Source organism: Mitsuokella jalaludinii, from assembly GCF_928722185.1.
In the GTDB taxonomy this organism is placed as follows: Bacteria; Bacillota; Negativicutes; order Selenomonadales; family Selenomonadaceae; genus Mitsuokella; species Mitsuokella jalaludinii.
This window is the reverse complement of record NZ_CAKMXA010000001.1, coordinates 1,551,687-1,609,357: the sequence shown is the minus strand read 5'-3', so window position 1 is coordinate 1,609,357 and position 57,671 is coordinate 1,551,687. Positions and strand designations below refer to the sequence as shown.

Sequence of the window (57,671 nt, the reverse complement as noted above, 5' to 3'; positions counted from 1 at the left end):
TCGACACGCTGAAGAACATGGATCCCTCGGCCCGCATCTTCATGGGCATGATCGTCGCCGGCATGATGGCCGTCGACATGGGCGGCCCGATCAACAAGGCTGCTTACGTCACGGGCACGGGTCTCCTGGCCTCCGGTGAGTTCCACGTCATGGCTGCCGTCATGGCAGGCGGCATGGTCCCGCCGCTCGCAATCGCCCTCTGCACGACGTTCTTCAAGAACCGCTTCACCGAGAGCGAGCGCAAGGCCGGCGTCACGAACTACGTCATGGGCCTCTCCTTCATCACCGAGGGTGCCATCCCGTTCGCCGCAGCTGACCCGCTGCGCGTCATCCCGGCCTGCGTCGTCGGCTCCGCCGTCACGGGTGCCCTGACGATGGCCTTCGACTGCACGCTGCGCGCACCGCACGGCGGCATCTTCGTCGTCCCGACCATCGGCAACCCGCTGATGTACCTCGTTTCGATCCTCGTCGGCGCCGTCGTCGGCTGCCTGATCCTCTCCATCCTCAAGAAACCGCTCAAGGACGGCGAAGACAAGTAATCTCATTGCACAAAATACTAAGAGCGCTGAACCGCGTATATCGCGGTTCAGCGCTCTTTTTTATGACACTTCATGTTATCCACAAAGAAATCCACAGGTGTGGATAACATGGCGACAGGAGAGAAGTCTCTCATTTTCCTACAATAATATATACAGATGCCTGTGCATACTGTGGCTAAAATCCCCGCCACTTATTCACAAAATCTGTGGATATTGTGGATAAATTCGTGGATAACCCAATATATACGCATGACTGCTACCATTATTCCTATATCTTGGGGTTTCTATGACCCATTTTCGCACGCCAGCCTGTGGATATCTCAAAGTGGCTGAGCAGACTTTATGCACAGCCTGCCGTTCACTTCCAGTCCCGATACGGATGGCGAATCAGGCTCGCGTTGTAGTAGCGCGCATCGCCCGAGACTTCCGCCCCGACCCAGTCGGGCTTGGCAAATGCGGCATCCTCTGCAGGCAGCTCGATCTCCGCTACGACGAGCCCTTCATTCGCGCCGGCAAAGACGTCGACCTCCCAAGTATAGCCCTCATATGGTACAAGATAGCGCCGCTTCTCGATGAGCGGCTGCTCGCAGAGCGCGAGCATCGCCTCCGCGTCGGCTAAGGGTATCTCGTACTCGTACTCCGCGCGCCGTATGCCCGCATTGCGCCCCTTGACTGTCAGATAGCCCTTCTCGCCCTTGATGCGCACGCGCACCGTGCGCTCCGGCACGGTGGACAGGTACCCCTGCGCGATGCGCACGCCATTTGCCTGCGGCCGCCAGCCCTCCTTGACGAGGAATTTTCGTTCAATCTCTGCTGCCATGATGTTTCATCCTTTCTCTATGCGTCTTCCCCCATTCTACCATCTATCCATCCTTTTTTCAGGCATAGCCGCTACGATATACGGTGGATATCGATAAAGTAATTGCACATCGTGCGCGCTTTCCTTATAATGTAACTATGAATATCCCCTGCTGGAATAGCAGGGATTTATATTTGATTTTGTGAAAAAGAAGGTATCATCTTGCAAACGAATCCGATCCCGCCTCGCCAGCCGCGCCGTTCACGCCGCCGGCACCGAGGGCTCCTCTGGGGACTCCTGATCATCGCCTTTATCGCGGCCGCCGCCATGGGCGCACTCTTCGCCTCGAACAGCCTGCTCGACAAATCATCCGATGATGTCGTAGAGGACGGCCTGCTGACGGCCAAGGACAAGACGACAATCATGATCATGGGTGTCGATGAGCGCGACGACGATGTCGGCCGCAGCGATACCTTGATGGTCGCGACGCTCGACCCGAAGAAAGACCATGCTGCTCTGATGTCCATCCCGCGCGATACACGCGTCAAGATCAAGGGCCACGGCTGGGATAAGATCAATGCAGCCTACGCCTACGGCAGCGCCAAGGGCGGCCCGGAAGCGGGCGAGAAGCTCACACAGCGCACCGTCGAGGACTTCCTCGGCGTCAACATGGACCACTACGTCGTCATCAACATCCAGGCGTTCCAGAAGATCATTGACGCCATCGGCGGCATCGACATCGATGTCGAGAAGCGCATGTACTACGAAGACCCCTGGGATGACGACGGCGGCCTGATCATCGACCTCCAGCCGGGCATGCAGCACATGGACGGCAAGACGGCCGTCACCTACGTGCGCTACCGCGACGAGGAGGGCGACATCGGCCGCATCAAGCGCCAGCAGAAATTCATGAAGGCCTGCATGGACAAAATCACATCCCCGGCCATCATCCCGAAACTGCCAAACGTCATCAGCGAGGTCATGTCCTCCGTCAAGACCGACCTCTCCTTCCGCCAGCTGCTCGAGTTCGCCGGCACGCTCAAGGAAGCCCAGAAGAATGGCCTCAAGACGGAGATGGTACCGGGCAAGCCGCTCTACATCGACGGCGTCAGCTATTGGATACCGGACCTGCACAAGTTGCGCACGACGCTCGCCGAGACGCTTGGCATCACGCTGAACGCCAGCGAGAAAGCACAGCTCGACCGCGCCCAGCATGAGTACGAGAGCTCTATCCCGGCTGGTGCGACCTCGTCGCCATCCACGACAAAGGCGAAGAGCAGTTCAAACACGAGCAGTGCCAAGAGTTCGAGCAAGAGTTCTTCCTCGAGCAACAGCTCTCAGAGCTCGACTTCGCGCAGCACAAGCCGCTCGAGCTCCGAGGGTGCGAGCGAGCACTCCACGAGCAGTTCCCACGCGGGCAGCGCGCACACGACAGCCGCTCCGGCAGAGACGGCACCAGCCGCCCCGACACGCAGCAGCAACACCGCCAAGACACAGTGACATCACTTTACTGAAACAAAACGAGCCTTTGCCGACAATTCATGGAGGATACCGCCATAAACTGTCGAAAAGGCTCATTTTATTATGCCAATTTATTTTCCCATTAATAAATCATATTTGTATTTTCATTTCAACAACAATATAATAGTATGCAACATGTTTTACAACCTTTGTAATACTTACGGATAAAGTTTCAAAAAAGTGTAACATTCATCACCATCATAACGAACTCATATCCCATCAAGGCGCCATCCGGCCTTGATTCCCACCAGAGCCGGACAGAGGCGAGAATACAAGAAACGAGAAAGGAAGTCTTCCCCATGAGCAAATTGAACGACCAGGCATTGGCCCTGCATAGAGAACACCACGGCAAGATCGAGATGCACAGCAAGGTCCCCCTCCAGAAGGCGAAGGACCTGACGCTGGCCTACTCGCCGGGCGTCGCTGCGCCGTGCTTGGAGATTCAGAAGGACTACAACAAGATCTATGACTACACCAACAAGGGCAACACGGTCGCCGTCGTGACGAACGGCAGCGCTGTACTCGGCCTCGGCAACATCGGCGCTGGCGCCGGCCTGCCGGTCATGGAAGGCAAGTCCATCCTCTTCAAGGGCTTCGCGGGCGTCGACTCCGTCCCCATCTGCCTCGACACGCAGGACGTCGATGAGATTGTCCGCGCCGTCGAGCTCATGGCGCCGACATTCGGCGGCATCAACCTCGAGGACATCAAGGCACCGCAGTGCTTTGACATCGAGAAGCGCCTGCAGAAACTCGATATCCCGGTCTTCCACGACGACCAGCACGGCACGGCCATCGTCGTCGTCTCGGCCCTCATCAACGCCTTCAAGCTCACGGGACGCAAGTTCGAGGAGTCGAAATTCGTCCTCAATGGCGCCGGTGCCGCTGGCCAGGCCATCACGCACCTCATTTACAGCATGGGCGGCCGCAACATCATCCTCTGCGACCGCATGGGCGCCATCTACGAAGGCCGCAAGGAAGACATGAACCCGTACAAGGACGCCATCGCCAAGATCACGAACCCGCAGCATGAGGCAGGCCAGCTCAAAGACGTCATCAAGGACGCCGACGTCTTCATCGGTGTCTCCGTAGCCGGTGCAGTCACCCAGGACATGGTCCGCTCCATGAAGAAGGACCCGATCGTCATGGGCATGGCCAACCCGACGCCGGAAATCATGCCGGATGAGGCCTACGCTGCCGGTGCCCGCATCGTCTGCACGGGCCGCAGCGACTACCCGAATCAGGTCAACAACCTGCTGGCCTTCCCAGGCATCTTCCGCGGCGCTCTCGACGTCCGCGCGAAAAAGATCAACGAAGAGATGAAGATGGCTGCCGCCAAGGCCATCGCCGACCTCATCGACGAGAGCGAGCTCGATGAGCAGCACGTCATCACGAGCCCGTTCGACCCGCGCGTCGCACCGCACGTCGCCGCAGCCGTAGCAGACGCCGCCATCAAGACCGGCGTCGCCCGCATCACCGACATCACGCCGGATGAAGTAGCCGAGCACACCCGCCAGCTCCTCGCCGCCGAGCACGCCAGCGAGGCCTGAGCCTTACTACACGCAGATATATACGCAAAAAGAGGCTGTGGCAAAATGTAAAACCATTTTGTCACAGCCTCTTCCTTATTTTGTATAAAGAAACATCCTTACAGAGAACACGAACTATGCTATACTAGATACGTTGCCGCCCCTATACTGGCAGCAGGAAGGGGGCCTATCTACTGTGGATACTTTTTCGATGTCCGTTCTTGCTGGAGTAGTATCGTGTGCAATTTGGTACTGCGTCCAGAAATGGTTAGAACGGTAGCGGCAACACGTTCTTAGCCTGTTGGTCAGCCAATCCCTTCATTCGGGAGCAGCTGACCTTTCTTAGTATGAAAAAGGCTCCCAGGTGTGCAAACTGGAAGCCTTTTGACCTATCTTACGATAGATACTTTTTCGATTACTCTTAGTATAGCACATATTGCAAGGTGAAGCAAATAAAAGCATCAACAGGTCTAGCTTTTTTTATGCCTTTATTATAGTACACCCCGCTGATAAGTCAAGCATCGAGGCCTCTTACACAGGTTCAGAGCAGTTGGCCACCAGGCACACAAACAAAACATGAGCCGAAAGAATAGAATACATCAAGAGCCGAACATCAAAAGGTGTTCGGCTCTTCGGGAAGAATTATACAGAACATTCGTCACTCAGCTTGCAGACTCTTGTCGAGCTCTTTGGCCAACTCGAGGTCTGACGCGGGATTCTGGCCCGTGATAAGTTCGCGGTCATGTACGATATGGCTGCCGTACATGCCATCGACGCGCATCTTGCCGCCCGCGATCTGCAGGGCTTGTTCGACATGGAACGGCATCTCCGTGCCTTTCGCGACTTCCCCCGGCCATTCCTCGGCGTCCGAGAGGACCGTCATTCCTCAGCCCCGGACAGTATTCTCTGCTTCATATTCTCCTTGCCCCAGTCGCACATTGCCTCGATGATAGGAGACAGACTCCGGCCGAACTCGGTCAGACTGTACTCTGTGCGCGGCGGCACGACGGGATAGACCTCGCGGTGGATGACGCCGTCTGCCTCGAGTTCGCGGAGCTGCTGTGTCAGCATCTTCGGCGTCGCCTGCGGAATCAGGCGGTGCAGTTCACCATAGCGGTGCGTCCGCTGCATCAGATGCCAGAGGATGATGCATTTGTATTTGCCGCTGATGTATTCATTGTAGCCGCAAAGAATCTTTTTGTGAAGAATGCACTTTATTGTATGATAGTATCTAAAAGGATAGTATTGAGGATAGATATGCATCTGCTATAATGAACATAGACAAAGACAAAAGAGAAAGGATGATTCCATGAACGCCATCTTCCCCCGCACGAGCGTCCGCAAATTCGAGGACAGGCCCGTGGAGAAAGAGAAAATCGAGAAAGTGCTGCAGGCGGGCTTTGTCGCGCCGTCAGCGGGCAATCAGCAGCCCTGGGAGTTCTACGTCGTGACAAAGCGCGAGACGATTGAAGAGCTCTCCAGGACCAGCCCTTATGCCGTCGCCGCTGCCAAAGCCCCTGTCGTGCTCGTCATCGCCGCCCGCACGGATGTCATCTTCCCGACGATCACCGACATCGACTGTGCGATTGCCACCGAGAACCTCTGGCTCGAACTCGAAGAGCTCGGCCTCGGCGGCGTCATGATGGCTGTCTCCCCCGTCCCGGACCGCATCGAGAAAGTCGGCAAGATCCTCAACCTGCCCGACAACCAGTACGCCTTCGCCCTGCTGCCCTTCGGCTACCCCGTCGGCAAAAAGCCCCAGGTCGACCGCTACGACGCCAAGAAAATCCACTGGGTCGAGTGAATACATCTTCACGAAAGAAGGATTTATTTGTCTACGCCAAAACGCTATCTATTACTGATCCTAGCGGTCATGATTCAGTCGGCTGGCATTGCTCTCGTGGTCAAGAGCCTCTTGGGCACGTCGCCGATCTCGAGCCTGCCGTATGTCCTGAGCCTGATCTCGCCGTTCACCTTCGGCCAGACGACGTTTGCTGTCAACATGGTCTTCGTCGTCTTTGAGCTCTTGATGCTGCGGCGCGACTTCCCGGCTGTCTTCTGGCTGCAGATCCCCGTGACCATCCTCTTCGGCTTCTGCATCGACTTCTTCATGAATCTCTTCACCATCGTGCCGGATGCCTATGCGCTCAAGCTGCTGCTCTGCCTGCTCGGCACGGCGCTCGTCGCGCTCGGTGTCGCAGGGCAGGGCATCGCCGACGTGCTCATGCTCGCCGGCGAAGGCGCTGTCTACACGTTCGCGCATCAGTTCCACATCGACTTTGGCAAGGTCAAAGTCGGCAACGACGTCAGCCTCGTCATCATTGCCGCCATCGTCTCCCTGGCCAGCCTCGGCACCATCGAAGGCATCCGCGAAGGCACGCTGATGTCCGCCCTGCTGACCGGTATCTTCGCCCGCTTCTTCCTGCGCCACCTGAGCCGCGTCGACGCCCACGGCCGCATCTACCTTTCCCTGCACTAAACAAGAAATTAGATAGCACAACAGCCTCTGTTTCAAATAAAAAACAGAGGCTGTTGTGCTATCTAAAAAATCCTTTTAAAGCGGCTGACCTTCAACACTCTCATTATCCTTCTTGAGGACGATAAAGGCGTAAATGCTGGCCACGCAGACGATGCCGGAAATCACGAGGAACGTGCTCTGGTAGCCGATGTTGTCATGCAGGGCGCCGAGCGGCGTCGAGAAGATGATCTGGCCGACCTGTGCGGCAATCTGGAAACCGACCATGTAGAGCGTCGTCGAAATACGCGTATCGAAGTGAAGCGTGAAGTAGCGGAAAACAGCGAGGATGAAGAGGGCCGTCTCCGGTGCGTGCAGCAGCTTGATGATGGCGACACCCAGAGGATTCGTGACGAGGCCGCAGCCGCCGATGCGGACGATCATGATGGCGCAGCCGAGCAGGATGGCCTTGCGCACGCCGATCTTGCGCATGAGGATCGGCACGAGGCCCATCATGAGGAACTCGAGGAAGACTTCGATGGAGTTGAGCACGCCGTATGCCTGCTGGCCTGCTTCCGGCGTCGAGAAGAAGCGCGTGAAGAACTCCGGGAACATCTGCTGGTCGAAGACCGTGTAGAACGTCCAGCTCATGATAACGAAGACGATCATCTTCCAGACATCGATGAGCTTGAACACACCGATGATCTCGCCGAAGGACGGCGTCTTGCTCTCCTTGAGGGTTTCCGACTGGACTTCATACTGGGACGTGAGCGCTGCGTTCTTCTCCGGCGACAGCGCAGCCAGGACAACGAGCTGGACAGCAGCGACAACAGAACCCGTCCAGAAGATCAAGTACGGATTCATCGTGAAGAGGAAGCCCGCGCAGAGCGCCGCAACGGCATAGCCGAACGAACCCCAGGCTCTCGCCTGGCCGTACTCAAATGAGTAGCGGCGGCTCAGGCGCTCCGTCACCGCCTCGAAGACCGGGCAGGCCGCGAGGAATGCGATGGAGAGGTAAATGGCACCGATCACCGCGCCGACGTAGAAATTCGCTGCGAGCATCGGCACATAGACCCAGGTGAAGAACGGGCCGACGAAAATCTGGCAGACGACGATGAACTTCAGCAGTGTTTTCTTCATGCCGAGCTTATCCTGCAAGGAACCGTAGACAAACATCAAGACAAGCGTCACGGCAGATCCGAAGGAATAAATCGTGCCGACCTGGGCGCCTGTGAAGCCCTGTTTCGTCGTCAGCCAAATCTGGAAGAAGGACCACCAGATGCCCCAGCCAACGAAGAACAGCAGGATCTCAAGCGAGCTTGTCCTGTAAAATGGATTCGAAAAAGCCTTCAAAAGATTCCCCATGATATGTTTCCCCTTTCCCCCATGGAATATCTCGTTTATCGAACCGATTCGATAATCATATCTGGAAAATCGAAGCGTTTCTTTCGATTTTATTTCATCGAACCGCTTCGATACTTTTATTATATCCACCTTGCATCGTTTTGTCAATCATTTTATCGTATTTATTTTTCTTGTCACTGTCATTTCATTTATCTGAAAAATCATCAATGATTTCAGGGATGTGCAATGCGGCTGGGATTGTGGTAGACTGAACACAAGAAGAACAGAAAGGACCCACTCTATGGCAAGAATCAAAGATGTCGCCAAGCTCGCTGGCGTCAGCACCAGCACGGTTTCCCTCGTGCTCAACAATAAGGGATACGTATCAGCCGCCACGCGGGCCAAAGTCGAGGCCGCTGTCAAGGAGCTCCACTACGTCCCGAGCGAGGTTGGGCGCAACCTCTCGCTCAACCGTACGAACCTCATCGGCGTCATCATCCCCGATGTCGCCCATCCCTTCTTCGCGGCCCTCTTGCACGAGATTGAGATTGCCCTCTACGATTACGGCTACAAGACGATGATCTGCTCGACAGGCGAGAAGAAGAACGCCGAGCTCGCCTTCCTCGAGATGCTGCGCCGCCACACGATGGACGGCCTGATCATCGGCGCGCACGCCCTGCACATCGAGAACTACCGCCACATCGACCTGCCCGTCATCGCCTTCGACCGCTACCTCTGCGACGAGATTCCCATCATCCGCGCCGACCATCATCAGGGCGGCCAGCTCGCTGCCAACGCATTGCTGCGGCGCAATCCGCATCACGTCGTGCAGATCACGGGCGCACAGACCGTCCACACGACGGCCCACGAGCACGAGGACATCTTCGCCAGCTGTATCGAAGCAGCTGGCGTGCAGCTCGACAGCATCGTCGTCCCGGCCAACGCCCTGCAACCCAAGGACTTTGCCGCAGCCGCCCGTGAGATCTTCGAGCGCTATCCCGATGTCGATGCCATCTCCGGCGCTGACCTCGGCGCCATCTGCGCGCTGCGCGAAGCCAGCCGCCGCGGACGCCGCTGCCCCGCTGACCTCTCGATCGTCGCCTACGACGGCACCTACCTGACGCGACTCGGGCCGCAGACGATGACAGCCGTCGTCCAGCCCATCCCCGCCCTCGGCCGACGCGCCGCCGAAGCCATCGTGCGCCGCATCCGCAGCGAAGATCTGCCCTCGCTGACGCCGCTCCCCCTGACCTTCCAGGAGGGAGAAACCTGCTGATGCAAAAGGCGGTCCGTGACTCGTTCGAGTCAACGGACCGCCTTTCGTTTTGGGAAATGTCATTCTTGGAGTTCTTGAAATTCTTGGATTGTCAGAGCTTCTATCTCAGGGGGAAACTGAGACAGGCTCAAAGTGTACTCGTCTGCAATCCCGTCAGCGTGACCTCGCTACCAGCGGAGAAGATGCCCCACTGATGTTCCGGCAGGTCGTACATGCGCGTGCTCAGTGCCATCTGGTCATTGATGTAGAGCACGGCGACCGTGCCATCGATGAGCAGCGTGAAGTCATAGCTCTCATCCGGCTGGAGGCTGACCGGCACCGCCAGCTCAGGCTTGGCCGCATGGACACGAGAGGTATCGGTGTTGTAGAAAGCGACCTGCTGCTTCGCCGGGTCAAAGACGAGATTCAGGGAGCCGGTCTGGTTCGGGCCCACATTGAACATGAGGCCGAACTGCCCCTGCTGCTTCGCCACCTTGAAATGGCCCGTGATCTTGCGGATGCCCTCCATCTTCGGCATCACGACATCGGCATAACCCGTGCCGTCAAAATGGTACGACTCACCAGCACCATTCACAGTACCGCGCTCGGTGATTGGCGCCATCTCCACCGGTTTCTGCATGCGCTCGGTCATCTTCTCGACTGGCACCGGATAGAGCGTGCCGTCCTCGCGCTGCTTGAGCTGATGCGCGACGAGATTGCCCGCCCAATCCGTCGGGTTCTTATCCTTACCTCCGGCCTTGGTCGGCGTCCAGCCCACCAGGTAGAGGTTGTCCTTGTCCTCGACCATCTTGCCCGCATAGAAGCCGCTGGCATCGAAGTAATCGCGCTCCGGCTTGACAAACGGGCCCTTGGAGTCCTTCGCCATGCGGTAGTGCACGACGCGCGACGGCCACTGATCCGAGAACGTCAGGTACCAGTAATCGCCGTACTTCAGCAGCGTCGGACATTCCATATTCGCGTCACTGCCCATATCGTTCTCGAAGAAGATGCCTTGGTCTTCCCAATGCTTGAGATCCTTCGATGTGTAGAGGGCGATGACGCCGCGCGCCTTCTTGCTGCGCGTCGTGATCAGCATCCAGTACTCGCCGTAATCCTCATTGTAGAACACATTCGGATCACGGAACGTATCGTCGTAGATATACGGCTTGCTGCCGTGGAACGAATCCTCGGGGACCTTCTGCCAGCTCACGAGGTCGCGGCTGATCGCGTGCATGATCGTCTCCTTCGGCATGCTGCGCCAGTTGAAACCCGTGTAGAACGCATGGTATAGCCCATCCTTGCCCTTGACCACCGAGCCCGTGCCGAGCGCGGAGTCCTTGGCGAATTCATTGCTGGTGTCATAGGGAATGACCTTGCTGTCGTGCTGATAGTCGGTGAAATCCTTCGTCGTCAGAAGGCTCCAGGGGTGGAACCCCGTATCACCGTCACGCAGGTCCTCCAGATAGAAGATGCGGAACTCTTCTCCATCGAAAAAGGGCATCGTATCGCCCACCCAGCTGTAGCCGGAGTCCGGGAAAATAGACGGATAAGCCAGCACTGGAGAATTCGTGAGGCAAAGGCTGGAAGCCGCCAGCAAGGCCGCCATAATCTGTTTTTTCATCATTCATGCCATCCTTTCATCTCGTTCATGCGGCTCAGAAGTATACTTCCCACTGCGCGCGGAAGAAGCTGTAGTCGTCCTTCTTGCCCGTGAGCGTGCCCAGGCCCGGGTCAAAGAGGCCCAGCTTGCCGTAGGTGTAATGGAGCAGGAGCTTCGTATTGCGCACCGGCACGAAGTCCGCACCGATGCGGAGGCCGTTGAACTCGCCGGCACGATGATCCCATACCGAGCGGCCTGGATTTCTCTCCGTGAGCTCTTTGTTGTAATCACCATTCGTCGGGTCGATGATATCGTCGTTGAACCAGTTCGTCATGCCGCTGTGGCCACGCTGCAGGTACTTCTTGACGTAGATGTCGAACGAGCCCGGCACATCTGGCCGCGCCTCTTTGTACTGCAGCTGGATGAAGTGCGACTTGTTGAGCGTGTCCGAATCCGACTTCGCCATGGCTGCGCTGAGCTTCAGGTCGCGGTTGAGCTTCGTGTCGAAGCCCACGGAGAGCGTCTTCCGGCTCATATGGTCGTCACGGCGCGTCATCTTGCCGTAGTGAGACGTGATATTCGTGTTCTTGGCCACCGGGATCTCACTGATCAGGGACAGAACGCGGAAGTTCGTGCTGCCGCCTTCCCCCCATGGGTCAAGCTTATTGTCGCGATCGCCGTAGAGGATCTTGCTGTACGTATTGCCCGAGTTCAGCGTGAACATCGCCTTGCGGCCCCAATGCGTCGGCACGCCGTAGCTTGCCTGCCAGCCATCCACCTTCTCGTCGAACGTAAACTTGTACGGCGACTGCAGGTAGAAGCGGCCGACCTTGACATCGACCTCGCCGACATGGCCCTGTGCGTAGAGCTGCAGGACCGGACGGGAATACTTTTTGCCGCCATCCTTATCGTAACCGCCATCGCCCTCATAGGCACCGTGGTTGTTCGAGAGATTGTTCTCGAACTCATGCTCGCTGTGCAGCGACCACTTGTCGTTGATGCGGTGGTTGACAAAGAGGTTCATCCAGACCGACTTCATATCGATTCCCTTGAAATCCTCGAAGTGCTGCTTATCCCAGCGGAAGCGGCCATAGCCGTGGATGTCGACGGCCGGCTGATCCGTCTTCTTCTCGACCTTGCTCACGCGCTTATTGAGGCTGTCGAGCTGCGCGTTGAGGCGTTTCTGGAGCTCCTGCGCCTCGTAGAGCTGCTCCTCCAGCTGGCTGCGCAGCTCCTTCAAAGACTCCTGCGTCACAGGCTCCTCTGCGGTCTCTGCCTGGACAGCTGGTGCACCGCCCTGCTTGAGCTGCACTGCAGCATCAGCGGCAGGCTGTGCGCCGACCGTACCAAAGGTTCCGAGCACCAGAGCAGGAACCAGACCACAAGCCAGTAATCTCTTTTTCATGATTCTCCCTCCAAGTATCATCTCAACTATCTTCATGAATCAGTTCTCGAGCGGCTGACCTTCTACGTCCTGGTCATCCTTTTTCAGGATGAGGAACGCGTAGACCGTAGCGCAGAGGACGATGCCCGCGATGAGCAGGAACGTGTGCTGGTAGCCGATGCTGTCGCGCAGGCTGCCGAGCGGCACCGAGAAGATGATGCCGCCCACGGACGCCGCGATCTGGAAGCCGACCATGTAGAGCGTGGCGGATACGCGCGTATCGAAGTGAAGTGTGAAATAACGGAAGATTGCGAGAACAAAGAGCGCCGTTTCCGGTGCATGCAGCAGCTTGATGAGGGCGATGCCGAGCGGCGTGGAGGCGATGCCGCAACCGCTGATGCGGCAGACCATGATCAGGCAGCCGAGGAGCAGCGCGCGGCGCACGCCAATCTTGCGCATGAGAATCGGCACGAGGCTCATCATGATGAACTCGAGGAAGACCTGCACCGAGTTCAGGACACCGTAGGCCTGCTGGCCTTCCTCCGGCGTCGCGAAGAAGCGCGTGAAGAACTCAGGGAACATCTGCTGGTCGAAGACCGTGTAGAAGGTCCAGCTGAGGATGACGAAAATGATGATCTTCCAGAGGTCGAGGATGCCGAAGACGCTGATGATCTCCTTGAGCGATGGAGACTTCGCATCCTTATTGCGCTCCTCGCGGTTCTCATACTGCTGGACATTTGCCTCAGAGTTCTCCGGCTTCAGGAAGACCAAGATGGCCAGCAGCACTGCCGACACAGCTGAGCCCGTCCAAAAGACCAGGTACGGATTGATGGTGAACAGGAAGCCAGCCGTCAGGGCCGAGATTGCATAGCCGAGAGAGCCCCAGGCGCGCGCCTGTCCATACTCGAAGCGGTAGCGGCGGCTGAGCCTCTCCGTCACGGCCTCGAAGACCGGGCAGGCGGCGAGATAGGCCACCGAGAGGTAGACCGCGCCGACCATCGCGCCGACGTAGAAGTTGCTTTCGAGCATCGGCACATAGACCCAAGTGAAGAACGGTGCCAATAGCACCTGACAGCTGACCATGAAGATTAGCAGATTCTTCTTCACACCGAGCTTATCCTGCACAGAGCCGTAAACAAACATCAGGACAAGCGCCACGGCCGAGCCGAACGTGTAGATCGTGCCGACCTGCGCCCCCGTGAAGCCCTGCTTCGTCGTCAGCCAGATCTGGAAGAACGACCACCAGATGCCCCAGCCCGCGAAGAACAGCAGGATCTCAAGCGAACTCGTCCTGTAGAACGGATTCGAGAATGCCTTCAGTAGATTCCCCATGATTGATTCCCCTTCCCCAAAATAAGGTCCATACTCAGCGCTCAGGCGAAGATATCGTCGAGCTCGTAGAAGACGCCTTCTGTCATGCGCACCGTGCCTTCCTGCGGCTCGAGCACGATAACGCGCTCCGCCGTCTTCGGATAGAAGCGCGTGCTCATGACGATGTCGCCGTCATTGATGAAGAACTCCAGCGAGGAGCGGTCCTCGTAGACGCGCAGCGAGAGATGCCGTTCGCCTGCCGGCAGCTGCGCGTAGCGCTCTTCCTTACGGCCCGTCGCGGCCGACTTGCGCACGAGCGTCACAGCGCCGCTCTGCTTCTCGACCATCAGCGAGACGGTATCGTCAAAGCCCGCCGTGAAGTGGACGGCCAGGCCCTCGGCTTCCGTGAGGTCGAAGTCTGCACAGAACTCGCCCGTCTCGTACGACCAGTCCGTCAGCGGCGTCTCGTCCGTCATGACGAGCTCCGGAGCCGTGTGGGCCGCCTTGCGCAGCGCCGTGAGCTCCTTGGCGGGCGGCGTCACGAGCCTGTCCTTGCGGTAGTGCAGCTCGCGCGGCACCGTCATCTGGCACGACCAGCCGTCTGCCTGCTCCGGCATTGCGCTCTCCCACATCGCGAGCCAGCCAATCATCAGGCAGCGGCCGTCCGGCGTCTGCGTGACCTGCGGCGCGTAGAAATCGAAGCCGTGGTCGAGGATGTGGAACGCATCGTGGTAGAAGATGCCCGACTCGTAGTCCATCTTGCCGAGCATCGAGACAGACTGATGCAGGTTGAGGTAGCGCTTGCCTTCCGGCTTGACGCCCTGCGGCGAGAGAATCAGCGCCTCGTGGCCGTCGAACTCCGCGAAATTCGGGCACTCCCACATGAAGCCCTGATTGCCGTGCGCCTTGGCCATGACATGCTTGAACTGCCAGTCCTCAAGGTCTTCCGACTCAAAGACGAGCACCTGGCCCACCTCGTCGGCCGTCTGCGCGCCGACGACTGCGTAGTAGCGGCCGTTGTGCTGCCAGACCTTCGGATCGCGGAAGTGGTGATCCTCACCCGTCGAGACACCCTCCGGCAGCGTGATGACCGGATTCTTCTCCGACTTCTCGAAGTGGATGCCATCCGTGCTGACTGCGAGAGCCTGCGTCTCGATGCGGTCCGGCTGGCCCGGCTTCTTCAGGAGGTCAACGTGACCCGTGTAGAGGAGGTAGAGCTTGCCATCCTTCTCGATGCCGCTGCCCGTGAAGCAGCCATCTGCATCGTAGGGATGATCCGGAAAGAGCGCGACTGGCTGACGCTGCCAGTGCACGAGATCCTTGCTCGTCACATGTGCCCAGTGCATCGGCCCCCACTTCGGCTCATAGGGATAGTACTGATAGAATAGATGGTACTTGCCACCCGCATAGGCAAAGCCGTTCGGGTCATTGCACCAGCCGACACGCGGCGCAATGTGGAAGCGCGGGTACCAGCGCTTGTTGACCTTGGACTCATTGGCTGCGATGAATTCATCCGGCGTGAGTTGTTTCTGTTCGTTTGACATCACATTCACCTCATATATCTCGTATGTCTCGTGTATCTCATGTATCGAACCGCTTCGATAACCTTGCCTGAAAAATCGAAGCGCGTTTCTTCCGGCTTCACCGGATATCGAACCGCTTCGATGTCTTTATTATATCCATCTTCCCTATTCTTGTCAATCACTTTATCGTATTTATTTTTCTTGTCACTGTCATTTCATTTGTCTGAATATAGCACCGATTACAGGCGTACAGAAAAAAAAGCTATCCCCCGAGTAATCTTACTCGAAGGGATAGCCTTCTCTATACTTGATTCACTTACTGAGAATCCAGAGCCGCACTCAGTTCTTCTGGTCCATGACGGCCATCGAGGCGACGATGTCGTTCTCGCCGGTCGACATGAGCTTGACGCCCTGGGTGTTGCGGCTGATGACGGAGATGTCGGAGATGTTCGTGCGGATAACGATGCCCTCCGTCGTGATGAGCATGAGCTCCTGGTCTGGGTGGACGACGCGCAGTCCGATGACATCGCCCGTCTTCTCCGTGACCTTGAGGTTGATGAGCCCCTTGCCGCCGCGGTTCTGGGCGCGGTACTCGCTCGTCTCCGTGCGCTTGCCGTAGCCCTCGGCCGTGACCGTCAAAACCTCTGCGTTCGGCGAGAGCGTGTCCATGCCGATGACCTCATCACCGTCGTTGAGGCTGATGCCCTTGACACCGCGGGCCGCGCGGCCCATCGAGCGCACATCGTCCTCGCCGAAGACGATGGCCATGCCCCACTTCGTGCCGAGGATCATGTCGCGCTCGCCGTCCGTGAACTTGACGCCGATGAGCTCGTCATCGTCATCGAGGTTGATGGCGTTGAGGCCGCCCTTGTGCAGGTTCTTGAACTCGACGAGGCTCGTCTTCTTGACGATGCCCTTCTTCGTGGCCATGAAGAGGTAGGCGTCCGGATTGAAGCCCTTGACCTGGATGACCGCCGTGATCTTCTCGTCCTTCTCGAGCTGCAGCAGGTTGATGATGGCCGTGCCCTTCGCCGTGCGGCTCGCCTCTGCGATCTCGTACGCCTTGAGATGGTAGACGCGGCCGCGGTTCGTGAAGAACAGGATCGTGTGGTGCGTCGTCGTGATCAGGAGGTTCTCGACGAAATCCTTCTCCTTCGTCGGCATGCCCTTGACGCCCTTGCCGCCACGGTTCTGGCGGCGATAAGTATCGAGTGCCATGCGCTTGATGTAGTTGTTGTGCGTCAGCGTGATGACGACGTCTTCCTCCGCGATGAGGTCCTCGACGTCAATCTCGCTCGTGTCGACCGTCAGGCGCGTGCGGCGCGCATCGCCGAACTTCGCCTTGACTGCCTTGAGCTCGTCCTTGATGATGCCGAGGATGCGGCTCTCATCCGCGAGGATGGCCTTGTAGTCCTCGATGGCCTTCAAGACTTCCTGATACTCCTCCTCGATCTTCTCGCGCTCGAGGCCCGTCAGGCGCTGCAGGCGCAGGTCCAGGATGGCCTGAGCCTGTTTCTCCGAGAGCTTGAAGCCCGCGATGAGGGCAGCGCGCGCGATATCAGCCGTGCGGCTCTCGCGGATCGTCGTGATGACCGCATCGAGATGGTCGAGCGCGATCGTCAGGCCTTCCAAGATGTGAGCGCGCGCCTCAGCCTTCTTGAGGTCGTAGCGCGTGCGCCGCGTGATGACATCTTCCTGATGCGCGATGTAGTAGTGCAGCACTTCCTTGAGGTTGAGGATCTTCGGCTTGCCGTCGACGAGCGCCAGCATGATGACGCCGAAGCTGTCCTGCAGCTGCGTGTGCTTGTAGAGCTGGTTGAGGATGACATTCGCATTCGCGTCGCGGCGCAGGTCGATGACGATACGCATGCCGCCGCGGTCCGACTCATCGTTAAGCGCCGTGATGCCCTCAATCTGCTTGTCGCGCACGAGCTGCGCGATCTTCTCGACGAGGCGCGCCTTGTTGACCTGGTACGGCAGCTCCGTGACGATGATGCGCGGCTTGCCGTTCGACAGCGTCTCGATGCGGGCATTCGCGCGCATCTTGATGACGCCGCGGCCCGTCGTGTACGCCTGGCGGATGCCGTCCTGGCCGAGCACGAGACCAGCCGTCGGGAAATCCGGTCCCTTGATGACCTTCATGAGGTCGTCGATCGTCGCATCCGGGTGGTCAATGAGCATCAGCGTGCCGTCGATGACCTCGCACATGTTGTGCGGCGGGATGTTCGTCGCCATGCCGACCGCGATACCCGACGTGCCGTTGACGAGCAGCTGCGGGAACTTTGCCGGCAGCACCGTCGGCTCCTTCAGCGACTCATCGTAGTTCGGCGCAAAATCGACCGTCTCCTTGTCGATATCCTGCAGCATGAGCTCCGCGATCTTCGACATGCGGACCTCGGTGTAACGCATGGCAGCCGCCGGGTCGCCGTCGACCGAGCCGAAGTTGCCGTGGCCGTCCGCGAGCATGTAGCGCATGGAGAAATCCTGCGCCATGCGCACGATCGCATCGTAGACCGACGAATCACCGTGCGGATGATATTTACCGAGGACTTCACCGACGATACGGGCCGATTTCTTGTAGGGCTTGTTCGAGCCCATGCCCGCCTCCTGCATCGCGTAAAGGATGCGGCGGTGTACTGGTTTCAAGCCGTCCCGGACATCCGGCAGAGCACGCGCAACGATGACACTCATCGCATAGTCGATGTATGAGTTCTTCATCTCGTGTTCCAGGTTGACCGGCACGATCTTTCCCTGACCAAAATCCACAATCTCACCTCAAAATCTTAAAACAAAAAACAGTGTTTCTAGCAAAATCATTTAGCATTTTATTATACCATTTCTGCAAAAAAAAGTCCATCAGCCCCCATACTATAAGGGCTGACGGACTTCCCGTCACTGCTTGAGGACCTCCGAATAGATATAGCCCTCGCGCACGCCAGAATCGCTGTAGGTGATCTCCTTGCTGTGGAAGCGCTCGGCGAGGACCTCCGCGATGATGAGCCCCGGGATGACCGTGTGGATGCGGTCCGGCACCGTCTTCATCAGCATCGCCGTCATATCCTCGTTGATGCCGTGGTCACCCGAGAAGCGCGCGATGATCTCTGAGAGGCGGCGCGTCTCCATCTTCACATTCTCGACGGGCATCGCGTAGAGCGCATTGTAGAGCGCCGCCGCCCCCTTGAATGTGCCGCCGATGCCCGCGATCGACGCCTCGCGCACATCCGAGAAAGCTGTGGCCGACCCGATCGTCGCCTCCGCCTCCTCGCGCATCGCCTCGCACTCCGCATGTGTCGGCAGCATGCCGTGCACATACTTCGTTCGGAAGGCCAGAGAGCCGATCGGCAGGCTGATCTTCTGCTCGATCTTGCCCGAGCTGTACGAGACGATCTCCGTGCTCGCGCCGCCTATGTCGATGAGCAGGCCCGCGTCCTCGCTGAGGTCATGCGTCGCACCGATGAAGTCGTACGTCGCCTCCTCGTCCCCGGAGATCACGCGTATCGGAAGGCCCGTGCGCCGCTCGATCTCACCGACGGCCGCCGCGCTGTTCTTCGCATTGCGCAGCGCCGCCGTCGTGAACGCCACGACATGCGTGATGCCAAATGCGAGCAGGAAGGCCCGGAACTCCTTGAGGATCTCCACCGCCTTGTCGATGCCCTGCTTCTGCATAACGCCCTCCTTGAGGTACGCCGCCAGCCCGACCGTGTGCTTCTTCTTCATGAGCATCTCGACATGCGTGCCCTCGATGCGGTAAATCGCCATGCGGACCGTATTCGAGCCAATATCAATCATTCCATATAACATGATTCTCTCCAATCTCATCGACCGCGGTCACGGGCTCAGCGCTTCAGCCCATTGCCCGTCAGCGGGATGACGACCTTGTAGTTGTCCGGCTTGCCGTCCGCGAAGAACTGCTCCGCGCCCGCCAGCGCCGCCGCCGAAGTCATCTCGACGTAGACACCGTGGTGGCTCAGGTACTTCTGCGCCTTGAGGATGTCCTTGTCCAGCACCTTGACGACATCGCCGCCCGACGCCTTGATCGCCCGTACCATGTCCTTGAGACGCTTCGGCTGCGTGATGCGGATGGCCTCCGCGATCGTCGCGCGCTTCGGCTCAGCCGGTACCTCGTGGTACGCCTCGTAGAGCGGCGCGCACTTCGACGACTGCACCGCGACGAAGTGCGGCAGCCGCCCGATCTCCATGAAGCCGAGGAACAGCCCAAGGAGCATCGTGCCATTGCCGACCGGCATGAAGATGTAGTCCGGCACATGGTGGCCGAGCTGCTCGTAGAGCTCATGCGCCATCGACTTGATGCCCTCGAAGAACAGCGGGTTGTAGACATGCGACGCATAGTAGGCATCACCGAGATTCTGCTTGACTGCCGCGCACGCCCGCATGCGTCCATTGGCCACCTTCACGATCTTCGCGCCGTACGACTCAATCTGCTTCACCTGCTCCTGCGAGATGTCATCCGGCACGTAGACCGTACACTCCATGCCCGCAGCCGCCGCATACGCCGCGATTGCCGCGCCCGCATTGCCCGACGAGTCCAGCGCAATCTTCTTGATGCCGAGCTCGTGCAGCGCATTGACCATGCTGCACGCCCCGCGGTCCTTGAACGACCCCGTCGGCAGCAGGTGCTCCATCTTGAGCAGGAAGTCGAGCTTGCCGACCTGCAGCGGCAAAAGAGGCGTCACGAACTCCCCGAGCGAAATCGTATGCTTCGCCACCGCCTCATTGGCGTCCTTGTGCAGGCGGAACATGCCGCCGCAGTCACATTTGTACGAATGTGTGTTCAATGGGTATTCTTTTTTGCAGTCTTCACAGTAGAAGTACATGCCATCGCTTCCTTTCCGACAAAAGCCGCAGGCCCAGCCCGCAGCACCTTGCTATACTAAGAAAGATTCGCCACAAAGCCCCTATTCCCTCTTCCTCCTCTCAAAAAATCTCTCTCCCCTATTGAAAAGCGCCCCCATTTGTTGTAATATAGTCATGGGAGACCTACTACATCTAGTATGTGGTAGGTGGCAGAAGGTATAGAGGCGGCAAAAGCGGGAACGTTCGGTTGTTCCCGCTTTTGTATTGCGCGAAAGAAATTGTTTCTTGACAAATCGTCAAGAAGTACTTGTTTTCTTGACAATTTGTGATAGAATGAGATTGAAGGCGTGGATATGCAAGATAACGCCATTATCGCCAAAAGAAAAGGCACCTCCAAGGACGGTAACCCAGGAGGTGCCTTTTTGCATCCTTATTAAAAAGGATTTTAAAAATTCCGCACAGAAAAACAATGCCTGATTATTTAATTAACGACACCTTTTTCTCCCCGCTAGTTCCAGGTAATCCAGACTCTTCTTTAAAAAAATTATATCCAGTAATTGTCTGTCCCCCGGATGACATGTATAGTGTTTGTGCAACAATACCACCACGCACATGAGCTGCATTACCATTAATTGTAACAGTTCCTTCCGGAGCATAAATCATAGCATTAAGTGGGATATCATTAGGAACGGTAATACTTCCGTGCAATGATATAAGTACTAAATACTCATTATCTTTAGGTGGTGGAGAATGCTCAAAGCTAGCATTAATATTTCCACTTACAATTATCACTCTATAATACCTATTTTCAGGAGGTATTCCTCCTGCATCATCGATGCTTACTATTGTATCACCTTGAGGACATAAATCCGGATAAACTCCTGCATGCGATGAAGAAAAATTGTAATCTTTATTAGGTCTATCATCGTAATATACGTGTTCTTTTTCTCTATCTTTTATAGCCATATCACGATAATTATGAATCATTTTTTCAATTCCGTTATTAGAATCTATACTAATATCAGCGGTCCCATTATTTTTATTATAATCATGGATATCTGTAAATGTTTTTCCATCTGGCGTAGCAAAAGCTAATGGTTTGTTATCCCATGCTTTATTAGACCAAACTTGTTTATTTAATGGTACAGCAGAATAAATCTTTCCATCTAAAGTATTGACTCTATCATTCCAAAATAATATTGATCCATTAGTTAATATATTTCCTTTAACAGTCATTCCTGATGACACCATAAATATGCTAGGATTACCAGTTTCATAAGATTTATTAGCAACAGTTATTGCATAATTAAACATATCATCAGCAGGTAATGATTCTTTTTCCTTTGACACTTTAGCCTTTGCCGCAGCATATACTGGTATTGTATTGATATCAAATAACTTCAAGAATGACGCTTCTACGCTGCTCCGCAATGTTACATCCAATTCATCTTTCTGTTTATCTGTATGATAATTCAGCGTCTCGAACTTGTCTGGGAAGTCATCGCCTTTCTCATACGAATACTTGGTAAAATGTGGATCAAGATTCGTCTTCAGATATTGAAGGACAATATCATCGGCTTTACCGTCATCCAGATGGTATGCTCCAGCCAAGACAGCTGCATCCGCTGCATTCTGTAACTGCGAGCGGCGCACGTAGGCACTGCCAAAGTCAACAGCCATGCCCGTGAACGCGATGATAAAAGGCAGCAGAAAAGCCGTCAGTACCAGGATTGCCCCCTGCTGTCCGCTCCAATGTCTCTTCATGTCTGCGCCTTCTTTCCTAAAACCTATCGTTTTCTCTAGTATAGCAGTCCGCCCGCCCCGCCGCAACGAAAAAAGGATTGCCCGTCAAAGCAATCCTTCGTCCGCCCGCCCAAAGCCGCGCCATCACACGATTGTCTGCAGCAAGGATAGGTGAGCAGGGTCCTCGCACATGGGGAAGATACCGAATGTTCGAGGGAGATGAAGTTCATAGACTCGCCATTAGGCATCCTTAGCGCAATACCATGCTCTGTCTTGACGGCCCCTTTCATATGCCTTACAATGGTATCAAAGGCAGGCCACTACGATGGTCGCTACAATCAGTCATCTTGATGGCGACTCAACATGATCCAAAAGACCATCCGCTGCTGCAGCAGTAGGATGGTTTTTCATTTTGCCATGCGGCTCGCAGTTGGAGGGGTAGTATGCTAACAGAGTGCGCGTCATAACCCTGCGCAATGTCAATCAGACCGTGAAAGCACGCACCCTGAACGGCGCCGAAGCCTTAGAAGCCATGGACAATGGACTGGAGTTACGAGTATGAACGTCATTATTTCTTCCTGTCCCTCCCACTCGAGGGCGATGGCGCCCTTGAGACATTCCTGCTCAATGCCATGGAGCACGAGACAGGCAATATCTTCTTCTCTCAGCAATCGAAGCACTTCGTCAAAGAAATCATCGAGAAGAAAAAAAAACTCCCAGCAGAAGAATGCAATCCAAAATACTTGGCGAAACGAAGAGCACAGATCAAAGCTCCCTTAGCCGTATTCTTCGCCCTGGCATGGCCGGACCGAGCCTTCGCCGACGCAAAAGCATTGCTTCAGGCGATTCCCTGGGCAAAGTACGAGCGGATACAGATATCCTTCCGCGCCTTCGAGATCCTCAAAACAGAGCACTGAGAAAAGACTCTTCCACCGTTCCGCGCACCTATTCTCTTGACGGAAGGCGGCTGAGTTCTCACCATCCACGTCGTCTGCAATCCCCCAGCCTATTTAGATGGCAGCCAAAGTCCGACGGATGAGGTTCATGAGGTCCGTAATTCTTGTTTTGTATCCGATTTCGTTGTATGATGAAAGCAGAATTTGAGGTAGACATTGCTCTACCTCATTTTTCATTCTCCATCTAACCGATATAATCGTCGTGTTCTACCGTGGTACAAACGAGCTCGTGCTTAGTGTTCATCGCATGATGCTATTAAAAAATGACAACATCATGATAGCATACTATAATAGAACCATGAGAACAAAACGTTTTTGATAATCTAATCATAAAGGAGGATTCATATTGCCGCAAGCTATCATTATCGGCGCGGGGCCTGCGGGGCTGACGGCGGCTTATGCGCTGCTGAAGCAGACGGACATCCATCCGATTGTCCTCGAGCAGGAGGATTTTGTCGGGGGAATCGCCCGCACGATGATCCACCATGGCTGCCACATCGATGTCGGTGGCCATCGCTTCTTCTCGAAGGACCCGCGAGTCATGGCGCTCTGGAAGGAGCTGCTGCCCGTACAGGGCGCACCTTCGCTGGATGACCGTCGTCTGCATCGCGACTGCGAGCTGCAGCAGGGCGGCCCTGATCCAGCACAGACGGATCGCGTCATGCTGCTGCGCACGCGTCTCTCACGCATCCGCTATCTCCATCATTTCTTTGCCTATCCTGTATCGCTGAGTGCTGAAACGATACGCAATCTTGGGTTCGTGCAACTCTTCAAAGTCGGCATCAGCTATCTCTGCGCCTGCCTCCGCCCGCGCAAGGAGAAAAGCCTCGAAGACTTCATGGTCAACCGCTTCGGCGAGGAGCTCTACCGCATGTTCTTCCGCGACTTATACCATATCCGGAACAATCCAGCACAATTTGTTCTCGCAAATTTTGACCTTTTCTCTCGTTTTTGCTAGGATAGGGGCAGCATACTGCACTTTTTGTGAAAAGGGAGTGTTTCTGATGATATTTGTCGTGATGAAATGCCTGCTCTCGGTGCTGCTGGCGGTGGGCGGCGGTCTGCTCGGCAGTCGCTGGATTGCGGCGAGCTACCGCAGGGCAAAGGACACAGAGGGACTGCTGAGCTTCCCGGACCGCATCGAGGAGCAGGAGAAAAAGCGGCCCGCCCGCTTTGCGGTCTGCATCGGGTTCTTGTTCTGCTTCACGATGCTCGAGCTGCCGTACGTGCATCTGGCAAAGCTCGTGTTCCTGATGATCTTCCAGTACTTCATGGTGCTCTACACGTGGACGGACCTCGAACAGCGCGTGATCTTTGACCGCATGCTCATACCGTTTGCGGTCATTGGACTCATCTCGGTCCCGCTGCTCGACCGCGTGCTGACGGACCACCTGATGGCGGCAGCTGTGGGCGGCATCGTGTTCCTCGTGCTGGCGGTGCTGACAAAGGGCGGCATCGGCGGCGGGGATATCAAGCTCGTCGCGGCGCTCGGACTCTGGCTCGGATCGGATATGCTCATGACGGTCGTCATCGCGGGCATCGTGCTCGGGGGAATGGCGGCGTTGATCCTCTTGGCGACGGGGAAGCGCAAGAAGGGAGACTTCTTCGCCTACGGGCCTTACTTCACGATCAGCGCGCTGCTGTTTACGCTGCTTTGAGGTACGTTTGGCAAGGGGGCCGGGGGATGTATTTCGGCTTCGTCACTCCGCTGAATGAGCCCTATGGCGCACTTTGCCGTTGAGGCGGGTTCGCCGCCTGCCGCGGCGTTCTGACATCGTGTGGCTAGGCGGATGAGCAGCAGAACTCAGCCCTGCGGGCAATCGCTGCGCTCCTGCAGGCGAAATACATCCCCCGGCCCTAAGGTACGTCTGTGTGACATCGTGGCATCTAGGGTGGGGATGCTGCAATGCGAGAAGGCGAGAGGATGGAGGCGTTGTTCGTAGGTTGACATGGTGGCGTTGTTGAGGGGCTTGTGTTAGCTCAGCCCTGCGGGCTATTGCCTAGTGGGGTTTTGATTACCATAGCTGAAATGCAAAACGAGGTACCGTTACGGTACCTCGTTTTTTATACTCGATATTCGATTCAATCAGTAGACGCGCATTTCTCTGGCCTGTTCGCGCAGGCGAGCGATGCGGTCGGCGGTATCGGGGTGGGTGCTGAAGAGTTTGGTCAGGGCTTTGCCGGTGCCCTCAAAGGGGTTGACGATGTACATGTTGGCTGTGGCCGGCTTGGCGTCGGGCAGGGTCTCGGGGGAGTGGGTGACGTAGTACTCGATCTTCTCGAGGCCGTCGGCGAGGTAGTTGGGGTTGCCGCAGATCTCGCCGCCGTCGTGGTCGGCTTCGTACTCGCGGGAGCGGGAGATGGCCATCTGGATGAGCATGGCGGCGATTGGGGCGAGGATCATCATGGCGATGGCGGCAATCGGGTTGACGCCGTCGTCATCGTCGCTGGAGCCGCCGAAGAACATGAAGAACTGGGCGGCGTAGGAGATGACGGTGGCCATCATGGAGGCGATGGTGGAGGTCAGGATGTCGCGGTTCTTGACGTGGGCGAGCTCGTGGGCGAGGACGCCGGAGATCTCGTTGTAGTCGAGGACGCGCATGATGCCGGTGGTGACGGCGACGGCAGCGTGCTCGGGGTTGCGGCCGGTGGCGAAGGCATTCGGCTCATCGGCGTCGATGATGCAGACGCGCGGCATGGGGAGGCCGGCGCGGCTCGCGAGTTTCTCGACGAGGTCGTAGAGCTGCGGGGCCTGTTCGCGGGTGACTTCCTGGGCGCCGCTCCAGCGCAGGACGAGTGAGTCACTGCACCAGTAGCTGTAGATGTTCATGGCGATGGAGAAGAAGAGCATGACGGTGAGGCCGGTGCGGCCGCCGACGAGCCCGCCGATGAGCATCATGATGACGGCCATGAGGACCATTAGCATCACGGTCTTGATATTGTTCATATTCATGATAATCCCTCCTAGGATATATCTCGTTTATTTATTGCTTGATTAACTCTGCTGCTCGCGGCGGCGGTTGATGGCGTAGCCGATGAGCAAGACGGCGATGACGAAGATGACTTTGAGCTCGAGGGCGTAGGGGGCGAGGTAGATGCCGAGCGCCTTGTCCTCGGTCATCAGCTCGGCGGCTGTCATGCCGAGGATGCCGGCACCGAGGTAGATCAGGGCGGGGACCTTGAGCATGATCATCAGGAAGATCTGGGCGCCGAACAGGACGATTGGGATAGAGATCATGAGGCCGCAGATGATGAGGCTCCACTTGCCCTCCGGCACCGTGTTGGCGACGCCGGCGAGCGAGAGGATGTTGTCGATGCTCATGATGAAGTCGGCCACCAGTATCGTGCGCACGGCCTGGCCAAAGGTCGTCGGGTGGCTGCCGCCGTCCTCGACGCGCCCGTCGCTGTGATCGGTGACGAGCTTGATGGCGATGAAGATGAGGGCAGCGCCGCCGATGAACTCGATGTACGGCGAGGCGAGCAGCCCTGTCGCGAAGAGCGTGCAGACGATGCGCACGAAGACGGCGCCGAGGCCGCCGACGATGATGGCCTTGCGGCGCATCTCATGTGGCAGGTTCTTGCAGGCCAGGGCGATGAGGATGGCGTTGTCGCCGGAGAGCAGCAGGTCGAGCAGCAAGATGCCCGAGAGCGCTGCGAGCCATTCCGGCGAGAACATCCCCGCAAAGAAATTTTCCAATCGATTCACTCCCCTAAGATGATTCCCGATTCTTACAGGCTTTCCCTGTAGATTTCTACAGCGTATACGAAAAACCCTGCCCTATGCGCCGCCAAAATAGCGGTGTATAGAGCAGGGTCTTGCTTGCTTGCGCCGGCCGCACCGGGATTGCTCCGTCCTGACGATGGTGGCCGTTCAGCTACTCCCCCTGTTGGAAGTACTCGTATATCGTATGCTCAATATAGCATATTTCGTCGTGTTTGACAAGAGAAACGTCAAAAAATCAGATATCGAGGTTGCGCACGAGCTTGGCGTTCTCTTCGATGAACTGGCGGCGCGGCTCGACCTTGTCGCCCATGAGGATGGTGAAGAGCTCGTCGGCTTCTTCGGCGTCCTCCATCTCGACGCGCAGCATCGTGCGGCCCTCCGGGTCCATCGTCGTCTCCCAGAGCTGCTCTGGGTTCATCTCGCCGAGGCCTTTGTAGCGCTGGACGGTCACGCCGTCGCGGCCGACTTCGTCGAGCTTTCTGGCGAGCTCGTCGTCGCTGTAGGTGTACCAGTGCTTCTTGCCCTTGCGGATCTGGTAGAGTGGCGGCTGGGCGATGTAGACGTGGCCGTGCTCAATCAGCGGCTTCATGTAGCGGTAGAGGAACGTGAGGAGCAGCGTGCGGATGTGGGCGCCGTCGACATCCGCATCAGTCATGATGATGATCTTGCCGTAACGGCGCTTCGAGAGGTCGAAGTCCTCGCTGATGCCCGTGCCGAAGGCCGTGATCATCGTGCGGATCTCGGCATTGGCGAAGATCTTGTCGAGACGTGCCTTCTCGACGTTGAGGATCTTGCCGCGCAGCGGCAGGATGGCCTGGAAGCGGCGGTCGCGGCCCTGCTTGGCGGAGCCGCCTGCGGAATCACCCTCGACGAGGTAGATCTCGGCCTGCTCCGGATCTTTGACGGAGCAGTCGGCGAGCTTGCCCGGCAGGCTCGACACCTCGAGGGCGTTCTTGCGGCGCGTGAGCTCGCGTGCCTTGCGGGCGGCTTCGCGCGCACGGGAGGCCATGATGGCCTTCTCGATGATGCGCTTCGTGATGGCCGGGTTCTCGTCGAAGTACTCGGAGAGGCCCTCCGTGACGATAGAGTCGACGATGCCGCGGACCTCCGAGTTGCCGAGCTTCGTCTTCGTCTGTCCCTCGAACTGCGGCTCGCGGATCTTGAGGCTGATGACGCAGGTCAGTCCCTCGCGCACATCGTCGCCCGAGAGGTTGGAGTCCTTGTCCTTGAGGATGCCCTGCTTGCGCGCGAAGTCATTGGCTGCGCGCGTCAGCGCGAGCTTGAAGCCGGCGAGGTGCGTGCCGCCCTCTTCCGTGTTGATGTTGTTGACGAAGGAGTAGATATTCTCCTGGTAACTGTCGTTGTACTGCATGGCGATCTCGACGACAGTCGCGTCCTTGACGCCGTTGAAGTAGATGGGCTCGGGGTTCAGCACTTCTTTCTTGCGGTTGAGGTGCTCGACGAACGAGCTGATGCCACCCTCAAAGTGGAACGACTCACTGCGGACAGGCTCGACGCGCTCGTCGTGCAGGCCAATGGTGATGCCGTGGTTGAGGAAGGAGAGCTCGCGCAGGCGATGGCGCAGCGTCTCGTAGCTGTACGTCGTGACCGAGAAGATCTCCGGGTCCGGCACGAAGTGGACGCGCGTCCCCGTCTCTGCCGTCGTGCCGACGACTGTCAGCGGCTTCGTCGTCACGCCGCGCTCAAAGGCGATCTCGTAGATCTTGCCGTCGCGCTTGACCTGGACTTCCATGCTCGTCGACAGGGCGTTGACGACGGAAACGCCGACGCCGTGCAGGCCGCCCGAGACCTTGTAGCCGTCGCCGCCGAACTTGCCGCCCGCGTGCAGGACGGTCAGGACGACCTCGACGGCCGGCTTGCCGCTCTCGTGCATGTCGACCGGGATGCCGCGGCCGTTGTCGACGACCGTGATGCTGTTGTCCTTGTGGATCGTCACGTCGATGTGGTCGCAGTAGCCGGCGAGCGCCTCATCGATGGAGTTGTCGACGACCTCGTAGACGAGATGGTGCAGACCGCGCTCGCTCGTGCTGCCGATGTACATGCCCGGGCGCATGCGGACGGCCTCGAGCCCCTCGAGGATCTGGATCTGCTCGGCGCCGTAGTCGGCCTCGACAGCCGTGACTTCGGCGCTCGACTCATCCGTGTGGATCTCGACGCCCGTCGTGTCGAGGTCCTTATCCGTGAGGTCCTCGGCCTCCTGCTGCGGCGCAGGAGCAGCCTCCGGCTGGTCATCCGGCGTCAAAGTCAGGTCGATGGATTTCTTATCGTTATCGTTTGCCATAAAAACTCTTTGCTCCCTTTTAGTCGTTACTTACCCATATCGTAAATCGCGCGCGTGCGGTTCTTGAGGGCGAGTGTGGAGATGCCGGACAGGTAGATCCTGTCCTTCGTGATGACGATGGACTTGACGAGGTCCATCGAAGCCGTCGTCCGCCACACCTTCCCCTCGGCTTTGCACCGCGCGAAGTAGCGCTTGTTGTCTGGATTATCCTTGACGAAGAATCCCACGTAGTCGTAGATCGCGATGATGTCGCGCGTGCGCACGGAGACATCATTGCCGAGATGCAGGAACATGCTGCCTCATCCTTTCTCTTCGCTTGCACCGCTGCTCTTGGGGTGGCCTTCCTGATGGCCCTTGCCGTACTGGCGCTTCGCGGCGCGGCGCAGCGGAATGGCCTCGTAGCGCTTCGGCGGCGTGTAGCCGGGCGGCCAGTACATGCTGAAGCGCAGCTCGTAGAGGGCCCGCTTAACAGCCTCGTCGGTCAGCTTGTCGGGCGGCAGGCAGCGGTAGAGCATGACGAGTGTCTTGGCCTCCATGCTCGTGCGGTCGTTGGCCGCGACCTTCGAGGCCATGAGCTGGACGAGGGCGGCGCGCTGCTCGTTGAGGAGCTGCGGCGTGCACTCAGGCACGTACTCGCAGACCTCCTTGCAGCGCGCCCACGGGATGTCCCGCAGGACGGCGCGAACCCGCGCGCGTATATCTTCCCCTGCCTGCCTGCGGCAATGGCTGCAGGCGGCGGCCTGAGGCGGTCTGAGGCGGCCGCAGGTGGGACAGGGCTTCCAGCCGCGCGCGAGGCGCAGCTTGTCGAGCTGGCGGTCTTTGCGGTAGAGCTGCCGGACCTTGAGGGCGATGTCCTCGTCCTCTGTGCCCGAGCCGATCTTCTCGGCGGCCGCTAGGTCGTCCGGCGTGAGCACCATCTTGGCCCGCTCGCGGCCGACATTGACCTCTGGCACTTCCTTCTCTGCCCTTTCCTCGTCGGCCCGCTGCGGAGCCCAGTCTTCCTCGCGCCAGGAGCGGCTGAACCGGATTTCCTTGACCATCTCGCCGCCCGCGTAGTTGTTGACCTGCTGGATGATGCGCGGCATCTGGTAGCGCGTCTCGTTGCTCCAGGCGGCATTGCGGCAGTAGACGTAGAGTGAGCCGCGCTCGATGCGCACGGCCTTGACGTTCTCTGCGTATGCCTCGCCGACAATGTCGGCCCAGTGCCAGAGCACCCAGTGCTGATAGAACTCGCGCTCCTGCTTTGAGCCGAGCTCGTGCAGGGCCTTCGGGATGATGCTGACCACCTTCTCGAGGCCCGGTGTGCGCTTCGCCATGCTGCCACCTCCGTCTTGTCTCCTGACTCCAACATCCTGTCAAATCGTCAAGTCGATATCTGACCGCTGCGGACATGGTAGTACTGCCCCATGCCCTCTGCCGGGAAATAGGCGGCATCCGTCGCCGTGATGAGCGTCTGGATGCGCTCGCGCCGGATGAAGTGCAGGAGCTGCTGGCGCCGCTTGACGTCGAGCTCGCTCATGACATCGTCGAGCAGCAGGATGGGGTACTCGCCCGTCTCGGAGCGCAGGAACTCGAGCTCGGCGAGCTTCAGCGAGAGCACGCCGGTGCGCTGCTGTCCCTGCGAGCCGAAGGTGCGCAGGTTGATGCCGTTGACCGTCATCACGATGTCATCGTGATGGGGACCGTAGCTCGTCGAACCGCGCAGGATGTCCGTCTCCTGCGATTTCCTCAGCATTTCATTATACCATGAAGCAAAGGGCTTTGTCATGTCCTCGCCGCCGTGTATCTCGTAGCTGACGGTCAGGTTCTCCTGATCGCTCGAGATGCGGCGCTGCATGAGATTTGCGAGCATATTGAGCTTGCGCACGGCCTCGAGGCGCTTGCGGACAATCTTCTCGGCGCTCGTGACGAGCTGCTCATCCCAGAGCGGCAGCATCGAGGTGTCGGCGCGGCGCTCGCGGATACGCTTGAGGAGCGTGTTGCGCTGGCTGATGATGCGGTTGAACTCGATGAGCTCGTGGTAGTAGGCAGGGCTCGCCTGCGAGATCTCGCCGTCTAAAAAGCGCCGGCGTCCGGCCGGCGCTCCCTTGATGAGGAACAGATCCTCTGGCGAGAACAGTACAGTGTTGATGCTGCCGATGAGCTCCTTGAGGCGGATGGGATGGCCGTTCAGGAGGATGCGGCGGCGCTTCGCCCGGCTGAATTGGAACTCGAGGTGATTGGCCACACCGCGCCGGTCGAAGTCGAGGATGATGCAGCCCTCGGCAGCATCCCAGCGGATGAGCTCGGCATCGAGATGGGTCCGGTGCGAATGGCCGAGCGAGGCATAGTAGATGGCCTCGATGACATTCGTCTTCCCCTGGGCATTCGGCCCGAGAAAGATGTTGATGCCCGGCTGCAAGGCGAGCTCGAGCTTATAATAGTTCCGATAATTTCTCAGCTTTAAAGAACGAACATGCATTCCTATTTCAGCCTTTCTCGTGAACCTCATGGACGACTTTCCAGGCGCCGAGTCCTTCGACCTCTACGACATCGCCATCGTGGAGCTTGCGGCGGCGCGCCGACTCGACTTCGCCGTTGCGCTTGATGCGGCGCTCTGCGATCAGAGCCTTCGTCTCGCCGCAGGATGCAAGCACGCCAGCCCACTTGAGGAACTGGTCGAGCTGGATCTCTTCGGTGTCGATCTTGACTTCTTCGATGTTCATATGTATCTCCTTTATGCAATCCTCCTGCGCTCAGCGCAGGAGTCTAAGTCAGTGATTTGTCCTTACCGGCGTCACGATGTAGACAAAGCTGTCGTCGTCCTCTTCCTGGATGGAAGCAGGGGAGAGAGGCTGGTTGAGGCCGATGCGGCATGTCTTGCTGTCGATGTTCTTGAGGACGTCGATGATGTACTGCGCGTTGAAGGCGATGGCGATGTCCGGGCCGTCGATCTCAGCGGGGATGTACTCCTCGGCGTTGCCGATCTCCGGGTTGTTCGAGGTGATGTGGATCTGGTCGCCGGCAAACTCGAGCTTGATGGTGTTGTAGACACCGGCTCTCGCGATAAGGGAGATGCGGTCGACAGCAGCGGCGAAAGAAGCGGTGTCCGTCTTGACGTGCGTCGCGAACTCTGGCGGGATGACGCCGCGGTAGTTCGGGAACTGGCCCTCGATGAGGCGCGAGGTCATGTAGAGATTGTCGAACGAGAAGCTGATCTGGTTGTAGGAGCAGGAGATCTTGACATCTGTTGGGATGTCTGAGGACATGTTGTGCAGGAGTTCCTGCAGGATGCGCGAGGGGATGATGACCTTGATATTGCCGATGCTCTGGTCAAATGTCTCGGACTTGACAGAGAGGCGATGTGTGTTCGTGGCGGCCATCGTGACCTTGTTTTCGGTGACCTCTAAGGAACAGCCCGTGAAGACAGGTCTTGCTTCATCGTTACTGCAGGCGAAAACGGTCTTCTTGATGAGGTCGCGCAGGATATTGTCCTTGATGGCAAAATCGAGATTTCCCTTGAGTGGTTGGATGGTCGGGAACTCGGCTGCGTTCATGGATAGCAGCGTGAACTTGGCCATGGCGGACTCGATGTGGACGATCTTTTCATCGGCTGCGCATGCGAGTTTGACGTTTTCTCCAGGTAGTTTGCGGACAACTTCCTGGAAATAACGGCCACCCACGGTCAGCTCGCCTGCTTCCTCGATCTCTGCTTCGATGTGTGCGACGAGTCCAATCTCATAATTTGTGGCCTGGAGTTCTAAGGTCGTGCCTTCGGCTCTCAGGTAAATGCCAGAGAGGATGGGGGTCTGCGGTTTGCTGGCTACGGCGCGAGCGACGATCTGCAGGGCATTGGTGAGCTCGTTCTTATTGCATGTGATTTTCATACTTTGGGGCCTTCTCTCTTTTTTTTATGATATAACTAAAATATTTATATAAATAGCCGACGTAGTAGTAGGCCATGTGGAAAAGTGGATAAGTCGCCTGAGGCTTTGCAGGAGCGCACAGTTGGCTGTGGGTAACTTGTTCATAACAATAGGGGAGGTTATCCACAGTATCCACGGTGATAATCTCCCCTATCGGTTATCCACAATCCATCGACAGGAAATCCAGAGGCTTCTCCACAGGGTTATCCACGGCAACCTGTGGGGCATTTACATCTTCTGGATGCTCTCGATGAGGTCTTTGATGATCTTATGAAGCTTGGCGTTTTCCTCGCGCTCTTTGGCGATCTTGTCGTAGGCGTGCAGGACCGTCGTGTGGTCGCGCCCGCCGAAGAAATTGCCGATCTGCGGCAGCGAGGTGTCGGTGAGCTCGCGGCAGAGGTACATGGCAATCTGGCGCGGGAAGGCGATGCTGCGCGTGCGTTTCTTGGAATGGAGGTCCTCGATGCGGATCTTGAAGTAGGTGGCGACAATCTCCTGGATGACTTCGAGCGTGACCTCTTTCTTATGGTTGTTCGGGAAGACGTCCTTGAGGGCCTCGGCGACGACATCTGTCGTGACGGGCTTCTTGATGAGGGAAGCGTAGGCGACGACGCGCGTCAGGGCGCCCTCGAGTTCACGGATGTTGCTGTCGATGCGGTTGGCGATGAACATCAGGACATCGTTCGGCACGTCGACGTGGTCGAGCAGCGCCTTGTTCTTGAGGATGGCGATGCGCGTCTCGAGATCAGGCGCCTGGATGTCGGTGATCAGGCCGCCCTCGAAGCGCGAGCGCAGGCGGTCTTCGAGCTTCTGGACTTCGCGCGGCGGGCGGTCGGACGACAGGATGATCTGCTTGTCGGCGACGTGCAGCGCGTTGAAGGTGTTGAAGAATTCTTCCTGCGTGCTTTGCTTGCCGGAAAGGAACTGGATATCGTCGACCATCAGGACGTCGATCGTCCGGTATTTCTGGCGGAAGAGCTCGGCCTTGCCCTCCTGGATGGCGCGGATGATCTCGTTGGTGAACTGCTCACTCGAGACGTAGAGCACGCGCATCTCGGGGTGGTTCTGCAGCACGCGGTTGCCGATGGCGTGCATGAGATGTGTCTTGCCGAGGCCGACGCCGCCGTACATGAAGAACGGGTTGTAGACCTTGCCTGGCGATTCGGCAACGGCCATGGCGGCCGCATGGGCAAAGCGGTTCGAGCTGCCTGTCACGAACGTCTCGAAGGTGTACTTCGGGTTCAGCGACGAGCGGTCGCCCGGCGCGACGATGTGCATGTCGCCGTTATCGACAGGGGCGGGCGGCTGGTCCTGGAAGAGGCTTCCCTGATTGGGGTCTTCTTTCTTGCGGCTGCTGCTGTGACTGGCGGCCGTCTCTTCTTCTCCAGCTGTCTCCTTCTTGGCTGGCTCCACTTCAGGCTGTGCTTCGGGCACGACCTGGAAGCTCACCTTGTGCTTGCTGCCCAGTACGGCGCTGACCGCGTCCTCGACGATCGTGAGGTAGTGGCTGGTGATCCAGTCCTTGACGAGGTCGTTCTGGACGCTCAGGACAAATCCGTCGTCGGTCAGGGAGAGCGGCTTGACCGACTTGAACCACTTGAAGGCTGACTCGGCGAGAGTTTCCTTCATCTTGGTGAGGATCTGCTCCCAGACAGCCTGCAGCTGTGTCTGCTCCATGAAAAAAATCCTTTCCTGCTATTAGAATATGTAGAAACTTTTTCCACAGGTGCATAACGTTATCCACATTTTTATCCACAGCTGTGGATAAGTATAGTCGTTCCTTGGGATAGAGGCGGGAAATGTGGATGATATCTTACAGTATCTTATGTTTACGAGCCTTGCCTCGCAGGGCACCAATGGGGTTTTCCGCACAATAATCAACAATATCTTATCAAAACTAGCGTGACTTATCAACAGTTTTTCTGTGTGCAAGTGGCCATAAGCCTGAAAATATCCACAGTCTGACGGGAAAAAGACAAGGGAAAATCCTTGACAGGCCGCGAGTCGGTAGTCTATAATTTGACGTAGTTAAAATCTGATACTATGCTTCTATACAGCCAATTAGTCTCAGACACAAATCCAGAAGGAGGTGTTACACACATGAAACAGACTTTCCAGCCGAACAACCATTGGAGAAAGAAGACCCATGGCTTCCGTGAGCGCATGAAGACGAAGGGCGGCCGTCTCGTTCTGAAGAGAAGACGCCAGCGCGGTAGAAAGAAGCTTTCGGCATAAATCGGATGAGGTCACTTCGGTGGCCTTTTTTGCTTATCTTTTACCGTTTTACTACTGATTGGATTTTGGGGAAATGCGAATGCTTACCTTACCGAGAAGACGGATCATCAAGCGCCGCAGTGATTTCCAACGTGTCTACCGCAGTGGCCGTTCCTTTGCGAACCGCTACTTCGTGCTGTACGTATTCCCGTCGGACGGGGTGCGCGGGCGCGTCGGCTTTGCCGCCGGCAAGAAGCTCGGCTGTGCTGTCACGCGCAACCGCGTCAAGCGCCTGCTGCGCGAGACGTACCGGCTGAACCAGGACCGTGTCCGCGAGGATGCGGCTCTCTTGCTCGTCGGCCGCAAGCCCATCGTCGATGTCAAGTGTCCTGTTGTCGAGCGGGCTTTCCTGCAGCTCGGCCAGCAGGCGGGCATCTTCAAGGGCTCGAAGAAGGACCTGCGCGCCTTTCACGGGCCGAGGCATGCGGCGCCCCGCAAGGCGTCGTCTGGGAAATCGACTGCAAGGCAAAAGAGGTCCTGAGCTTGAAGACACTGTTTCTTCTGTTGGTGCGGTTCTATCGCGGATTCATTTCGCCGATGTTCCCGCCTTCCTGCCGCTATGTCCCGACGTGTTCTGAATACGCGCTCGAGGCCATCGAGCGTTACGGAGCCCGGCGTGGGGGCTGGCTGGCCCTCAAGCGCATCCTGCGCTGCCACCCGTTCCACAAGGGCGGCTATGATCCCGTGCCGTGAGGCCGGGCGTATGTGATACTGTTATTTTTGTGAAGATTAGGATGTGATATATTGGGTTTCTTTGGAACGATATTCGAACCGATCGAGAATCTCCTGCACGTTGTGCTGCAGGCACTCTATAATGTGACGGACCTTGCAGGCTTCGGCAGTTACGGCGTGGCCATCATCCTGCTGACGATCCTCATCAAGATGCTGCTCTACCCGCTGACGGTCAAGCAGGTCAAGTCGATGAAGGCCATGCAGGAGCTCTCTCCGAAGATGAAGAAGATCCAGGAGAAGTACAAGGACAATCCGCAGGTCATGCAGCAGAAGGTCGGCGCGCTCTACAAGGAGGCCGGCGTCAACCCGCTGGCTGGCTGCCTGCCGCTGCTCATCCAGATGCCGATCCTCATGGGCATGTACTACGCGCTCTACAATTTCACGTATCCGACGCCGGAGTCGGCTGCCTTCCTCTGGCTGCCGAACATGTCGGATCCTGATCCGTACTACATCCTGCCGGTCCTCTCGGCTCTGACGACGTTCCTGCAGCAGAAGCAGACGACGACGGAGATGAACCAGCAGATGAAGATCATGATGACGGTCATGCCGCTCTTCATCGGTTGGATCAGCTTGAACTTCCCGTCCGGTCTCGTTCTCTACTGGGTCACGATGAACATCGTCCAGATCACGCAGCAGTGGTGGATGTACCGCAACGACGACAAGAAAAAGGAGGCTGCCTGATATGGCAGAAACCATGGAATGGACCGGCCGGACGGTCGAGGCGGCGCTTGACGCGGCTGCCTCGGACCTCGGCTGTGCGCCCGCGAGCCTGGAGTACACAGTGCTCGAGCAGCCTTCGCGCGGCTTCCTCGGCCTGATCGGCCGCAGGGATGCGCGCATCCGCGTCCGTGAGATCGATACGAGCGCATCGGCAGACCTCGACGCAAAGGACCCCTCTGCCGATATGGCAGAGCTGGAGACGCGCCTCGGAGAAGAAGCCGACGAGACGGTCACGGCTGCCAAGCCGGGTGCCTCGCTCGCGGAGCAGGAAGTGCGTGCGCGCAAGTTCCTTGAGGACGTCTTCGCGGCGATGAAGATCGAGGTCGAGCTGCAGCGCTCGGAGACGGAGGAGGGTGTTCTCTTCCAGATTGAGGGCGAGAGTCTCGGCATCCTCATCGGCAAGCATGGCCAGACGCTCGATGCATTGCAGTACCTGACGAATCTCGCGGCCAACCGCGGTGTTTCGGGCGAGCGCCTGCACGTGCTCCTCGATATCGAGGGGTACCGTGCCCGCCGCGAGGAGACGCTCACGCGCCTCGCGGGCCATCTGGCAGAGAAGGCCTGCCGCATCGGCCAGGAGATCCACCTCGAGCCGATGAACCGCCATGAGCGCAAGATCATCCACATGGCGCTGCAGGACAGCCGCAAGGTATCGACGTACAGCGCCGGCGATGAGCCGCGCCGCTACGTCGTCATCGTGCCGCGTCGCCGCCGTCGGGCGGAAGGCAGCCAGCGCGGCCGGGAAAACGAGTAAGACTGATTCGTTTCCCGGAGGCAGACAGCAAGATAAGAGAGCTGTGAAAGGGCTTTCTCCTTCTGGGAGTAGGCCCTTTTTGATGTATTTGACGGAGTTTTTGACAAGGATTGAGAAAGGAGACCCAGTATGCAGCAGGGAGATACGATCAGTGCAATCGCGACGCCGCAGGGCGAGGGCGGCATCGGCGTCATCCGCATCAGCGGCGAGCATGCCCTGAAGACGGCCGACAAAGTGTTCCGGGCGAAGAACGGCAAACCGCTCGTCATGGCGGGCAGCCATCGCGCCGTCTACGGCCATATCGTGGATGAGGCGGGCAAGGTCATCGACGAGGCGCTGGCGCTCGTCATGCTAGCGCCGCATTCGTACACGGTGGAGGATGTCGTGGAGCTGCAGTGCCACGGCGGCCTCATGACACTGCGCAAGACGCTGGAGCTCACGTGGAAGGCCGGTGCAAGGCCGGCAGAGCGTGGCGAGTTCACGAAGCGCGCCTTCCTCAACGGGCGTCTTGACCTCTCAGAGGCGCAGGCCGTCATGGACATCATCCAGGCGCGCACGGAGACGTCCCTGACGATGGCGGCCGGCCACCTGACAGGCCACTTTTCGAAGGAGATCCAGTCGATGCGCCACGACGTCCTCGGCATGATCGCGCATATCGAAGCCGCGATTGACTTCCCCGAGGATGAAGTCGACGATATCCTGACGTACGATATCGAGAAAAATGTGGTTGAGATACGCAACAAAATCGCAAATCTATTGAAGACGGCTCATGCCGGCCGGATTCTCCGCGACGGTCTCTTGACGGCTATCATCGGCAAGCCGAATGTTGGCAAGTCGAGCCTGCTCAATTCCCTGCTCCGCGAGGAGCGGGCCATCGTCACGGATGTGCCGGGCACGACGCGCGATTCGATTGAAGAATACGCCGATGTCGGCGGCATCCCGCTGCGCATCATTGACACGGCGGGCATCCGCGCGACGGACGATGTCGTCGAGCGCATCGGCGTCGAGAAGGCGCGCTCCTATGTCAAGGAGGCTTCGCTTATCCTCGCGCTCTTCGACGCCTCGCGCCCGCTCGACAGCGAGGACGCGGAGATACTGAAGCTCGTCCGCGGCCGCGACGCCATCCTGCTGCTCAACAAGGACGATCTCGCAGCCGTTGTCACACCGGCGATGCTGCAGGAGCGCGCCGGAAAGGATGTCACCGTCATCACGATCTCGACGCGCACGCAGGACGGACTCGCCGACCTCACGAATGCCATCACCGCAAAGGTCTACGCAGGCACGCAGGCCGGACAGGAGGGCACCTTTGTCACGGACGCGCGCCAGGCCGAGATCCTGCGCCAGGCGGACGAGCACCTCGAGGCTTCCATCCGCACGATCGAGGCCTCGATGGGCCTCGACTTCATCTCCATTGACCTGCGCTCTGCCTGGGAAAAGCTCGGCGAGCTCACGGGCGAGACGGTCGGGGAGGATATCATCAATGAGATCTTCAGCAAGTTCTGCATTGGCAAATAAATCAGTTCGTACCTAATATAGATAAGGGGGATTTTCGTTGTTTACCGCTGGATCATACGATGTCATCGTCATCGGCGCTGGCCATGCCGGCGTGGAGGCGGCTCTGGCCGCCGCGCGCATCGGCTGCAAGACGCTCCTGGCGACGCTCTCGATGGACAATATCGCTCTGATGCCCTGCAACCCGTCGGTCGGCGGCCCGGGCAAAGGCCATCTCGTGCGCGAGCTCGATGCGCTCGGCGGCGAGATGGGCGTCAATGCGGACAAGACCTGCATACAGTTCCGCATGCTCAACACGGGCAAGGGCCCCGCTGTCCATGCACTGCGCGCGCAGGCGGACAAGAAGCTCTATCAGTTCACGATGAAGGAGACGTGCGAGAAGACAGAGAACCTCGATGTCAAGCAGATCCTCATCACGGACCTGCTGCTCACCGAGGACAAGAAGGCCGTGCGCGGCGTCCTCGTCGAGACGGGGGAGGTCTACCTCGCGCCGGCCATCATCATGGCGACGGGCACGTACCTCAAGGGCCGCATCATCGTCGGCGAGCACACCTACAGCGGCGGCCCGAACGGGCAGCGCCCGGCGATGAAGTTCTCGGATTCGCTCAAGGCGGCGGGCATCCGCCTCATGCGCTTCAAGACGGGCACGCCGGCCCGCGTCGACGCCCGCACGCTCGACTACGAGAAGATGCAGATCCAGCCGGGCGACGAGGAGGCGCGCAACTTCTCGTTCATGAGCGACGAGCGGACGCGCGAGCAGGTGCCATGCTGGCTGACCTACACGAACGAAGCGACGCACAAGATCCTGCGCGACAACATGGACCGCGCGCCGATGGCGAACGGCATCATTGAGGGCATCGGCCCGCGCTACTGCCCGTCCATCGAGACGAAGATCCTGCGCTTCCCAGACAAGGACCGCCATCAGCTGTTCCTCGAGCCGGAGGGCCTGCACACGAATGAAGTCTACGTGCAGGGCATGAGCACGAGCATGCCGATGGACGTGCAGCTCGCCTTCCTCAAGACGATACCGGGCCTCGAGCATGCGCACGTCATGCGCGCGGGCTATGCGATCGAGTACGACTGCATCGACCCGACGCAGCTCAAGCCGACGCTGGAGTTCAAGGATATCCGCGGCTTCTTCTCGGCAGGGCAGGCCAACGGCACGTCGGGCTACGAGGAGGCGGCCGCGCAGGGCATCATCGCCGGCATCAATGCGGCTATGTTCATCCAGAAGCGAGAGCCTCTCATTCTCAAGCGTTCGGAGGCTTACATCGGCGTGCTCATTGATGACCTCGTGACGAAGGGCACGAATGAGCCGTACCGCATCATGACAAGCCGTGCAGAATATCGTCTCCTTTTGCGCCAGGACAATGCCGACCTGCGCCTGACGCCGTACGGCCGTCGCGTCGGCCTCGTCAAGGACGACCGCTGGGCGCGCTTCACCAGAAAGAAAGAGGCCATCGAAGCGGCGATGAAGCTGCTCAAGGAGACGAATATCAACCCGAGCCAGGAGACGAACGCCCGCCTGCAAGAAGTGGGCATCGAGCCCATCAAGAGCGCGCAGCCGCTTGCCGACCTGCTGCGCCGCCAGCAGGTCGACTATGAGAAGCTGCGCCTCGCGTATCCCGAACTGCCGGAGCTCGCGAAGGAAGTTCGCCAGCAGGTGGAGACTTCGATTCTCTACGAGGGCTACATCAAGAAACAGCTAGAGCAGGTCGCGCACATGGAGAAGCTCGAGGCGAAGCTTCTGCCAGAAGATATTGATTATCAGGACGTGCCTAGTCTGCGCGATGAGGCGCGCGAGAAACTCGCGGCCATCCGCCCGCGCTCGGTCGGTCAGGCTGGGCGCATCAGCGGTGTCTCGCCGGCCGATGTGTCCGTGCTGCTCGTCTGGCTCGAGCAGCAGAAGCGTCTTCATGATGCAGCGAAACAGAATGAGGAAGATTGAGAGGGGGAAGAGCAATGTTTCGAGATGAGATGAAGAAAGCAGCGGAGGACTTCGGCCTGACGCTCAGCGAGAACCAGCTCGCGCAGTTCACGCGCTACTACGAGCTGCTGGTGGAGTGGAATGAGAAAATGAATCTCACTGCCATTACGGAGGAGCATGAAGTCGCCGTCAAGCACATGGTCGATTCGCTCTCCGCTTACGATCCGGCCCTCTTTGATGGTGAGATATCGATAATTGATGTCGGAACTGGCGCGGGCTTTCCCGGCCTGCCGCTCAAGATCTTCTGCCCGCAGGTGCACCTGACGCTCATGGATTCCCTGAACAAGCGCGTCAATTTCCTGCAGACAGTCGTCGATGAGCTCGGCCTCGAAGATGTGGACTGTGTCCATGCGAGAGCAGAGGAGGGGGCGCGCATGAAGAAGTACCGCGAGCAGTATGACCTCGCCGTCTCGCGCGCCGTCGCCCGCCTGCCAATCCTCTGCGAGTACTGCCTGCCGTTCGTCAAGCGCGGCGGCCACTTCCTCGCACTCAAGGGCAGGGCGTATGCCGAGGAAGTCGAGGAAGCGGCGAAAGCCATCAAAGTCATGGGCGGCAGCCACACTGATGTGCGCGAAGTCCACCTGCCCGGCCTTGATGACAAGCGCGCCATCATCACTGTGACGAAGACCATGCCGACGCCCAAAGCCTATCCGCGAAAGGCCGGCACACCGGCAAAGAATCCGCTTTAATGCATTTTAGACAAAGGGGATGTTTCACGTGAAACATCCCCTTTTGCTTTTGGAAGAAAGGAAGAAACCCATTGAAGATTTCCTACACCGTAGATGCTGCCCATGACGGCAGGGAATTGCGCCAACTCGTGCGCGCGCCGCTCGGGCTCTCGGCGAAGCTCTGGAAGCACATCAAGTGGAACGGCACAATCCTCGTCAATGGGAAGCAGCATGGCGATGCCCGCCTGCGCGTCCGTACAGGCGATGAACTGACACTGCTCTGGCAAGAAGCCTCGCCCGTCGTGCCCGTCAACCTGCCGCTCGCCATCCTCTACGAGGATGAAACCTTTCTCGTCGTCAACAAGCCCGCGGACATGATTGTCCATCCGACGCACCGCGCGGCGCGCGATACGCTCGTCCATGCCGTGGCCGGCTATTTCGAGCGCAGGGGAGAAGCAGCCGGTATCCATCCGCTCTATCGGCTCGACCGAGGCACAACGGGCATCGTCATCCTCGCCAAATCCGCGCGCATCCAGCACGCGATGACAAAGCATCACGGTCAGATCTACCGCGAGTACCTGGCACTGGTGCGAGGCAATCTGGACCGTCCAAGCGGCTGCATCGACATGCCAATCGGCCGTGACCCGAGCAAGGCGAATCACTGGCAGGTGCGCGCCGATGGCAGGCGCGCCCTGACGGAGTACGAGACGATCGCATCGTGGCCATCATATTCCCTGCTCAAGATCCATCTGCTGACGGGCCGCACCCACCAGATCCGCGTCCACTTCGCCGCCCTCGGCCATCCTCTTTTAGGCGACACTGCCTATGGCGCCCCAGGTGATGCTATCTCGCGCCAGGCCCTGCACGCCTGGCGTATCCACTTCCACCATCCCGATACCGGCAAAGAGATTCACATCGAAGCTCCCCTTCCCGAAGACATGCACCATCTCATCGGTTCTGATATTGTTTCACGTGAAACATTCATAGAGGAGAGGGGAGGTAGAATAGCGAAATAATCCTTGAAGCAATGCTCATGTACGGTAAGGAAGCAAGCAACCGAAAACAAGAGATAGACCGCCAGCACTACACTATTCCGAACCAAAGACCAAAAGATAAGCATTGTGGGAAAATCTAAACTTTTGGATTTTCCTACAATGCCAACTACGGCGGAATCCCTCCCACTCCTTATATCTTTCTGTATACATTGAATTTGTATTTAGTAAAATGCAGACAACACCACGGATCGGCTTTTGGTTGGACAATTCCAACCAAACACCACAGCAGACAGCAGAAAACATTCTGAACGCTAGGAAGCCGGTATGATTGTTACATATAAGGGGAAGAAAAATTTCTTTTAGGTACTTGCTTTCCTAAAACTGATGTGATACAATGATTTAATCCAGAAAAGGAGTAAAAAATATGCGGCAAGGTATTCTTAAATAAAACTATAATCAAATAGTGGGAACAAAGGATTATGATAGCTCCTTTTGTAGGGGCTTAGTTTTTTGTACCCAATTTAAGAATACTTTTGCCTTATCAATTTTGACATATCCCCAAAAACAGCAATCACAAACAGGTGTATGCTGTATATGTGTATGTCCGCAACTTATAATCCCCAGTGGTAAAAGTATTTTACTGCTGGGGATTTTTATGCCCTTTGGGGCTGTAAAGGGAGGACAATCACATGAAAATAATCAATATTGGAATTCTTGCCCATGTAGACGCTGGAAAGACGACCTTGACGGAGAGCCTGCTATATGCCAGCGGAGCCATTTCAGAACCGGGGAGCGTCGAAAAAGGGACAACGAGGACGGACACCATGTTTTTGGAGCGGCAGCGTGGGATTACCATTCAAGCGGCAGTCACTTCCTTCCAGTGGCACAGATGTAAAGTTAACATTGTGGATACGCCCGGCCACATGGATTTTTTGGCGGAGGTGTACCGCTCTTTGGCTGTTTTAGATGGGGCCATCTTGGTGATCTCCGCTAAAGATGGCGTGCAGGCCCAGACCCGTATTCTGTTCCATGCCCTGCGGAAAATGAACATTCCCACCGTTATCTTTATCAACAAGATCGACCAGGCTGGCGTTGATTTGCAGAGCGTGGTTCAGTCTGTTCGGGATAAGCTCTCCGCCGATATTATCATCAAGCAGACGGTGTCGCTGTCCCCGGAAATAGTCCTGGAGGAAAATACCGACATAGAAGCATGGGATGCGGTCATCGAAAATAACGATGAATTATTGGAAAAGTATATCGCAGGAGAACCAATCAGCCGGGAAAAACTTGCGCGGGAGGAACAGCAGCGGGTTCAAGACGCCTCCCTGTTCCCAGTCTATCATGGCAGCGCCAAAAATGGCCTTGGCATTCAACCGTTGATGGATGCGGTGACAGGGCTGTTCCAACCGATTGGGGAACAGGGGGGCGCCGCCCTATGCGGCAGCGTTTTCAAGGTTGAGTACACCGATTGCGGCCAGCGGCGTGTCTATCTACGGTTATACAGCGGAACGCTGCGCCTGCGGGATACGGTGGCCCTGGCCGGGAGAGAAAAGCTGAAAATCACAGAGATGCGTATTCCATCCAAAGGGGAAATTGTTCGGACAGACACCGCTTATCAGGGTGAAATTGTTATCCTTCCCAGCGACAGCGTGAGGTTAAACGATGTATTAGGGGACCAAACCCGGCTCCCTCGTAAAAGGTGGCGCGAGGACCCCCTCCCCATGCTGCGGACGACGATTGCGCCGAAAACGGCAGCGCAAAGAGAACGGCTGCTGGACGCTCTTACGCAACTTGCGGATACTGACCCGCTTTTGCGTTGCGAAGTGGATTCCATCACCCATGAGATCATTCTTTCTTTTTTGGGCCGGGTGCAGTTGGAGGTTGTTTCCGCTTTGCTGTCGGAAAAATACAAGCTTGAAACAGTGGTAAAGGAACCCTCCGTCATTTATATGGAGCGGCCGCTCAAAGCAGCCAGCCACACCATCCATATCGAGGTGCCGCCCAACCCGTTTTGGGCATCCATAGGACTGTCTGTTACACCACTCTCGCTTGGCTCCGGTGTACAATACGAGAGCCGGGTTTCGCTGGGATACTTGAACCAGAGTTTTCAAAACGCTGTCAGGGATGGTATCCGTTACGGGCTGGAGCAGGGCTTGTTCGGCTGGAACGTAACGGACTGTAAGATTTGCTTTGAATACGGGCTTTATTACAGTCCGGTCAGCACGCCGGCGGACTTCCGCTCATTGGCCCCGATTGTATTGGAACAGGCATTGAAGGAATCGGGGACGCAGCTGCTGGAACCTTATCTCTCCTTCATCCTCTATGCGCCCCAGGAATACCTTTCCAGGGCTTATCATGATGCACCGAAATACTGTGCCACCATCGAAACGGCCCAGGTAAAAAAGGATGAAGTTGTCTTTACTGGCGAGATTCCCGCCCGCTGTATACAGGCATACCGTACTGATCTGGCCTTTTACACCAACGGGCGGAGCGTATGCCTTACAGAGCTGAAAGGATATCAGGCCGCTGTCGGTCAGCCGGTCATCCAGCCCCGCCGTCCAAACAGCCGCCTGGACAAGGTGCGCCATATGTTTCAGAAGGTAATGTAAAGATACATAATCGTCAAGACGGCAACAATCAGAAGTTATGGAGGGTAACAATGGAATATAGTAAGGAAGATTTAATGGAAGCAAAAAAGCAAATTTGGGGAGTGGGAGAGAACATGGGAACAGAGGAAAGTAAAAAAATCTGGGAGGAGAACGCACAATTTTGGGATAATGCAATGGGTGACGAATCTAATGAATTTCACAGAGAGGTAGTGCGTCCCAAAGTAACGGAACTTCTATCTCCTAATCCTGCGGATTACATTTTGGATATTGCGTGTGGCAATGGAAATTATTCTTCGTATCTTGCACAAAGAGGCGCTTCGGTTGTCGCTTTTGATTACAGCAAAAAAATGATAGAATTGGCTAAAAGACGGCAATCACAATATGCAAAACAAATTGAATTTTGTGTGGCGGATGCGACCGATAGAAAAAGTATATTAGAATTAAAAAGAAATCGAGCCTTTACGAAAGCAGTTTCTAATATGGCAATTATGGATATTACGGATATTGAACCACTTCTTATGGCTGTTTATGAACTGTTGCAGGAAAGCGGAATTTTTGTCTTTGCAACGCAACACCCTTGTTTTGTCACGTTGACTGAAAAATATATGACACCGCACAGTTACTATGATATAGCGATTGAAGGGCAACCGAAAGAGCAGATTTATTATCATCGTTCCATACAAGATATTTTTAACCTTTGTTTTAGAGCTGGATTTGTCATTGATGGATTTTATGAAGAATGTTTTAAAACCAACAAAGAAATTCCTATGGTAATGATAGTAAGGCTTAAGAAGGTAAAACGTGATAGCTTAAAATAAATTCAAGTTTGTCGGGTAAATAGCAAACCCAGCCGAGCCAGTCAACGGTCAAGATGAACGGCGCATATGCGCAGCCGTTGACAGCCCCGCCCGCCTTTGCTGGTAGGCAATCAAGGGGCGACAGCAAGAAGTGCCACCGCCCCGCACTATTATTCAGAAAGGGGAATTTCCATGACCGACCAGATAGCCTATCAAGAATATATCCAGCGCAGGTACAACGCCTTTTGCAAGACTGTTATCCGCTGTGCCGCCTTGGACAAGATTTTGAAGCTTAAACGGCAATGGGAACGGCAAGTTTCCCTTGACTATCTGATGAACGAGAAGTTTGTCCAGTTTGCCGCGTCGGAGCCGGACGAGGAATACCCATTTACCGTCTGCGGTCAGACCGTCCTGCTCTGCAACGCCGCCCTTGCCGACGCGATCTCTGTTTTGCCGGAGCAGACGCGGGAAGAAATCCTGCGCTATTACTTTCTGCGCCAGCCGCAGCGCGTGATCGGCGCGTGTATTGGCCGGTCACGCAGCACAGCGGGGCGGCATATCCAGCTTGCCTTGCAGCGGCTACGCGAAGAAATGGGGGTGAGCCGGTATGAGTAGACTTCTCCCCTATGAAACAATCCTCAAAGCCCGTGAGGGCGACCCAGAAGCCGTGAACGCTGTCCTGCTCCACTACGCCGGATATATCCGCTATTTCTCAAAAGTGAACGGGCAGGTCAACGCCGAGGTGGAGGACTATGTAAAGCAGCGGTTAATTGACTGTCAATTCAAGTTCCGGCTTGACGAACCACCGGACAAGTCATAAAAACTGAATACCAGCCGCCACCGACGCGGCCAGCGAAAGCAGTAAGTCTTGAAAAAGATTTACTGCTTTTTTTGTTGTCCGGCTCCGCTCCCGGCCATTTTGCCCCCTGCCGGTTGTAGTAGTAAGCGAGGAGGGAATTTTTCTGCCCTGGTGTTTGGCATTTGGAGCATTTACCCGTAGTAGAGGGCAAAGAGAAAGGATTTCTCCAACACCGGGTAGAAACCACTGCGTCCGGTGTCATTTTAGCGAAAGCGGGCAGGAATGCCCTTTACAGGATTAGTAGTAGCAGAAAAAGAGAAACAAACTTTTGTGGTTGCAGTTTTCCAAAAAAGTGGCGGACGGAAGTGAGAGAAAGTTTGCAGTCACGGAGAGCAAGTTTCTACCACGGTGCCAAAATCCGCAATTCTGCAGTTTTGCCCCTCGCGGGAAACTTGTTGGGGAGTGCCTTCCCCAAACCCTGCTCATGCGCCCTTACGGGCGAGAAAGGAGGTCACACCATGCGAAAGAAATACAACACGCCCCACCGCAGCCGCGTTGTGAAAACCCGGCTGTCCGAAGATGAGTATGCCGACTTCACAGCGCGGCTTGCGCCCTATGGTATCAGCCAGTCCGAATTTCTCCGGCAGGCGATACGGCGGGCGACCATACGCCCGGTTGTCCATGTGTCGTCGGTCAATGACGAGTTGCTTTCCGCTGTCGGGAAGCTGACAGCCGAGTACGGCAGGATCGGCGGCAACCTCAATCAGATTGCCCGGTATCTGAACGAATACGGCGTACCCTACAACACCCTTTCCGGCGAGGTACGCGCCGCCATATCCGACCTTGCCGTCCTCAAGTATGAAGTCCTCAAGAAAGTAGGTGACGCGGTTGGCAACACTCAAGCATATCAACTCTAAAAACGCCGACTACGGAGCCGCCGAGCAATATCTTCTCTTTGAGCATGACGAGTTTACCATGAAGCCCGTCCTTGATGAAACCGGCAGGCTTATCCCCCGCGAGGACTACCGGCTGTCCACGCTGAACTGCGACGGGGAGGATTTTGCCGTTGCGTGTATGCGGGCCAATCTCCGCTATCAGAAAAACCAGCGGCGGGAAGATGTGAAAAGCCACCACTACATCATCAGCTTTGACCCGCGGGACGGGCCGGACAACGGCCTGACCGTAGACCGGGCGCAGGCGTTGGGGGAACAATTCTGTAAAGAGCATTTTCCCGGCCACCAGGCCCTTGTCTGCACCCACCCGGACGGGCATAACCACAGCGGCAACATTCATGTGCATATCGTCATAAACAGCCTGCGGATTGAGGAAGTGCCGTTCCTGCCCTACATGGACAGGCCGGCCGATACGAAAGTCGGCTGCAAGCACCGATGTACCGACGCTGCCCTGCGCTACTTCAAATCCGAAGTCATGGAGATGTGCCACCGGGAGGGGCTTTATCAAATCGACCTCTTGAACGGCAGCAAGAACCGCGTCACCGACCGGGAGTATTGGGCGCAGAAAAAGGGACAGGCCGCGCTGGACAAGCAGAACGCCCCCATGATTGCCGATAGTATCACGCCCCGGCAGACCAAGTTTGAAACGAACAAGGAGAAGCTGCGGCAGACCCTACGGAAAGCCCTTGCCACCGCCGCCAGCTTTGACGAGTTTTCCTCTCTGTTGCTGCAGGAGGGTGTGACCGTCAAGGAGAGCCGGGGGCGGCTTTCCTACCTCACGCCGGACAGGACAAAGCCAATTACCGCCCGGAAGCTGGGCGACGATTTTGACCGCGCCGCTGTCTTTGCCGTTTTAGAGCAAAACGCCGCCAGAGCAGCCGAAGCGCCAGCCAGATCCCCCGATCCCCCACGCACCATAAAAGACCGCTTGCAGGTTGCCAGAGCCGAGATAGCCGCCCCGAAACAGGACGGAGTGCAGCGGCTTGTGGACATTGAGCAGAAAATGGCCGAGGGCAAAGGCCGGGGCTATGAACGCTGGGCGAAGATACACAATCTGAAGCAGGCCGCCAAAACGCTGTCCGTCTACCAGCAATACGGCTTTACTTCCCCGGAGCAGTTAGAAGCCGCCGTTGACACCGCCTATCAGAAAATGCGCCAGACCAGCGGCGAACTGAAAGCACTGGAAACGAAGCTGCAAGGGAAAAAGAAGTTGCAGCGGCAGGTGTTGGCCTACGCCCAGACCAAGGCCGCCCGCGACGGGCTGCGGGCACAGAAATCCGAGAAAGCCCGCGCCGCATACCGGCAGGCCCATGAGAGCGATTTTATCATAGCCGACGCAGCAGCCCGGTATTTCAAGGCGCATGGCATTACCAAGCTGCCCGCCCGGAAAGCGTTGCAGGCCGAGATCGAGCAGCTTATCTCCGAGAAAGACGGCCTGTATAACACCTATCACGAACAGAAACAGCGGTTCAAGGAGTTGCAGACCGTCAAGCGGAACATCGACCAGATTTTGCGCCGGGACGAGCCGCACCGCAGAAAGGAGCAGAGCCATGAGCGATAACCTGCCCCACATGGACTACCGCCAGCACCGGCGGGCGCGGCGGCTGGTACATGAGTGCTGTAACTACGATGAGGGGAACTGCCTGCTATTGGACGACGGGGAGCCTTGCGTGTGCGTCCAGAGCATTTCCTTTTCCCTCATGTGCCACTGGTTCCGTGTGGCTGTCCTGCCCCTTGACGGGGAGCTGGCCGCAGCCCTCTTGTGCCGGGGAAGCCGGAAACGGTGTGCCGTCTGCGGGGCGGCCTTTGTCCCCAAATCCAACCGGGGAAAATACTGCCCCGACTGCGCCGGGCGCATGAAGAAAATCAAAGCCGCCGAGAGAAAGCGGAAACAAAGGCAGAGATGTCACGCTTTAGAGCCTTTCAAACCCGCATAAATCAAGGCTTTTTTCGTGGGTGTCAAAGGGTACGCGATACATTTATCCTTTTCCCCCGGAAACGGCGTTTTAATGCGTGACAATACGCCAAAATCAACCCGAACACAGGGAGGTGATCCTATCGCTGATTATATCAGGGCAGACACGCGGCTGCCCGCCTATCTGCCGTATCCCCGTTTCCTGCTGAAAATGGAGATTTCACAGACCGCCAAGCTGCTGTATTCGCTGCTGTTAGACCGTTCCACCCTCTCCCAGAAAAACAAGTGGCTGGACGACGAGGGCAGGATTTATATTATCTATCCCATCGCGGAGATAGCAGAAATACTGGATAAAGGCAGCACCACCATCAAGGGGGCGCTTAATGAACTGGACACGGCGGGGCTGTTGGAACGGGAACGGGGCGGCTTCTCCGCACCGAACCGGCTTTATGTCAAAGTACCGCCAGTGCCACAGGTACAGTTTTCAGACCAACTGATGGCCGGAAGTCCGCCCCTCATAGAGCCGGAAAACCGTCCTACTGATGGTCAGAAAACCGACCTTATGATGGTCGGAAAACCGTCCCCTAACCAAACTACTATAAACAACCTTACAGAGAGCCAAACAAAGGGAGTGAGTGGGGGGCCGTCCGCGCCCTATGGCCGATATGGAAATATTTTTCTGTCACAGACCGAATACGACGAGTTGCAGGCAGAGTACCCTGACAGGCTGGAACGGTTCATCGAGGAAATGAGCCGCTACCTTGCCGCCAACGGGAAAAGCTACCAGAACTATGCCGCCGCCCTGCGGATATGGGCGGGGAACGACAAAAAGGAAGCCCCTAAAAAGGGCATACCAGACTACTCATGCAAGGAGGGCGAGAGTTTATGAAGAATGAAATCAACGCGGTTTTGGAGAATATGACGACCACCATCCCGGAGCCGGAGGACTACACCGGCGAGGACGGTTTACTGTACTGCGGCAAGTGCCGCAAGCCGAAAGAAGCCTATTTTGCGCCGGATAAGGCCGCTATCTTCGGGCGCGACCGCCACCCGGCAGAGTGCGACTGCCAGAGAACCGCCCGCGAGGAACGGGAAGCCGCCGAAAAGCGGCGCAGACACCTTGACACCGTGGAAGAACTGAAACGCCGGGGCTTTACCGACCCCACCATGCGGGACTGGACTTTCGAGAACGACAACGGCAGGAACCCGCAGACCGGGCTTGCCCGCCGGTATGTGGAGCATTGGGAAGATATGCGGACAGACAATATCGGCTGCCTGTTCTGGGGCGGCGTAGGCACCGGCAAAAGCTACCTTGCAGGCTGTATCGCAAACGCCCTCATGGAGAAAGAAATCCCCGTCCGCATGACGAACTTTGCTCTTATCCTCAATGACCTTGCCGCCAGCTTTGAGGGGCGCAACGAGTACATTTCCCGCCTTTGTCGTTATCCGCTGCTGATCCTTGACGACTTCGGCATGGAACGCGGGACGGAATACGGGCTGGAACAGGTGTTCAATGTGATTGACAGCCGTTACCGCAGCGGCAAGCCGCTGATCGTCACGACCAACCTTACGCTGGACGACCTGCACAACCCGGAGGACACCGCCCATTCCCGGATTTATGACCGCCTGCTTTCCATGTGCGTCCCGGTACGCTTTACCGGCGACAACTTCCGGCAGGAAACCGCCAAGCGGAAAATGGAGAGCATGAAGAAACTGATTACCGACTGAAAGGAGTATTGCCTATGGCAGATAACAAGCAGCACGACACCCGCACCACCCGCCGCCCTGACTGTGTGACGGAAATCCGCATGGGCAATTCCGTCCTTGTCGTGTCCGGCTATTTCAAGAAAGACACCACAACCACAGCCGCCGACAAAATGGCGCGGGTACTGGAAGCGGAAGCCGCTGCTACACAGGAGCCGACTTATCCGGCGTGAACCGGGGCATGGAAAAGCGGCCATGCCAGGGAGCATGACCGCTGGAACGAAAATCGGAAGTGCTTTAGCAATTCTTAATCTCATTCTCTATAAAATAATTTGCAATTTCAAAGGCTTTTATTCTTCTCTTTGCCAATGTGATTTGTGATTTATAACGCTCGGAATTATCCTTTGATTCAAATGTTTTTACTGTTTCTCTTAGCTTGTGCAGAGTTGAATCAATTTGCCTTTTGGCCGCGGTTAATTCATCTATTGTATACTTCATGTTTTCTCCTTTAACTTCTGATTTTTTTGTTAAATCAGAGTATACCACGGAGTTATGAACTTTTCTACTGCAAATATGGGACGACAACCCATACCATAAAAATCGGAAAATTGAAAAGCTGTAAAGAAGCAAATTTAACGCTTTTGCCGCTGTACAGCCCCCGCCGTTCCGTGGTACAATGAAACCACGGAATAGTGGGGCTGGCTGTCGGAAACGGAGGATTTTATGTTAAGACAAGCCACCCAAAACCTCATTACCGCCCTTTATCCGAGATTGTCCCACGAGGATGAATTGCAAGGCGAGAGTAATTCCATATCGAACCAAAAAAGGATACTCGAAACCTACGCAAAACAGAACGGCTTTACCAATCTGCGCTGGTACACCGACGACGGTTTTTCCGGCGCGAACTTCCAGCGGCCCGGATTTCAAGCCATGCTTGCGGACATTGAAGCCGGGAAAGTGGGTACGGTCATCGTCAAGGACATGAGCCGGTTAGGGCGAAACTACTTGCAGGTAGGGTTTTACACGGAAATGCTGTTCCCTCAAAAGGGTGTGCGTTTTATCGCTGTCAACGATAATGTGGACAGTGCCAGCGAGGGCATGGACAACGATTTTACCCCGCTGCGAAATCTGTTCAATGAATGGCTGGTGAGAGATACGAGCAAGAAAATCAAGGCAGTGAAAAAGTCAAAAGGCATGAGCGGCAAGCCTGTTACCAGCAAGCCGGTTTACGGCTATGTGATGGACGAGGACGAGAATTTTATTATAGACGAGGAAGCCGCCCCGGTGGTGCAGCAGATTTACCAGCTTTGCCTTGCCGGGAACGGCCCGACCAAGATTGCCCGTATGCTGACGGAGCAGCAAATCCCCACGCCGGGGACGCTGGAATATCAGCGGACAGGCAGCACCCGCCGTTATCACCCAGGCTATGAGTGCAAATGGGCGACCAACACCGTCGTTCATATCCTCGAAAACCGAGAGTACACCGGATGTCTGGTGAACTTCAAAACGGAAAAGCCTTCTTATAAGGTCAAGCACAGCATAGAGAACCCCGTCGAGAAGCAGGCCATTTTCGAGAACCACCATGAGCCGATCATCGACAAGGAAACATGGGAACGGGTGCAGGAGTTACGCAAACAGCGCAAACGCCCGAACCGCTACGATGAAGTGGGGCTGTTCTCCGGGATTTTGTTCTGCGCCGACTGCGGCCATGTGCTGTATCAGCAGCGGTATCAGAACAAAGACCGCAAACAGGACTGCTACATCTGCGGCAGCTACAAGAAGCGCACCCGCAACTGTACGGCGCACTTTATCCGCACCGATCTGTTGACCGCTGGTGTCCTGGCAAATCTCCGGCAAGTGACCGAATACGCAGCCAAGCATGAGAGCCGGTTTGTGAAACTACTTGTCCAGCAGAACGAGATCGGCGGCAAGCGAAAGACCGCCGCAGCCATCAAGCAGCTTGAACAGGCGCAGGAACGCATTTCTGAAATCAGCCGCATTATCAAGCGGCTGTATGAGGACAATGTAAACGGCAAAATCAGCGATGAGCGTTTCATGGAACTGTCGGCTGACTACGAAGCCGAGCAAGCGGAGCTGAAAAAGAGAGCCGCCGCCCTGCAAGCCGAACTGGACAAGTCACAGGCAGCTACCGTCAACGCCGAGAAATTTATGGGCATTGTCCGCAAGCACCTTGCCTTTGAAGAACTGACCCCCACTCTCTTGCGGGAAATGATCGAGAAAATTGTGGTGCATGAGTGCAGCTATGATGAGAACGGCACCCGCAGGCAGGACATTGAGATTTATTACAGCTTTGTCGGCAAGATTGACTTGCCCGAATAACCGCCCGACCTATCCGACACAATGGCCAAGTGTCGGATAGGAACGGCAAAATTTTTTGCACTTCTATTGCTTCTTTATCACACATAAGCAAAGATTACCGAAATCAATTCGGCATCGATTGCAGAAAGGTTGTGGTTGTTTTGGATACTGCTGTTTGGCAGGCGCATCTCTTACCGGCGCTAGCCATCGGGCTGGCTGCATTCATGCAGGGCATCACGGGATTTGGGCTCGTGATCATCGCGGCGTCCTTGCTCATGATTCTCTACTTCGCCTACACCGAGCTGACGCCAGCAGAGCTGCGCGGCACGAGCGTCGTCTTCTTCCTGATCAGCGGCATCATCTCCATCGGTTTCTCCCTGTTCCAGGGCGTGCCGATGTACGCCGCCGCCGTGGAATCGATCTATCTCATCCCAGCCCTCGTCATCGGCCTCCTTCTCGGCCACGCCGTCATCCGCTTCGTCTCCGTCAAGCTCTTCTGCTTCATGATCTTCTTCATGCTCTACTTCATCTGTGCCTACATGTTCTACGAGCTCGCCGTGCAGTGAAATCAAAAATAGGCGTCGATGTTTCACGTGAAACATCGACGCCTATTTTCGTTTTCAGTTCATTTCTTTTAAGGCGAGGGCTGTATATTGATCGGTGATCAATACATTCATATAACCAGCTTTGAGCGCTGCATGGATGGCCCGGAGCTTTTCTTTGCCCCCGGCAACAAGGATGCGCGTTTCCTTGTTTTGAAATTCATCGAGACGGATGCCGACCGTACGGTTATCGAGCTCTTCATCGACAATCTTTCCGTCGTCGTCGTAGAAGCGGGAGCAGAGATCGCCAGCAGCCTTTTTGCTCAAGAGCTCTCGGTCTTTTTCGTTGATGTAGTAACCGAGATGGAAGAGGATGGATTCATCTGTGGCTGGACCGACCGTCACGATTGCGATATTCGCTCGTTTGCCCATGTCGAGAATGTTCTTTACGTATTTGTCATGCTCGACTAAGCGCTTTACTTCCATATTGTCGAACATGACAGGAATGGGCAGGAAGATTCCTGTGGTGGAAAAGGCCCGAGCGACAAGTGTGACAATCTCATGCGCATACGTGTTGAGCTTTGAGTAGCTGATGCCGCCTTTCAACTGTACGACTTGTACATCTTTGACTGGCTTTGCCTTGAGATCCTGGGCCATTCGATAAAGGGAAGAGCCCCATCCTATACCGATGATGTCGTGATCCTTGACGATATTATATAGATATTCAGCGGCTTTTAGACCGATGGCTTTTTTTATTTCTCGGTTATCGTTGAGCGGTGCGTTTGCTATCTTCACAGTCTTCAGATTGTATTTCTGACACAGTTCATCAGCCAGAGAAAGACCCCGTTCGGTAGGATCGATGATCTTGATCTGAACAAAGCCCCTGTCCTTAGCATATTGCAATAAACGTGAAACAGAAGGTCGCGATATGCCAAGCTCATTGGCTATTTTCTGTTGGCTCATATCGGATTCATAATATAGTCTGGCAGCATCGATGCTCAGCCGATCTTTATCTTGATCCATATCCTCATCTCCCCTTACATTCCCGGTAAATCTTCTATCTGAACCTATTATATATCGGATGTTGCTGATGGTTCAAATAATGGGCATAGAAAAATGGCTCTCCTTGATGAAATGAGGAGAGCCATTTTTCAGATGTAGATAGGACTTACTCTTTGAGCAATTTCAGCACATCTTCTTTTTCAGGATAGGACTTCTGCGTACCGCGCTTCGTGACGCTGAGTGCAGCAAAGGCACTGGCTGTCTTCATCGAGGAGAGGATGTCGCCAGTCTGCACGTAGCAGCAAGCAAAGCAGCCGATATAGGCATCTCCAGCACCAGACGTATCGATGGCATTGACTTTGAATGGCTTTACGAGATGCTTTCCTTCTTTGCTGATCCACATGGATCCATGAGACCCCATGGTGACGATGACATTTTTCAGGCCTCGATCGACAAGACTCTTAGCCGCGGCTTCCACTTCATCTAGTGTCGAGACTGGCATCTCTGTCAAGATGGCTAACTCTGTTTCGTTCGGCATGAAGAAGTCACATTGGCAAGCCTTGTCTATGAGTAACTCCTTTGTTGCTGGTGCAGGATTTAACAATACTGGGATTCCGTGTTTTTTACCGAAGTCGATGGCGTAATATACGGTTTCCAGAGAAATCTCTAACTGTAGGATGATTAGCTGGCAGTTCTTGAGATCTTCTTCTGCGTCATCGATGTCTTTGGGCAACAGGTATTGATTGGCACCCTTGATGATCAAGATGCTGTTCTGTCCGCTTTTGTCAACAAAGATTGGTGCAACGCCACTGGATACACCAGGAACTTTCTGCACATATTTTGTGTCGATACCAGCTTTCTGGAAGTTAGCGATGGTATTATCTGCAAAGGCATCATCACCGACTTTTGTCATCATCAGGACATCGGCGCCGTATTTTGCGGCTGCAACGGCCTGATTCGCGCCTTTGCCTCCGCAGCCCATTGAGAAGTCAGGAGCTTCCAGCGTTTCGCCGAGCACAGGCATGCGTGTGATATATGAGGTCAGGTCGACCATATTGGACCCGATTACTGCTATTTTCATGGGAATGCTTCCTTTCTTGATGGTGTCATTTCAGTCCGGTCAGTACCGTGAAGGTTTTCTTTTCATTGGGCTTCAAGTAGAGAAGCGTGCCAGCTTTCTTGGCTGCGAGGAAGCCTTCCGGACGGCAGGTGGCAGGCAGGACAAAAGCGGCTACCTGAAGGTCGTCGTTCTTCATGATCCAGCGGGTAGCGCTGGTGAAGTCTTTTGTGGAGAAATCTGTGCGGAAGCCATAGCCTTTCGGAGAATCAATCTCCACCGTGACATTCGGGGCATACTGGTCGATATGGTCTGCCATGAAGACGATTTCAGGATCGTACATATCAGGCTGGTCGAGAACCTCTAAGCTGCGCCCTTCCTTTTGCAGTTTCTTGATCTCTTCATTGTAAGCAAGCCATTTTTCAGTTGGATGGACATGCGACGGGATGGATTCGCGCAGTTTGAATGCCGTGGCAGGGATGTTGGAGGAAATGCGTCCCTGATCAACATAAGCATAGTTCATATGGCACATGTACTGCAGAGGCATCTCTGTGCAGGTGAGATTCGTGACTTCCATGTGGATGGTGAAACGGGTGGCATCTTTTTTCAGGGAGACACTTGGCTGTGCGATGTAATGATAGCCGAAGCCCTGGCAATATTCGTACTTGCTGACGAGCGATACCGTGTCCTCACTGATCTCAAGCCACGCTTCATCCATCTTGGCACAGGAGAACTCGCCATGCATGGGATGTGTATCTTCAGGGCCAGGGCAGCCGTTGGCCAGTAACCCGGAATGGAAAGCGAAGCAACCGTATGTGTCAACGATGCATGTTGCTGGTTTTGGTTCCTTGAAGATGTTCTTGAGGCGCAGGCTGATGCCATTGAATTCAGCATCCCAGATAATCTGTCCCATGTAGGGGAGTAATTCCACATATCCCTTTGCATTCGCTATCTTCACGGATTCAATGCCGGAAGGATAACGGAACAAGGTCACCTTGAAATCATCATTCTCTAGGATCGTTGTTATATTTTCCTTGAAATACGATTTATTCAGACAAATTTTGGTAGCAATAGACATGGAAAAGACCTCCTATACAAATCGATTGACAACCATGAAATTATTTGAGGCATCATCAGTTTGTGTGGAGAAATTCCCAGCCTGCTAAGTAGCTTCATAATCCCATGGTAACCTTACATCAATGTCGGAGCAGCGGAGCATAATCATATCAATCATGTTGTCTATATTACGAAATCCGTAGGCCATGTAAACGGATAGCTTGATTTTCCGATTGGTCGCCTCCAGTACGGCGTTGGACAGATGATGCTCCATTGTTGCCAGTATGGCATCGTAGTGACGGCGTATTTTCCGTTGGAGCTCGACAAACACATTGATGCGACAGTGCTGAGCCCATTTAATCCATCCGTCCAGTTCTTTCTTGGCGATAGCGACATTCTCGCACTGGAAAACAAGACGGAGTTTCTCTTTTAGCAGATAGGCACGATACAGCCGCTTGTCAGCCTTGGCAATGAATTCAAGCTGAGCTTGCTGTTTCTTGGTGAGATGCTCCGGAGCCTTTCCCAGAGCAAACCGAGAGCCTTTCAAGTCTTTGGCTGTGGTATCTTTCTTGGG

56 protein-coding genes (2 of these 56 cut by a window edge) are annotated in these 57,671 nt (G+C 56.1%); 30 read left to right on the top strand and 26 right to left on the bottom strand.

Annotated features, from left to right (window positions below; all coding sequences use genetic code 11):
* Window positions 1-539, top strand: the end of a protein-coding gene (locus tag QDI87_RS07520; protein WP_278742759.1) for a PTS fructose transporter subunit IIABC. It extends 1,387 nt beyond the left edge of the window; 539 of the gene's 1,926 nt are visible here — the last part of the coding sequence; its start codon lies beyond the left edge, outside the window; its stop codon occupies window positions 537-539.
* Window positions 540-897: 358 nt separating this feature from the next.
* On the opposite strand, the gene QDI87_RS07515 is transcribed toward QDI87_RS07520, so the two are convergent.
* The gene (locus QDI87_RS07515; RefSeq protein ID WP_278520661.1) at window positions 898-1,359 is read right to left on the bottom strand and encodes a CYTH domain-containing protein; all 462 of its coding nucleotides are present in this window, start codon (window positions 1,357-1,359) and stop codon (window positions 898-900) included.
* 195 nt (window positions 1,360-1,554) lie between these two features.
* Here QDI87_RS07515 and QDI87_RS07510 point away from each other — a divergent pair, with 195 nt between their 5' ends.
* Together QDI87_RS07510 and QDI87_RS07505 are read left to right on the top strand one after the other, a co-directional pair.
* The gene (locus QDI87_RS07510; RefSeq protein ID WP_036378174.1) at window positions 1,555-2,838 is read left to right on the top strand and encodes an LCP family protein; all 1,284 of its coding nucleotides are present in this window, start codon (window positions 1,555-1,557) and stop codon (window positions 2,836-2,838) included.
* Window positions 2,839-3,158: 320 nt separating this feature from the next.
* Window positions 3,159-4,406, top strand: a complete 1,248-nt coding sequence (locus QDI87_RS07505) for an NAD(P)-dependent malic enzyme (RefSeq protein WP_036378170.1) — start codon at window positions 3,159-3,161, stop codon at window positions 4,404-4,406.
* Window positions 4,407-5,043: 637 nt separating this feature from the next.
* Here the strand turns inward: QDI87_RS07505 and QDI87_RS07500 are convergent.
* Together QDI87_RS07500 and QDI87_RS07495 are read right to left on the bottom strand one after the other, a co-directional pair.
* Window positions 5,044-5,268 carry a hypothetical protein gene (locus QDI87_RS07500; RefSeq protein WP_036378166.1) on the bottom strand — a complete coding sequence of 75 codons (225 nt, stop codon included), beginning with the start codon at window positions 5,266-5,268 and terminating at the stop codon, window positions 5,044-5,046.
* Window positions 5,265-5,603, bottom strand: coding sequence for a winged helix-turn-helix transcriptional regulator (locus QDI87_RS07495; RefSeq protein WP_051652266.1), 339 nt, complete (start codon window positions 5,601-5,603; stop codon window positions 5,265-5,267). Before QDI87_RS07495 ends, QDI87_RS07500 begins: the two co-directional genes overlap by 4 nt.
* Before the next feature lie 91 nt (window positions 5,604-5,694).
* Here QDI87_RS07495 and QDI87_RS07490 point away from each other — a divergent pair, with 91 nt between their 5' ends.
* Window positions 5,695-6,189: a nitroreductase family protein gene (locus QDI87_RS07490; RefSeq protein WP_278742757.1), complete on the top strand. Its 495-nt coding sequence runs from the start codon at window positions 5,695-5,697 to the stop codon at window positions 6,187-6,189.
* 27 nt (window positions 6,190-6,216) lie between these two features.
* Window positions 6,217-6,864, top strand: coding sequence for a YczE/YyaS/YitT family protein (locus QDI87_RS07485; protein WP_036378161.1), 648 nt, complete (start codon window positions 6,217-6,219; stop codon window positions 6,862-6,864).
* 75 nt (window positions 6,865-6,939) lie between these two features.
* Here the strand turns inward: QDI87_RS07485 and QDI87_RS07480 are convergent, their stop codons facing one another.
* Window positions 6,940-8,205 carry an oligosaccharide MFS transporter gene (locus QDI87_RS07480; RefSeq protein WP_036378159.1) on the bottom strand — a complete coding sequence of 422 codons (1,266 nt, stop codon included), beginning with the start codon at window positions 8,203-8,205 and terminating at the stop codon, window positions 6,940-6,942.
* A gap of 280 nt (window positions 8,206-8,485) precedes the next feature.
* On the opposite strand from QDI87_RS07480, the gene QDI87_RS07475 reads away from it, so the two are divergent.
* The gene (locus QDI87_RS07475; protein ID WP_278742755.1) at window positions 8,486-9,460 is read left to right on the top strand and encodes a LacI family DNA-binding transcriptional regulator; all 975 of its coding nucleotides are present in this window, start codon (window positions 8,486-8,488) and stop codon (window positions 9,458-9,460) included.
* Between the two features lie 127 nt (window positions 9,461-9,587).
* On the opposite strand, the gene QDI87_RS07470 is transcribed toward QDI87_RS07475, so the two are convergent.
* From QDI87_RS07470 to QDI87_RS07435, 8 genes are all read right to left on the bottom strand, one after another.
* Complete coding sequence (locus tag QDI87_RS07470) at window positions 9,588-11,063, bottom strand: glycoside hydrolase family 32 protein (protein WP_036378155.1); 1,476 nt, start codon at window positions 11,061-11,063, stop codon at window positions 9,588-9,590.
* Window positions 11,064-11,094: 31 nt separating this feature from the next.
* Window positions 11,095-12,444, bottom strand: coding sequence for a coiled-coil domain-containing protein (locus QDI87_RS07465; protein ID WP_081828469.1), 1,350 nt, complete (start codon window positions 12,442-12,444; stop codon window positions 11,095-11,097).
* A 39-nt stretch (window positions 12,445-12,483) separates the two neighbouring features.
* Window positions 12,484-13,755 (bottom strand): oligosaccharide MFS transporter, encoded by a 1,272-nt coding sequence (locus QDI87_RS07460; protein ID WP_036378151.1) that lies wholly within the window; start codon window positions 13,753-13,755, stop codon window positions 12,484-12,486.
* Window positions 13,756-13,796: 41 nt separating this feature from the next.
* Window positions 13,797-15,278, bottom strand: coding sequence for a glycoside hydrolase family 32 protein (locus tag QDI87_RS07455; protein ID WP_036378149.1), 1,482 nt, complete (start codon window positions 15,276-15,278; stop codon window positions 13,797-13,799).
* Window positions 15,279-15,596: 318 nt separating this feature from the next.
* The gene (gyrA, locus tag QDI87_RS07450) at window positions 15,597-18,023 is read right to left on the bottom strand and encodes a DNA gyrase subunit A (RefSeq protein WP_036378147.1); all 2,427 of its coding nucleotides are present in this window, start codon (window positions 18,021-18,023) and stop codon (window positions 15,597-15,599) included.
* 126 nt (window positions 18,024-18,149) lie between these two features.
* A complete protein-coding gene (locus QDI87_RS07445; protein ID WP_036378145.1) occupies window positions 18,150-19,058 on the bottom strand; it encodes an exopolyphosphatase in 909 nt (302 codons plus the stop codon).
* A gap of 35 nt (window positions 19,059-19,093) precedes the next feature.
* A complete protein-coding gene (locus QDI87_RS07440) occupies window positions 19,094-20,092 on the bottom strand; it encodes a pyridoxal-phosphate dependent enzyme (RefSeq protein ID WP_036378143.1) in 999 nt (332 codons plus the stop codon).
* A gap of 457 nt (window positions 20,093-20,549) precedes the next feature.
* Entirely contained in the window at window positions 20,550-21,836 is a 1,287-nt protein-coding gene (locus QDI87_RS07435) for a TadE/TadG family type IV pilus assembly protein (RefSeq protein ID WP_255240529.1), read from the bottom strand.
* Window positions 21,837-22,354: 518 nt separating this feature from the next.
* On the opposite strand from QDI87_RS07435, the gene QDI87_RS07430 reads away from it, so the two are divergent.
* The 3 genes from QDI87_RS07430 (at window position 22,355) to QDI87_RS07420 (ending at window position 24,429) form a co-directional block, all read left to right on the top strand.
* Window positions 22,355-22,732: a hypothetical protein gene (locus QDI87_RS07430; protein WP_036378622.1), complete on the top strand. Its 378-nt coding sequence runs from the start codon at window positions 22,355-22,357 to the stop codon at window positions 22,730-22,732.
* A 385-nt stretch (window positions 22,733-23,117) separates the two neighbouring features.
* Entirely contained in the window at window positions 23,118-23,729 is a 612-nt protein-coding gene (locus QDI87_RS07425; RefSeq protein WP_051652304.1) for an NAD(P)-binding protein, read from the top strand.
* A 46-nt stretch (window positions 23,730-23,775) separates the two neighbouring features.
* Entirely contained in the window at window positions 23,776-24,429 is a 654-nt protein-coding gene (locus QDI87_RS07420) for a prepilin peptidase (RefSeq protein WP_036378621.1), read from the top strand.
* A gap of 428 nt (window positions 24,430-24,857) precedes the next feature.
* Here the strand turns inward: QDI87_RS07420 and htpX are convergent, their stop codons facing one another.
* From htpX to dnaA, 9 genes are all read right to left on the bottom strand, one after another.
* Window positions 24,858-25,718 (bottom strand): zinc metalloprotease HtpX, encoded by an 861-nt coding sequence (gene htpX, locus QDI87_RS07415; protein WP_036378626.1) that lies wholly within the window; start codon window positions 25,716-25,718, stop codon window positions 24,858-24,860.
* Between the two features lie 48 nt (window positions 25,719-25,766).
* Window positions 25,767-26,477 (bottom strand): YjbE family putative metal transport protein, encoded by a 711-nt coding sequence (locus tag QDI87_RS07410; protein WP_341460089.1) that lies wholly within the window; start codon window positions 26,475-26,477, stop codon window positions 25,767-25,769.
* A gap of 253 nt (window positions 26,478-26,730) precedes the next feature.
* Window positions 26,731-28,797 carry a DNA topoisomerase (ATP-hydrolyzing) subunit B gene (gyrB, locus tag QDI87_RS07405; RefSeq protein WP_036378619.1) on the bottom strand — a complete coding sequence of 689 codons (2,067 nt, stop codon included), beginning with the start codon at window positions 28,795-28,797 and terminating at the stop codon, window positions 26,731-26,733.
* Window positions 28,798-28,823: 26 nt separating this feature from the next.
* On the bottom strand, window positions 28,824-29,090 hold the full coding sequence (remB, locus tag QDI87_RS07400; RefSeq protein ID WP_036378618.1) for an extracellular matrix regulator RemB: 267 nt from the start codon (window positions 29,088-29,090) through the stop codon (window positions 28,824-28,826).
* A gap of 6 nt (window positions 29,091-29,096) precedes the next feature.
* On the bottom strand, window positions 29,097-30,113 hold the full coding sequence (locus QDI87_RS07395) for a DUF721 domain-containing protein (RefSeq protein WP_036378617.1): 1,017 nt from the start codon (window positions 30,111-30,113) through the stop codon (window positions 29,097-29,099).
* Between the two features lie 47 nt (window positions 30,114-30,160).
* A complete protein-coding gene (gene recF, locus QDI87_RS07390) occupies window positions 30,161-31,258 on the bottom strand; it encodes a DNA replication/repair protein RecF (protein WP_278742750.1) in 1,098 nt (365 codons plus the stop codon).
* 7 nt (window positions 31,259-31,265) lie between these two features.
* Window positions 31,266-31,502 (bottom strand): RNA-binding S4 domain-containing protein, encoded by a 237-nt coding sequence (locus tag QDI87_RS07385; RefSeq protein ID WP_081828485.1) that lies wholly within the window; start codon window positions 31,500-31,502, stop codon window positions 31,266-31,268.
* A gap of 48 nt (window positions 31,503-31,550) precedes the next feature.
* Window positions 31,551-32,663, bottom strand: a complete 1,113-nt coding sequence (gene dnaN / locus QDI87_RS07380) for a DNA polymerase III subunit beta (protein WP_036378614.1) — start codon at window positions 32,661-32,663, stop codon at window positions 31,551-31,553.
* Between the two features lie 267 nt (window positions 32,664-32,930).
* On the bottom strand, window positions 32,931-34,379 hold the full coding sequence (gene dnaA, locus QDI87_RS07375) for a chromosomal replication initiator protein DnaA (protein ID WP_055160485.1): 1,449 nt from the start codon (window positions 34,377-34,379) through the stop codon (window positions 32,931-32,933).
* A gap of 423 nt (window positions 34,380-34,802) precedes the next feature.
* Between dnaA and rpmH the strand changes: the two genes are divergently transcribed.
* The 19 genes from rpmH to QDI87_RS07280 all read left to right on the top strand — a co-directional run bounded on the left by rpmH (window position 34,803) and on the right by QDI87_RS07280 (window position 51,354).
* The gene (rpmH, locus tag QDI87_RS07370; RefSeq protein WP_005842699.1) at window positions 34,803-34,937 is read left to right on the top strand and encodes a 50S ribosomal protein L34; all 135 of its coding nucleotides are present in this window, start codon (window positions 34,803-34,805) and stop codon (window positions 34,935-34,937) included.
* A 79-nt stretch (window positions 34,938-35,016) separates the two neighbouring features.
* Window positions 35,017-35,457, top strand: a complete 441-nt coding sequence (gene rnpA, locus QDI87_RS07365) for a ribonuclease P protein component (RefSeq protein ID WP_082427673.1) — start codon at window positions 35,017-35,019, stop codon at window positions 35,455-35,457.
* A gap of 2 nt (window positions 35,458-35,459) precedes the next feature.
* Window positions 35,460-35,669 (top strand): membrane protein insertion efficiency factor YidD, encoded by a 210-nt coding sequence (gene yidD / locus QDI87_RS07360; protein ID WP_036378769.1) that lies wholly within the window; start codon window positions 35,460-35,462, stop codon window positions 35,667-35,669.
* Between the two features lie 48 nt (window positions 35,670-35,717).
* Window positions 35,718-36,389: a YidC/Oxa1 family membrane protein insertase gene (locus QDI87_RS07355; RefSeq protein ID WP_036378768.1), complete on the top strand. Its 672-nt coding sequence runs from the start codon at window positions 35,718-35,720 to the stop codon at window positions 36,387-36,389.
* A gap of 1 nt (window position 36,390) precedes the next feature.
* Complete coding sequence (gene jag / locus QDI87_RS07350; protein ID WP_055160482.1) at window positions 36,391-37,182, top strand: RNA-binding cell elongation regulator Jag/EloR; 792 nt, start codon at window positions 36,391-36,393, stop codon at window positions 37,180-37,182.
* 129 nt (window positions 37,183-37,311) lie between these two features.
* Window positions 37,312-38,697 (top strand): tRNA uridine-5-carboxymethylaminomethyl(34) synthesis GTPase MnmE, encoded by a 1,386-nt coding sequence (gene mnmE / locus QDI87_RS07345; protein WP_055160479.1) that lies wholly within the window; start codon window positions 37,312-37,314, stop codon window positions 38,695-38,697.
* 37 nt (window positions 38,698-38,734) lie between these two features.
* Entirely contained in the window at window positions 38,735-40,642 is a 1,908-nt protein-coding gene (gene mnmG, locus QDI87_RS07340) for a tRNA uridine-5-carboxymethylaminomethyl(34) synthesis enzyme MnmG (protein ID WP_278742745.1), read from the top strand.
* A 14-nt stretch (window positions 40,643-40,656) separates the two neighbouring features.
* Window positions 40,657-41,370 carry a 16S rRNA (guanine(527)-N(7))-methyltransferase RsmG gene (rsmG, locus tag QDI87_RS07335; protein WP_278742743.1) on the top strand — a complete coding sequence of 238 codons (714 nt, stop codon included), beginning with the start codon at window positions 40,657-40,659 and terminating at the stop codon, window positions 41,368-41,370.
* Window positions 41,371-41,441: 71 nt separating this feature from the next.
* Entirely contained in the window at window positions 41,442-42,365 is a 924-nt protein-coding gene (locus tag QDI87_RS07330) for an RluA family pseudouridine synthase (RefSeq protein WP_278742741.1), read from the top strand.
* Between the two features lie 668 nt (window positions 42,366-43,033).
* Complete coding sequence (gene tet(W) / locus QDI87_RS07325; RefSeq protein ID WP_002586627.1) at window positions 43,034-44,953, top strand: tetracycline resistance ribosomal protection protein Tet(W); 1,920 nt, start codon at window positions 43,034-43,036, stop codon at window positions 44,951-44,953.
* A gap of 50 nt (window positions 44,954-45,003) precedes the next feature.
* Window positions 45,004-45,771 carry a class I SAM-dependent methyltransferase gene (locus tag QDI87_RS07320; protein ID WP_002586626.1) on the top strand — a complete coding sequence of 256 codons (768 nt, stop codon included), beginning with the start codon at window positions 45,004-45,006 and terminating at the stop codon, window positions 45,769-45,771.
* Window positions 45,772-45,942: 171 nt separating this feature from the next.
* Entirely contained in the window at window positions 45,943-46,365 is a 423-nt protein-coding gene (locus QDI87_RS07315; protein ID WP_002586616.1) for a sigma-70 family RNA polymerase sigma factor, read from the top strand.
* The gene (locus QDI87_RS07310; protein ID WP_002586615.1) at window positions 46,358-46,570 is read left to right on the top strand and encodes a helix-turn-helix domain-containing protein; all 213 of its coding nucleotides are present in this window, start codon (window positions 46,358-46,360) and stop codon (window positions 46,568-46,570) included. The genes QDI87_RS07315 and QDI87_RS07310 overlap by 8 nt, the downstream gene beginning before the upstream one ends.
* Before the next feature lie 497 nt (window positions 46,571-47,067).
* On the top strand, window positions 47,068-47,466 hold the full coding sequence (locus QDI87_RS07305) for a plasmid mobilization protein (protein ID WP_002596229.1): 399 nt from the start codon (window positions 47,068-47,070) through the stop codon (window positions 47,464-47,466).
* Window positions 47,438-49,063 carry a relaxase/mobilization nuclease domain-containing protein gene (locus QDI87_RS07300; RefSeq protein ID WP_002596230.1) on the top strand — a complete coding sequence of 542 codons (1,626 nt, stop codon included), beginning with the start codon at window positions 47,438-47,440 and terminating at the stop codon, window positions 49,061-49,063. The genes QDI87_RS07305 and QDI87_RS07300 overlap by 29 nt, the downstream gene beginning before the upstream one ends.
* Window positions 49,053-49,439: a cysteine-rich VLP domain-containing protein gene (locus tag QDI87_RS07295; protein ID WP_002596231.1), complete on the top strand. Its 387-nt coding sequence runs from the start codon at window positions 49,053-49,055 to the stop codon at window positions 49,437-49,439. Before QDI87_RS07300 ends, QDI87_RS07295 begins: the two co-directional genes overlap by 11 nt.
* 72 nt (window positions 49,440-49,511) lie before the next feature.
* Entirely contained in the window at window positions 49,512-50,306 is a 795-nt protein-coding gene (locus tag QDI87_RS07290) for a replication initiator protein A (protein WP_006356266.1), read from the top strand.
* Window positions 50,303-51,145: an ATP-binding protein gene (locus QDI87_RS07285; RefSeq protein WP_002596233.1), complete on the top strand. Its 843-nt coding sequence runs from the start codon at window positions 50,303-50,305 to the stop codon at window positions 51,143-51,145. The genes QDI87_RS07290 and QDI87_RS07285 overlap by 4 nt, the downstream gene beginning before the upstream one ends.
* A gap of 14 nt (window positions 51,146-51,159) precedes the next feature.
* A complete protein-coding gene (locus QDI87_RS07280) occupies window positions 51,160-51,354 on the top strand; it encodes a transposon-encoded TnpW family protein (RefSeq protein ID WP_002596234.1) in 195 nt (64 codons plus the stop codon).
* 64 nt (window positions 51,355-51,418) lie between these two features.
* Here QDI87_RS07280 and QDI87_RS07275 read toward each other — a convergent pair whose 3' ends face one another.
* Window positions 51,419-51,619: a hypothetical protein gene (locus QDI87_RS07275; RefSeq protein ID WP_002596235.1), complete on the bottom strand. Its 201-nt coding sequence runs from the start codon at window positions 51,617-51,619 to the stop codon at window positions 51,419-51,421.
* A gap of 225 nt (window positions 51,620-51,844) precedes the next feature.
* On the opposite strand from QDI87_RS07275, the gene QDI87_RS07270 reads away from it, so the two are divergent.
* Both QDI87_RS07270 and QDI87_RS07265 read left to right on the top strand, forming a co-directional pair.
* The gene (locus tag QDI87_RS07270; RefSeq protein WP_002596236.1) at window positions 51,845-53,461 is read left to right on the top strand and encodes a recombinase family protein; all 1,617 of its coding nucleotides are present in this window, start codon (window positions 51,845-51,847) and stop codon (window positions 53,459-53,461) included.
* Between the two features lie 140 nt (window positions 53,462-53,601).
* Window positions 53,602-54,006 carry a hypothetical protein gene (locus QDI87_RS07265; protein WP_278742736.1) on the top strand — a complete coding sequence of 135 codons (405 nt, stop codon included), beginning with the start codon at window positions 53,602-53,604 and terminating at the stop codon, window positions 54,004-54,006.
* A gap of 54 nt (window positions 54,007-54,060) precedes the next feature.
* Here QDI87_RS07265 and QDI87_RS07260 read toward each other — a convergent pair whose 3' ends face one another.
* The 4 genes from QDI87_RS07260 to QDI87_RS07245 all read right to left on the bottom strand — a co-directional run.
* On the bottom strand, window positions 54,061-55,005 hold the full coding sequence (locus tag QDI87_RS07260; protein ID WP_278742734.1) for a sugar-binding transcriptional regulator: 945 nt from the start codon (window positions 55,003-55,005) through the stop codon (window positions 54,061-54,063).
* Window positions 55,006-55,150: 145 nt separating this feature from the next.
* Window positions 55,151-56,065 (bottom strand): ribokinase, encoded by a 915-nt coding sequence (gene rbsK, locus QDI87_RS07255; protein WP_005842721.1) that lies wholly within the window; start codon window positions 56,063-56,065, stop codon window positions 55,151-55,153.
* Window positions 56,066-56,090: 25 nt separating this feature from the next.
* Window positions 56,091-57,119: an aldose 1-epimerase family protein gene (locus tag QDI87_RS07250; RefSeq protein WP_270842544.1), complete on the bottom strand. Its 1,029-nt coding sequence runs from the start codon at window positions 57,117-57,119 to the stop codon at window positions 56,091-56,093.
* An 84-nt stretch (window positions 57,120-57,203) separates the two neighbouring features.
* Window positions 57,204-57,671 carry the end of an ISL3 family transposase gene (locus tag QDI87_RS07245; RefSeq protein WP_072003553.1) on the bottom strand. It continues 825 nt past the right edge of the window, so only the last 468 of its 1,293 coding nucleotides appear in the window; the start codon falls outside the window, past its right edge — the gene reads right to left on this strand; its stop codon occupies window positions 57,204-57,206.

Excerpts from the sequence above, each read along its gene's own strand:
- QDI87_RS07470 (WP_036378155.1), bottom strand. The coding sequence starts at position 11,063 with ATGATGAAAAAACAGATTATGGCGGCCTTGCTGGCGGCTTCCAGCCTT.
- QDI87_RS07430 (WP_036378622.1), top strand. The coding sequence starts at position 22,355 with ATGGACTGGAGTTACGAGTATGAACGTCATTATTTCTTCCTGTCCCTC.
- QDI87_RS07505 (WP_036378170.1), top strand. The coding sequence starts at position 3,159 with ATGAGCAAATTGAACGACCAGGCATTGGCCCTGCATAGAGAACACCAC.
- rbsK (WP_005842721.1), bottom strand. The coding sequence starts at position 56,065 with ATGAAAATAGCAGTAATCGGGTCCAATATGGTCGACCTGACCTCATAT.
- QDI87_RS07280 (WP_002596234.1), top strand. The coding sequence starts at position 51,160 with ATGGCAGATAACAAGCAGCACGACACCCGCACCACCCGCCGCCCTGAC.
- QDI87_RS07500 (WP_036378166.1), bottom strand. The coding sequence starts at position 5,268 with ATGACGGTCCTCTCGGACGCCGAGGAATGGCCGGGGGAAGTCGCGAAA.
- QDI87_RS07260 (WP_278742734.1), bottom strand. The coding sequence starts at position 55,005 with ATGGATCAAGATAAAGATCGGCTGAGCATCGATGCTGCCAGACTATAT.
- QDI87_RS07515 (WP_278520661.1), bottom strand. The coding sequence starts at position 1,359 with ATGGCAGCAGAGATTGAACGAAAATTCCTCGTCAAGGAGGGCTGGCGG.
- QDI87_RS07270 (WP_002596236.1), top strand. The coding sequence starts at position 51,845 with ATGTTAAGACAAGCCACCCAAAACCTCATTACCGCCCTTTATCCGAGA.
- QDI87_RS07480 (WP_036378159.1), bottom strand. The coding sequence starts at position 8,205 with ATGGGGAATCTTTTGAAGGCTTTTTCGAATCCATTTTACAGGACAAGC.
- htpX (WP_036378626.1), bottom strand. The coding sequence starts at position 25,718 with ATGAACAATATCAAGACCGTGATGCTAATGGTCCTCATGGCCGTCATC.
- QDI87_RS07420 (WP_036378621.1), top strand. The coding sequence starts at position 23,776 with ATGATATTTGTCGTGATGAAATGCCTGCTCTCGGTGCTGCTGGCGGTG.
- recF (WP_278742750.1), bottom strand. The coding sequence starts at position 31,258 with ATGCATGTTCGTTCTTTAAAGCTGAGAAATTATCGGAACTATTATAAG.
- QDI87_RS07290 (WP_006356266.1), top strand. The coding sequence starts at position 49,512 with ATGCGTGACAATACGCCAAAATCAACCCGAACACAGGGAGGTGATCCT.
- QDI87_RS07395 (WP_036378617.1), bottom strand. The coding sequence starts at position 30,113 with ATGGCGAAGCGCACACCGGGCCTCGAGAAGGTGGTCAGCATCATCCCG.
- jag (WP_055160482.1), top strand. The coding sequence starts at position 36,391 with ATGGCAGAAACCATGGAATGGACCGGCCGGACGGTCGAGGCGGCGCTT.
- mnmE (WP_055160479.1), top strand. The coding sequence starts at position 37,312 with ATGCAGCAGGGAGATACGATCAGTGCAATCGCGACGCCGCAGGGCGAG.
- QDI87_RS07465 (WP_081828469.1), bottom strand. The coding sequence starts at position 12,444 with ATGAAAAAGAGATTACTGGCTTGTGGTCTGGTTCCTGCTCTGGTGCTC.
- dnaA (WP_055160485.1), bottom strand. The coding sequence starts at position 34,379 with ATGGAGCAGACACAGCTGCAGGCTGTCTGGGAGCAGATCCTCACCAAG.
- QDI87_RS07385 (WP_081828485.1), bottom strand. The coding sequence starts at position 31,502 with ATGAACATCGAAGAAGTCAAGATCGACACCGAAGAGATCCAGCTCGAC.
- QDI87_RS07440 (WP_036378143.1), bottom strand. The coding sequence starts at position 20,092 with ATGTACTTCTACTGTGAAGACTGCAAAAAAGAATACCCATTGAACACA.
- QDI87_RS07315 (WP_002586616.1), top strand. The coding sequence starts at position 45,943 with ATGACCGACCAGATAGCCTATCAAGAATATATCCAGCGCAGGTACAAC.
- QDI87_RS07275 (WP_002596235.1), bottom strand. The coding sequence starts at position 51,619 with ATGAAGTATACAATAGATGAATTAACCGCGGCCAAAAGGCAAATTGAT.
- QDI87_RS07285 (WP_002596233.1), top strand. The coding sequence starts at position 50,303 with ATGAAGAATGAAATCAACGCGGTTTTGGAGAATATGACGACCACCATC.
- QDI87_RS07295 (WP_002596231.1), top strand. The coding sequence starts at position 49,053 with ATGAGCGATAACCTGCCCCACATGGACTACCGCCAGCACCGGCGGGCG.
- QDI87_RS07455 (WP_036378149.1), bottom strand. The coding sequence starts at position 15,278 with ATGTCAAACGAACAGAAACAACTCACGCCGGATGAATTCATCGCAGCC.
- rsmG (WP_278742743.1), top strand. The coding sequence starts at position 40,657 with ATGTTTCGAGATGAGATGAAGAAAGCAGCGGAGGACTTCGGCCTGACG.
- dnaN (WP_036378614.1), bottom strand. The coding sequence starts at position 32,663 with ATGAAAATCACATGCAATAAGAACGAGCTCACCAATGCCCTGCAGATC.
- QDI87_RS07475 (WP_278742755.1), top strand. The coding sequence starts at position 8,486 with ATGGCAAGAATCAAAGATGTCGCCAAGCTCGCTGGCGTCAGCACCAGC.
- QDI87_RS07250 (WP_270842544.1), bottom strand. The coding sequence starts at position 57,119 with ATGTCTATTGCTACCAAAATTTGTCTGAATAAATCGTATTTCAAGGAA.
- QDI87_RS07460 (WP_036378151.1), bottom strand. The coding sequence starts at position 13,755 with ATGGGGAATCTACTGAAGGCATTCTCGAATCCGTTCTACAGGACGAGT.
- QDI87_RS07445 (WP_036378145.1), bottom strand. The coding sequence starts at position 19,058 with ATGTTATATGGAATGATTGATATTGGCTCGAATACGGTCCGCATGGCG.
- remB (WP_036378618.1), bottom strand. The coding sequence starts at position 29,090 with ATGTTCCTGCATCTCGGCAATGATGTCTCCGTGCGCACGCGCGACATC.
- QDI87_RS07310 (WP_002586615.1), top strand. The coding sequence starts at position 46,358 with ATGAGTAGACTTCTCCCCTATGAAACAATCCTCAAAGCCCGTGAGGGC.
- rpmH (WP_005842699.1), top strand. The coding sequence starts at position 34,803 with ATGAAACAGACTTTCCAGCCGAACAACCATTGGAGAAAGAAGACCCAT.
- QDI87_RS07320 (WP_002586626.1), top strand. The coding sequence starts at position 45,004 with ATGGAATATAGTAAGGAAGATTTAATGGAAGCAAAAAAGCAAATTTGG.
- gyrB (WP_036378619.1), bottom strand. The coding sequence starts at position 28,797 with ATGGCAAACGATAACGATAAGAAATCCATCGACCTGACTTTGACGCCG.
- QDI87_RS07435 (WP_255240529.1), bottom strand. The coding sequence starts at position 21,836 with ATGAAGAGACATTGGAGCGGACAGCAGGGGGCAATCCTGGTACTGACG.
- QDI87_RS07305 (WP_002596229.1), top strand. The coding sequence starts at position 47,068 with ATGCGAAAGAAATACAACACGCCCCACCGCAGCCGCGTTGTGAAAACC.
- rnpA (WP_082427673.1), top strand. The coding sequence starts at position 35,017 with ATGCTTACCTTACCGAGAAGACGGATCATCAAGCGCCGCAGTGATTTC.
- QDI87_RS07490 (WP_278742757.1), top strand. The coding sequence starts at position 5,695 with ATGAACGCCATCTTCCCCCGCACGAGCGTCCGCAAATTCGAGGACAGG.